Below are 56,121 nucleotides of genomic sequence, written 5' to 3'. Positions count from 1 at the left end.
GGGTACGGAGGAGCCGGACGGTGACGGTGAGAACGGTCCAGCGGCCGGGGCTGTTCTTGAACCGGCTGTCGCGGTACCGCAGGCGGCAGGCCCGGCCGGGCAGGGTGCGCAGGATGCCCGACTCCCAGTCCCACGCGGTCAGGTGGTCGAGGACGTCACCGATCTGCTGACCATAGGCACCGGCGTTCTGGACCGGTGCGGCGCCGACAGTGCCGGGAATCCCGGCCAGGCACTCCACCCCGGACAGTTGTTCGGCGGCGGCCCAGGCGACCAGGTCGGCGAGCGGGTGCCCCGCCTGCGCCGTCGCCAGTACGGTGCCGTCGGCCTGCTTCTTCACGCTGATGCCCCGGGTGTTCATCACCGCGATGGTCCCGGCGTGCCCGGAGTCGGCGCCGATGACGTTGCTGCCGTGGCCGAGTACGAGCGGGCTGAACTCGCCACGGCCGCGGACGGTTTGGACAAGCTCCGGCCAGTCGGCGGGATCGGACAACCGGAGTGGTTCGTCGATCGGCCCGCCCAGTCGCAAGGTGGTCAGGGACGCGAGCGTGGTGCGGGGCACGGCCGGCCCTCCCGGGGTGCGTCGGTGATCGCCTTGAGAGCGACGGCCCGCAGTGGGGCGAGGCGGGTGCGGTTGTCCTGGTGGTGGTACACGGCGTTGGTGCAGATGGCCAGATAGCGGCCGGTGGCCGGGGAGAGGTACAGGCTGGTGCCGGTGAAGCCGTGGTGGTACGCGACTCGGCCGCCGTCGGCGAGGATCCAGGCCAGGCCCCGGCGCAGGCCGGGCTCGATCTCGGCCACCGGGTGCAGGCTGTCGGCGAACCAGCGGCCGAGATTGTCGTCGGCCGGGGGTGCGGCCAGTAGGCGCATGGCGAAGACGGCGAGGTCGGCGGCGGTGGTGAACACGCCCGCGTGGCCGGCGACTCCGCCGAGCAGGGCGGCGTTGTCGTCGTGCGGGGTACCCCAAAGGCGGGGCCCGCCCGGCAGTCGCTGCTCGGTCGGGGCAACGTCGCGGGAGCGGGCGACGGGCCCGAACGTCGTGCTGTTCATGCCGAGGCCGCGCCAGAGGTCGGCGGCGAGTTCGTCCAGGCGGTGGCCCCGGGTGTGGGCCAGGGCCAGGCCGAGGAGAACGAAGCCGCGATTGATGTAGCGGTGGCCGGTGCCGGGTTCGGCCATCAGTGGTTCGCCGCAGATCAGTTCGGCGAGCGGTTCGGTGCGGCCCCGGTACTGGTCGAGGCGGGTGTCGGCGCGCAGTCCGGAGGTGTGGGTGAGGATTTGGCGCGGCGTCACCTGGCCGCCGGGCGCATCGGCCGGGATCGGCGGCAGCAACTCACGGACGGGGGAGTCCAGGCCGAAGCCGTTGGCGCGGGAAGTGCCGGCCAGCGGCCAGGTGGCCAGGATTTTCGTCAGCGAGGCGACGTCGTACACGGTGTCCGGTCCGGGCCTGGCGTCGCCGCATTCGGGGGCGACAACGCCGGCGCTCAGGTAGCCGGGAGCGGTGTCGGCGGTGCCGTGGGCGATGACGCCGCCCGGCACGATGCCGTCGGCGGTCAACAGCTCCAGGTGCTCGCCCAGTTCGGCGAGCAAGGTCGAGTCGAACGGTGTCATTTCAACTCCTGAGGAATCGTCAGGTCGGCGCCGAGGGAGGCGAGTTTGTTCAGGAGGCCGCTGTATCCACGTCGCAGGTGGTAGAGGCCGCGGATGGTGGACGCGCCCTCGGCGGCGAGGGCGGCGATCACGAGCGCGGTCCCGGCGCGGATGTCGTCCCCGGTTACGTCGGCGGCCTTGAGTGCGGTGCGGCCGCGTACGGTGATCACCGGGCCGGTCGTGCTGACGGCGGCTCCGAACGCGGCCAGAGCGGGAAGATGGGTGTCGCGTCGGGTGTAGATCCGCTCCTCGATGCAGGAGATGCCATCGGCCTGAGTGAGGTAGGCGGTCAGCTGGGGCTGCGCGTCGGTCGGGTAGCCCGGGTGCGGGCCGGTGGCCATTCCGACGGGGCGGGGCCCGGACGGTGCGCCCACCGTCGTTCCGCCGTCGACCGGGTCGAGCCGGATGCCGGCGTTGGTGAGGACGGACGCCAAGCCGTCGGGGAACCAGATCGGGGGGAAGCGGTCGAGGTGGACGGTGCCGCCGGTGATCGCGGCGGCCAGCACGAGAGTCGCGGCTTCCAGACGGTCCGGCGGGACGGTGAAGTCTCCACCGGCGATGCGGTCGGCGCCGGTGACGTGCAACGCGGCTCGCCCCTGCCACTCGATCGGGACTCCGGCGTTCGCCAGCAGGGCTGCGGTGTGGGTGACTTCGGGCTCCACGCTGGGGTTGAGGATCGTGGAGGTGCCCGGCGTGCGGGCGGCCAGCAGCATCGCGGTCACCGTCGCGCCGAGGCTCGGGCCCCACGAACGGGTCTCGGCATCGGTGACGAACGGCCGCCGCCTACCGGTGAAGCGGGCCCGTACCAGGCCGTTGTCCACCTCGACCGCCGCTCCGGCGGCCTCGATCGCGGCCAGGTGCCGGTCGATGCGGCGCACACAGAAGGCGTCCCCGCCGGGGGTGGGGAAGGTGACCTGCCCGGCGCGGGTCAGCAGAGCGCCACCCAGTACCGGGGTGGTGCGGATCCGCCTTCCGAGGTCGTCGGGGACGACCGGCAGGTAGCTCGTGGCGGGGCGGGTGGTGAACTCCTCGCCGGCCACGGCGGTCGGGGTACCGGTGCGGTTCAGGATCTCGGCGACAACGCCGGTGTCGAGGATCGCGGGAGCGCCGTGCAGGACGAGCGGGGCATCCGCGAGGATCGCGGCGGCATAGAGGTGCAGGGCGATGTTCTTGCTGCCCTGGACGGTGGTGCTTCCGGTCAGGCGACGGCCGCCGGTGATCTGCACGGCCAGTTGATCGGTCATGGTGGTGCCGGTGATGGACATGGTCACCTTCCCTGGCTTCCGGCGGGGAAGAATCCGCCGACCTGGGTCCTCGGGTAGAGCAGGGTGTGCGCGCCGATCAGCGTGGCGGGCTGGAGCACGGTGCCTGCGGGGACGATCACGCCGTCGCCGATCACCGCACCGAACTTGGTCTGTCCGGTGGGCAGTCGGCACCCGTCCAGGTACGCGCAGACCTCCTCGGTGGCCGGTTCGGTGACCGGGCCGGAGGTGATCCGCAGGCCGGTGGTGGAGACGAACGCGCCGATGTTGACGCCCAGCCCGAGCACGGAGTCACCGACGAAACCGGCGTGCTTCATGAACACCCCGCCGGTGAGCAGGGACCGGGTGATCTCGGCGCCGTGGCCGATCCGGCAACCGGGGCCGATGACGGTGCTGTCGCGTACCCGGGCACCGGCCTCGACCACCGCGCCGGAACAGACCAGCACCGGTCCGGTGACGAACGCGCCTTCGGCGATGACAGCCCCGGGCGCCACGATCACCCGGCCCCGGACGGTGGCGCCGGGTTCGACGACCCCGGTGGCCTCCGGCAGTTGGACGTCCAGGCGTCCGGCCAGCAGGTCGGCGACGGCCCGTTTGATGTCGAAGACCGTCGGGCAGCGCAGCAGGGACCGAACCAGCGGGTCTGCCACCTTCGTGAGGTCGATGTAGTAGGAGGGGCTGAGGCGTTCGTCGGCGAGCGCGCGGGCGGAGTTCGGCTGGGGTGTGGTGCTGAGTGATGCCATGGGAGGGCCTTCGGCAGCAGCGGGAGCTGTGGACGTGCCCAGTGAACTGCCGAAGCCGGGGCAGGATCCGTAGTCGGGCTCCGGGCCGTAGTACGGCTACGGGTCAGCCCAGTTGCACGCCCGCCCGGGCGGCGAAGTCGCGTACGCCCGGCAGCCGGCGGTCGTGCCTCAGCAGCTGAGTGGCCAGTTCGCGGACCGCACCGCGCCGCATCTCCTGCGGGGCAGCCGCCTCGGCGGCGAGCAGCGCCCGGTAGCACTGCTCGGGCCTGCCCCACTGGCCGAAGGCCCTGGCGACGTCGGTGAAGAACCGGGCCTGGCGCTCGGGCGTCGGCAGCGTCGTCGGGTCGATGGTGCGCGCCAGTTCGATCGCGCGCCCGGAATCGCCCAACTCGTAGTGCACCGAGACCTGGTGGAGTACCGCACCGCGCGTGCCGTCCACCATGCCGGAGCCGCGCCTGGCCGCGGCCGCACTGTCGGCGGCCTCCCGGATCAGGGCGTACGCGTAGGCCCGGTCGCCCGTCTTAGCGGCGGTGTAGGCGGCGGTGGCGTACAACTCGCCGCGGGTGGCGAGGCGATCCCGCTCCGGGACTGTGGTGTCGGCCAGCAGATCCTCGGCCGCGACTACTGCCAGGTCGGTCGCACGGGCGAGACTTCCCTGGCGGCGCCAGGAACTCGAGACCATTCGCCGGGCCTCGGCGGTGACCAGCGGATCGCCGCCGGAGCGGGCGGCGGTCAGCGCCCGGTCGGAGGTGATGACGACGAGGTTGTTGTCGCCGACCTTGATGCACAGCCTGGTGGCGATGTTGAAGAGCTGCGCCACCGCGCGGGCGCGTTCCTCCGGTGCCCCGACCATCTCGGCAGCGGCGATCCGGCCGGGCAGGGCGCGAGCCAGGGTGTCGTAACGGGCGTCCTTGAACTCCCGACGGGACGTCAGAACCGAGTCGCCGACGGTCTTCCGGGTCGGGTCGGTGCGCGGGGCCGGGATCCGCCCGGTGCCGTACAGCAGCAGGTCCTCCAGGTCCGAGAGACTGCCGGCGGTGGCACTCGCTGTCGGTGCGCCCACGATCGGCGCGAAGAGGGCGGCGGCCGCCGCAGTCACGACCTGGCGGCGTCGCACATCGTCCTCCTCGGGACCGGAAGTGCTCGCCAGCGTAGCGGAGGGCGGCTTGCGGGAACGGGATCTCACCCGATCGACGGCGGGCTGCGGCAACGCGATCAGCTCGGCCAACTCCGCGCCCAGCAACCCGGCCAGCCGTTGCAGGATCGTCAGGTCCCTGACCTGTTGCAGGTCCCGTTCGACCTGCGACATCCAGTCCTCGCTGCGGCCGAGTTCGGCCGCGAGTCGAATCTGTGTCCAGCCGAGTCCCGCGCGGCGAAGCGCGACGAACCGGCCGAACGTGACGCCGCTGTTCCCCACGCCGGACCCTCGGCTTCCGTGTCGGCTCCGCTACGGACCGCTACCGTACCGATCGGCGGCCTTCGATCGGTAGTGAACGCGCCTGTCGCACCGGCCGGGCAGTGTGTCAGGGCGAACTGGACCGGACTGACACGGTGTCCGTTGCCCGGCTTCCGGTGGCGCGAATAGCGTCCGAGCACGCGGGGAGGGCCGGAGTTCAGGGAAGGCAGGGCTGGTGGACATGACCACCGTCAATGGCGGCGTCTCGTTCTGGTATGCGGCGAGTGGGCTGCCCGAGCGGCGGGCGGGGCTGGTGGGGGAGGTGGAGGCGGACGTCTGTGTGGTCGGGGGCGGGTACACCGGGCTGTGGGCCGCCTACTACCTGAAGCAGGCCGCGCCCGAGCTCGAAGTGGTGGTGGTGGAAGGGGAGTTCTGCGGGTACGGGGCGTCCGGGCGCAATGGCGGGTGGCTGTACAACGGGATCGCCGGGCGCGGGCGGTACGCCCGGTCGCACGGGGAGGATGCGGCGCGGCGGCTCCAACTCGCCATGAACGACACGGTGTCGGAGACGCTGCGGGCCGCCGCCGCGGAGGGCATCGACTGCGACGCGCACCGGGGCGGGGTGCTGGAGATCGCCACCTCGCCCGCCCAACTGGCCCGGCTGAAGGAGAGGTTCGCGCACGAGCAGGCGTTCGGCGCGGACCAGGTGGAGTTGCTGAGCGCTGCGGAGACGGCCGAACGGCTGTACGTGCCGGGCGCGTTGGGGGCGACCTGGACGCCGAACGGGGCGCGGGTGCACCCGGCGAAGCTGGTGGTCGGGCTGGCCGCGGCCGTCGAGCGGTCGGGGGTGAGGATCTACGAGTCGACGCCCGTCACCGCGATCGCGCCCCGGAAGGTGAGTACGGCGCGGGGTGGGGTGAAGGCCCGGGTGGTGCTCCGGTGCACGGAGGGCTTCACGGCCAACATCGCGGGCCAGAAGCGCAGTTGGCTGCCGATGAACTCCTCGGTGATCGCCACCGAGCCGCTGCCCGCCGAGGTGTGGGAGGCGATCGGCTGGGAAGGCCGCGAGGTGCTCGGCGACGAGGCGCACGCGTACATGTACGCGCAGCGCACCGCCGACGACCGGATCGCGCTCGGCGGTCGCGGCTACCCGTACCGGTACGGCTCGCGGATCGACCAGGACGGTGCCACTCCCGACGGCACGGTGGCCCAACTCCGGGAGATCCTGCGGAAGATGTTCCCGGCCGCGGCCGAGGCCCGGATCGACCACGCCTGGTCCGGCGTGCTCGGCGTGCCGCGCGACTGGTGCGCCACCGTCGCTCTCGATCCGGCGACCGGAGTCGGCTTCGCGGGCGGCTACGTCGGCAGTGGCGTCGCCACCACCAACCTGGCCGGCCGTACGCTGCGCGACCTGACGCTGCGCCACCTCGGCAAGGGAGGGCGGACCGAACTCACCGAGCTGCCCTGGGTCGGCCACCGGGTCCGCCGCTGGGAGCCCGAACCGCTGCGCTGGCTCGGCGTGCACGCGCTGTACGCCGTCTACCGGCACGCCGACCGCCACGAGCACGCCCGCACCTCCGCGCTCGCCACCCTCGCCGACCGGATCAGCGGGCGAGGGTGAGTCGCGGGTGAGCCGCGGATGAGTCGGAGATGAGCCGGGGATGAGCCGCACCGGACAGGTGCGGGTGAGCCGCGGATGAGTCGGAGATGAGCCGGGGATGAGCCGCACCGGACAGGCCCTGAGCAGGGCTTCGATGTCCGGATGCCGGAAACGATTCGCACACCTGTCGTGCGGGCGTGATAGGAATCTCCGTCCGGGGCGGCCTCACGGCGGCCCCTGTGGATCGGTACGGCACAAGGGGACCGTGGGGATGGGACTGTTCGACAGGCTGTTGGGTCGGCTGGGCAAGGGCGCGCCCGCGCTCGACCCGACATTCGGCGACCCGGAGCTGAAGCTGCTGCTGGAACGCGGCCGGGCCGGCGACTGGCCGGGCGTCCGGGCCGTGCTGGAGCAGGCCCGGGACCAGGCCGACCTGGTGCTGATGCTCGACCTGGTCTCCGACCTGTCGGGCAGCGAGGAGTGGCTGGCCCGCGCCGTCGAGCAGGATCCCGAGGATGCCCTCGCGCTGCTGGTCTGCGGTGCGCGGCAGCTGGTCTGGGGCTGGGAGGCCCGTAGCGGCGCCTACGCCAAGTACGTTCGCGAGGAGCAGTGGAGGCTGTTCGGCGAGCGCCTGGAGCGTGCCGAGGAGCAGCTGTTCGAGGTCGCCGAGCGGGAGCCCGACTGGCTGGGCCCCTGGTACTTCCTGCAGGTCACCGGCCGTGGCATCTCCGTCGCGACGGGCGTCGCGACCCAGCGCTTCGACGCCGCCGTGCGTCGCTTTCCGCACCACCCGGCCTCGTACCGGCAGCGCCTGCAGCAGCTGTGCGCGAAGTGGGGCGGCTCGCACGAGGAGATGCACGACTTCGCCCGCACCTCGATGCTCGCCGCCCCGGAGGGCAGCCGGCTCGGCGAACTCGTCGCGCTCGCGCACATCGAGCACTGGCTGAGCCTCGACAACGGCGAGGACGGCCGCTACATCCGCGACGCCGCGGTCGCCCGCTCCCTGCACGAGGCCGCCGAACGCTCCATCTGGCACCCAGGGTTCGTCCGTGACCGGACCTGGATCGGCGCCCACAACGCGTTCGCGATGGCGTTCTCGCTGAGTGGTGAACACCGGGCCGCGGGCCGGGTGTTCACCGAGCTCGACGGCCGCGTCACCAGGTCCCCGTGGCAGTACCTCGGCGACCCGGCGGACGCCTACCGGAGCCGCCGCGCCATCGCCCCGTGACCCGCACCGATTCCAGAAGCGAACCCCGAAGCGAAGGACCCGCCCGGTGACCCCGAACGACCCCAGCGCGCACACCTTCCAGGTGGACCTGCGCGGACTGGTCGACCTGCTCTCCCACCACCTGTACTCCAGCCCGCGCGTCTACCTGCGCGAGCTGCTGCAGAACGCCGTCGACGCGATCACCGCCCGGCAGCAGCTGGACCCGGCCGCGCCGGCCGCGATCACCGTCACCACCGGCGACGAGTTCTCGGTGGCCGACACCGGCGTCGGCCTCACCGAGGCCGACGTGCACACCTTCCTCGCCACCATCGGCCGCAGCTCCAAGCGCACCCCGGACGGCGCCCTGGACGCCGGTCAACTCGCCGACGCCCGCCAGGAGTTCATCGGCCAGTTCGGCATCGGCCTGCTGGCCTGCTTCGTGGTCGCCGACGAGATCACCGTCCGCACCCGCTCCGCCCGCACCCCCGACGCCCCGGTGATCGAATGGCGCGGCCGCTCCGACGGCCGCTACACCATCACCACGCTGCCCGCCTCCGCCCGCCGCGAGCCCGGCACCACCGTCACCCTCACCCCGCGCGCCGACGCCGAGGAGTGGACGTCCACCCGCCGGGTCACCGAACTCGCCCGGCACTACGGCAGCCTGCTGCGCCACCAGGTGACGGTCGTGGACGCGGCCGGGCACCGGACGCGGATCAGCGAGACCCCCGCGCCCTGGGCCCGCCGCCACGACACCCCGGCCGCCCGCCGCGCCGCGCTCACCGCGCACTGCCGCGACACCTTCGACTTCACCCCGCTCGACACCATCGAGCTCGACCTGCCGCTGGTCGGCCTCAGCGGCGTCGCCTACGTGCTGCCCGAGGCCGTCCCGCCGTCCCGCCGCGCCGGGCACCGGGTGCACCTCAAGGGCATGCTGCTCTCCGACCAGGCCGACGAACTGCTGCCCGACTGGGCGTTCTTCGTGCGCTGCGTGGTCGACGCCGAGCGCCTGCGCCCCACCGCCTCCCGCGAGGCGCTGTACGCCGACGAGACACTCGCCGCCGTCCGCGAGGCGCTCGGGCTGCGGATCCGCGACTGGCTGACCGGCCTGTCCGCGTCCGACCCGGCGCTGCTGCACCGCTTCCTGTCCGTGCACCACCTGGCCGTCAAGTCGCTGGCCCGGCACGACGACCAGCTACTGCGGATGCTGCTGCCCTGGCTGCCGTTCGAGACCACCGACGGCAACGTCACGCTCGACGAGTTCGCCCGCGCCCACCCCGTCATCCTGGTCACCCGCACCGTCGAGGAGTTCCGCCAGGTCGCCCCGATCGCCGGTGCCGCCGGCCTCGGCGTCGTCAACGGCGGCTACACCTACGACCGCGACCTGGTGCACCGGCTGCCCGAGATCCGCACCGGCACCACCGTCGCCGACCTCGACCCGGCCACCGTCACCGCACACCTCGACAACGTCGACCAGGCCACCGAACTCGCCGCCGCCGCGTTCCTCGCCACCGCCCGCGAAGCACTCGGCCGGTTCGACTGCGACGTCGCGCTGCGCACCTTCCACCCCAGCAGCGCCCCCGCCCTGCTGCTCGACGACCGGGAAGCCCGGCACGAGCGCACCCGCAGCCAACTCGCCGACCAGGCCGACGGGTTGTGGGCCGACATCCTCGGCTCGCTGGGCAGCTCGGTGCCGCGCGCCCAGCTCGTCCTGAACCACCTCAACCCGCTGGTCCGCCGCGCCGCCGCGATCCGCAACCCCGAACTCGCCACCACCACCGTCGAAGCGCTGTACGGCCAGGCCCTGCTGCTCACCCGGCGCCCGCTCAAGGCGAGCGAATCCGCCCTGCTCAACCGCTCGTTCCTCGCCCTGCTCGACCACGCCATGCTCGGCCACGAGCCCACCACGCCGCACCGGGAGCCGTGATGCTCGACACCATCGACGCCGTCCGCGCCGCCCTGCGCGCCAACGACGAACAGCCGCACGGCCGGCAGCGCACCGTCACCGCCGAGGAACTCGCCGACGCCGCCGAGCAGTTCGACGACCCCGAGCTGCTCGCCTACGCCCTCCTCGACCTGATGGAGGCGTACGAGAACGACGCCGAACGGCGCAAGCTCCCGGTGGTCTTCGCCCGGATCGTCACCCTGCGCAAGAAGCACCCCGAAGGCTTCGACGGCTGGGCCGAACGGGCCACCGACTGGCGCTACAAGTGGGTCGCGCACGCCCTGCGCAGCGTCCCGGACGTCCCGCTGGAGGCGGTCCGCCGCTGGCACGGCGAACTGCGCGAGCACTACCGCGCCGCCGGCCACGACCTGCAGCCCTACTACGGCGAGCAGTACCACCTCGCCGCGCTCACCGGCCAGGGCACCGAGAACGCCTTCGACCTGTGGGCCGGCCGCTCGCGCTCCTCGCTCAGCGACTGCCGCGCCTGCGAACTGCGCGCCCAGGCAAAGCACTTCGTCCGCCTCGGCAACGACGCGCGGGCGCTGGAGACATGGCGTCCGGTGCTGGACGGCGAACAGTCCTGCGGCGAGGAGCCGCACGTCAGCCGCGCCCACGCGCTGCTGCCGCTGCTGCGGGCCGGCCGCACCGACGAGGCCCGCTCCTGCCACCTCACCGGCTACCGGTGGGCCCGCGGCCGCGCCCGCGCCGCCGAGGAGATAGGCCTGCACCTGGAGTTCTGCGCCCTCACCGGCAACGAACCGCGCGGCCTGGAGATCCTCGCCGACAACCGCGACCTGTTCGGCCGGCACGGCGACCCACTGGCCCGCCTGTACTTCCTGACCGGCACCCAGCAGTTGCTCGCCCGGCTCGCCGCCACCGGCCACGGCGACGTCCCGGTGGCCGGCCCGCCCGGCAGGAACTGGACCGTCACCGCGCTGCTCACCGAGCTCGGCACCGAGGGCGACGCGCTCGCCGCCCGCTTCGACGACCGGGGCGGCACCGCCGCCGTCGGCGACGCCCGCCGCGAACGCCTGGCCCGCACCCCGCTGTTCGCCGAACCGTTCGCCCTCGGCCTGCGCGCCGCCACCCCTGTGCCCGCGCCGGTGCCCGCCGCCGCCCAGCCTGCGGAGAGCACCCCCGCCGCCACCGAGACGCTGCCCGAACTCGTCGCCCGCGCCCGCGAGTTGCACGAGCAGCGGCACCCCGAGGCGCTCGCCCTGTGGCGGCGCATCGACGCCCTGGTCGGCGCCGACGGCTACCGGCACCCCGACGACCCCGACCTCGGGTCGCTCGCCCTGCTGCGCGCCGAGATCGCCGAACAGCGCGCCCGCCGCGACGGCCTGAGCGACGACGAACTGGCCGCGCACTTCACCGAGGCCGCCGAGCACTACGAGCAGGCCGACCGCCCCGCCCAGGCCCTCGGCTGCCGCGCCCTCGCCGCCGCCCTGCCCGAGCAGGACGCCGACACCGACGCCGCGACCACGGCGGAGCTCGACCGGATGGAGGAGCGGGCCCGCGAGCTCGTCGAGGCCGGGGCCACCCGGGCCGGCGACGCCCTGCTCACCGTGCTGAACGCCAAGGCCGTCGTCGCGATCCGCCAGGACCTGCCGGACGCCCACCAGTACGCCGCCAACGGCCCCGAACCGTGCGACCTCAGCCGCGCTGAGGCCGCCGTCACCCGCCTGCGCGCGGAGGCCGCCCGGCAGGACGACACCCTGATGGAGGTCACCGCCCGGCAACTCCTCGCCCGCGCCTACTTCCTGACCGGCCGCAAGCAGGAGAGCGCCGAGCTGATCCGGGAGTCCGAGCGCCGGATCGAGGCCGCGGGCCTCCCGTGGAAGCTGGTCGGCATCCACGGCTGGCTGGCCGAAATCGCCCTGGACGCCCAAGAGTTGGACCGCGCCGAGGAACTCGCCCAGCGCGGGCTGAAGCTCGCCGCCCAGTACGGCGACCGCACCGCCGTCCCCGCCCGGGTGCAACTGCTGCTGGCCCGGGTGCACCTTGCCCGCGACGAGTACGAGTCCGCCGCCCGCGCGTTCACCGAGGCCGCCGCCCGCCACGACCACGCCGGGCAGGCCGACGAGGCCGCCTCCGCCCGCGGCCGGCTCGGCCAGGTGCTGGCCGCCGCCGGCCGGTTCTCCGACGCCGCCGCCGTCCTGGAAGCCGTCCGCCTGGAGCCCGGATTCGCCGACCTCGCCATCCACGAACAGGTGCACATCCGGCTCAACCTCGCCCGCACCCTGCGCGAACTCGACGAACACCGGGACTCCGCCGAGGAGTTCCTGCGCGTCGCCGACATCGCCGCCGGGTGGGACGACCGCGAGATGCACACCATCGTCGCCTGCGAGGCCGCCGTCGCCCTGGCCCGCACCGGCCAGTGGCCCGCCGCCGACCTCGCCCGGCAGCGCGCCCTCGACAGCCACCGCACCGCACCCCACGCCGACGCCGCCTTCGACATGCTGCTGCGCCTCGCCCGGTTCACCGCCGACACCCGCGGCCCGGACGGCGAGGACGAAGCCGTCGCCCGGCTCGCCGAGGCGGCCGAACTGGTCGAAGCCGCCCGGCGGGACGGCCACGCACTCGCCTGCGACAGCGCCGAAGGCAGCCTGCACGACACCCGCGCCCGCACCCTGATCGGCCTCCGGCGCCCCGAAGAGGCCCTCGCCGAGATGGAGCTGGCGATCGAGGCGTTCGGCGCCGCCGGCCCCGAGGGCCACCTCGCGCGCGCCGAATCGATCCGCTACGCGGCCCTGATCGAGGGCAGCCGCCTCGACCGCACCCAGGAGGCACTGACCAGGCTGGAGGCCGCCAGCGCCTGGTGCCGCGAGATCGGCGAACCGCAGGCCGCCGAAGTCCTCGACGGCCTGCACACCCACCTGCGCCGCCAGCACTGACCTGTTGGTATGCGGGCGGCCCGCCGGGGATCCAACTCCCGGCGGGCCGTTCGTCCTTGGAAGCACGGCTACTTGCCGCGCAGCACCGCCTGCTCGAAGTCCCGGTAGGCGCCCTCCATCTGCCACTCCAGGGCCGCCTTCGGGTTCTCCCGCAGCAGCGCCGCGCACGCGCCCGTCGGCGTCGTCCCCAGCGGGCGGTCCTGGCACTCCGCCACCGGCAGGTACCCGTCGCGGTCCTTCCACAGGCTGCGCCCGGCGACGAAGCCGTACTCCAGCGACGTGCGGGCCAGGTCCTTCAAGTCCCGGTAGCTCAACCGGTAGGTCAGGGCGGCCCGGACGTACTCGTGGGTGATGTCGATCCGCTCCACCCCGGGGTCGTCCGTGGACAGCGCCACCGGCACGCCGTTCTTCCGGTACAGCGCGATCGGGTGGTCCTGGCCGGAGACCTGGAGGATCTGCTCGTTGGAGGTGAGCGGCACCTCGATCAGCACCTTGCGTTCGGCCAGGGTGCGCAGCAGCTCCGCCGAGTCGTCCTCCTGCGCCACGTCGACGCCGTGCCCGATCCGCTCGGCGTGGCCGGTCAGCACCGCCTGGCGGATGTGGAAGCGCAGGTCCTCGGGCTTGACCAGGCCCGGCACCAACTCGCCCGCGTGCAGGCTGATGTGGGCGTTCGGGTAGAACGGGTGCAGGAAGTCCAGCATCCGCATCTGGAGGCTGTAGTTGTCCAGCGCGGCCCGGTGGTCCTCCGGCTGCACCAGGTTCACGGCGACGAACCGCTCGTCCTGCGAGGCGAGTTCCATGCCGAGCAGCAGCTCGGTGAAGACCCGCGCCGGGCCGGCCGCCCGGGACACCTGGGACTGGACCCGCACCGTCACCGCGCAGCCCGGGCGGGCCTGCTTGGTGCCGCACTGCGCGGTGTCCTGGTACTCGGCCGTCGCGTGGTCGAGGTCGGCGCGGGCCTGGTCCACCAGCCGCTGGACCTGGCCGTCCGCCAGCAGCTTCTCGCGCAGCGCCGTGAAGTCCGGGTCGAAGCCGACCTTCGCCGCCAGCGCCGCCGGCCCGCCGAAGGCCGGCGTCACCATGGTCTCCAGGTACATCTGGTGCTGGGCGGCCATGGTGTCGGTGACCTCGGCCAGCATCCGGCCCGGGTGGCGCCAGCTGGCCTCGCCGAACTTGCCGAAGGTGGCGAAGAAGTGGTCGTGGCCGGACTCCTCACCCGGCGTGAAGTCCTGCATCGACCAGGCCCGGATCACCTGGGCGCGGAACTCCTGGTCGGTCACCGCGTCCTTCGCGGGGCGGGCGGTGCCCTCGCACGGCCCGGTCGCCGAGACGAACGTCCCCGAGTCGATGCACAGTTCGTCCTCGGCGGCCAGCTGGATCAGCAGTTCGGTCGACACCGCACCCGACAGATGATTGTGCAGGTCACCGCCCTTGGGCAGGGCCCGCAGGAAGGCGTCCAGCCGGGCCGGGTCCTGCCGGATGCCGTCCAGGTAGGCGGAGACCCTTCCCTCCATCGGGCGCCCGCCGGGCAGTGGCGCCCCGGCCCGGGCGGGGGCCAGCGGCGCGAGCAGTGCCGCGCAGGCGACGAGAGCGGCCGTGGTGGTACGGCGTAGCGAGATCATGGACGTCATGCTGACGATCCGTCAGGTGCCGTACCACGTACGGCCGCTCGTGTCGCGCGGCACCATCCGAAAGAGTGGCGGCCGGGTCTCTCAGGCCTTCGCCAGCACCTCGCCCACCAGGCCGCGGGCCTCGTCCTGGACCTTCGTCAGATGGTCGGCGCCGAGGAAGCTCTCCGCGTAGATCTTGTACACGTCCTCGGTGCCGGACGGGCGGGCCGCGAACCAGGCGTTCTCGGTGCGGACCTTCAGGCCGCCGATCGCCGCGCCGTTGCCCGGGGCGTGCGTGAGGACGGCGGTGATCGGCTCACCGGCCAGCGTGTCGGCGGCGACCCGGGACGCGTCGAGGGCCGCCAGGGCGGCCTTCTGCTCACGGTCGGCGGGGGCGTCCACCCGGGCGTAGACCGGGTCGCCGTGCCGGGCGGTGAGGTCGCGGTAGTGCTCGGACGGGGTGCGGTTGGTGACGGCGGTGATCTCGGAGGCCAGCAGGGCGAGCAGGATGCCGTCCTTGTCGGTGGTCCACGGCGAGCCGTCGAGGCGCAGGAACGACGCCCCGGCCGACTCCTCGCCGCCGAACGCCACCGTCCCGTTCAGCAGCCCGTCCACGAACCACTTGAAGCCGACCGGGACTTCGAGCAGGTCCCGGCCGAGCGCACCGGCCACCCGGTCGATCATCGAGGAGGACACCAGCGTCTTGCCGACCGCGGCCGCCGCCGGCCAGCCGTCACGGTGCCGGAACAGGTAGTCGATGGCGACGGCCAGATAGTGGTTCGGGTTCATCAACCCGCCGTCGGGGGTGACGATGCCGTGCCGGTCGGCGTCCGCGTCGTTGCCGGTGGCCAGCGTGAACGCGTCCCGCTTGCCGATCAACGAGGCCATCGCGTAGGGGGAGGAGCAGTCCATCCGGATCTTCCCGTCCCAGTCCAGCGTCATGAACCGCCAGGTCGGATCGGTCAGCGGGTTGACCACCGTCAGGTCAAGCCGGTGCGTCTCGGCGATCCGCCCCCAGTACGCGACGGACGCGCCGCCCAGCGGGTCCGCGCCGATCCGCACGCCCGCCGCCCGCACCGCGTCCAGGTCCAGGACGGCCGGCAGATCGTTCACGTACCCGCCGAGGAAGTCGTAACGCCCGGTGGTGCCGGCCGCCAACGCCCGGGCGTACGGCACCCGTTGGACGCCCTTCAGCCCCGCCGCCAGCAACTCGTTGGCGCGGCGCTCGATCCAGCCGGTCGCGGTCGAATCGGCCGGGCCGCCGTGCGGCGGGTTGTACTTGAACCCGCCGTCACCGGGCGGGTTGTGCGAGGGCGTCACCACGATGCCGTCCGCGAGCGCTGACGGACGGGGGCGGCCGGTGGCCCGGTTGTGGGTGAGGACGGCGTGCGAGACCGCGGGCGTCGGGGTGTAGCCGTCCGCCGAGTCCAGCAGCACCGTCACACCGTTCGCCGCCAGCACCTCCAGCGTGGTGACCCGGGCCGGCTCGGACAGCGCGTGGGTGTCGATGCCGAGGAACAGCGGCCCCGTGGTGCCCTGTTCGGCCCGGTAGTCGCAGATCGCCTGCGCCGTCGCCGCGATGTGGTCCTCGTTGAACGCCGCCCGCACCGAGGAACCCCGGTGACCGGACGTGCCGAACGCCACCCGCTGCCCCACCTCCGCCGGGTCCGGATGCAGCGCGTAGTAGGCCGTCACCAGGCGAGCGACGTCGATCAGATCCTGCGGCTGCGCCGGCTGCCCGGCCCGTGCGTGCACCATCGTGGCTCTCTCCTCGGTCGGTACGGCAAGGATGCCTGCCGACCATGATGCGGGCCACACCGCGCCAACTGCGGGAACGCGACAGCGAAGCCGACGACGGCTCAGCGCTTGCGGCCCCGCGCCGACGACGGCTCAGCGCTTGCGGCCCCGCGCCGACGACGGCTCAGCGCTTGCGGCCCCGCGCCGGCGACGGCTCAGCGCTTGCGGCCCCGCTTCGCCTGGCCCTGCTTCGCCTGGCCCTGCCGGGTGGTGGCGGCGCGCTGGCCCGGCCGCGGCTTCTGCTGCCGACCGCCCGGCTGCGCCTGGGACTTGGCGGGAGCCTTCTTCGCCGCGGGCTGCTTCTTCGCGGGCTCGGTGGCGGCCCGGCCGCGGGAGCTGTTCGCGGTGCGGCCGCGCACGATGCCGATGAACTCCTCGACCAGGTCGGTGGTCGCCTCCTCCGGCCAGGCCAGCGCCACCTGCGACTGCGGGACGTCCGCCAGCACGCGGTAGGTCAGGTCGCGCCGGTGGTGCAGCCGGGCCAGCGACTGCGGCACCGCCAGCACGCCGACGTTCGCCGCCACCAGCTCGATCGCGTCGGCCGTGGTCTCCGGACGCTCGAACGCCGGGCGTCCCGGCAGGCCCTCCGGCCACTCCAGCACGTCGTCCTGCGGGTGGAAGACGATCTCCTCCGCGAGGTCCGCGACCGAGACCTCCTCGGCGGCGCCCTCGGCGGCGGCCAGCCAGTGGTCCTTCGGGAACACCACCACGGTGGTCTCGGTGTACAGCGGGATCGCGCTCAGCACCGTCCGGTCCACCGGCAGCCGCACCAGGCCCGCGTCCGCGCCGCCCGTCAGCAGAAGCTGGTGCCCGGCGACGGGCGTGGACTGCAACAGTTCCAGCGGGACGCCGGGCAGTCGCTCACCCCACACCCGCAGCCACTTGGTCGGCGTCACCCCGGGCACGTACACCAGGCGGAAGGAAGGGGAAGGCTGCTCGATCTCGGTCACACCGTCCAGGCTACCTACCGTGACCTGGGCAGGTGCGCGCTCCCTATACCCTTGGTGCATGACTACGCCCAAGCCCAAGAGCTCCCAGACCATGAAGCCCGCGACTGCGGCCAAGAAGCTGGGGATCTACCTGGCGGCGACCCCCGCCGAGTTCCAGGCGGGCGTCGTCTCCCGCGACGAGCTCAACGCCATGCAGGCCACCCCGCCGCAGTGGCTCGCCGACCTGCGCCGCAACGGCCCGCACCCGCGCCAGACGGTCGCCGCCCGCCTCGGCATCTCCGTCACCGGCCTCAACCGGGCCGGCATCGCAGAGGCGCTCACCACCGAGCAGATCGACGCCCTCCGCGAGGAGAACCCCGACTGGCTGCAGCGCGAGCGCACCATCCAGGCCGAGGTCCGCAAGGAGGCCCAGCGGCTCAAGGACAAGCCGGCGCCGAAGAAGAAGTAACCCCGGTACTCACGCGCGGGGCGGTTCGTCCGCCCCGCGCGTTCTTGCGTCAGCTGCCGGTCTTCGCGCCCGCGATGAGCTTGGTGAAGTCCACCGTGTCGCTCTCGTTCGGGGCGGTGGCCGCGACCGCGGTGCCGTAGTCGGAGTAGGTCGCCGTCGCGGTGATCTCGCCGGCCTTGCTCTGCATCTGCTCGACCTTCTTCACCAGCAGGTTGTCACCAGTGACCCACACCTCGATGTGGTCGCTGGTGATCCCGGCGGTGGTGAACTGCTTCTGCAGCGCGTCCGCCTGCTCCTGGGTGAGCCCCTTGGCGGTGGCCTGCGCGATGTCGGTCGCCGACAGGTCGCCGCTGTACTTGGTGGCCTGGGCGCCGTTCACGGTCTCCGTCCCGGCCTTGGTGACCTTGCCGGAGGCGATCAGGGCCCGCACCGAGGCGACCGGGTCGGAGCTCTGCAGCTGGCTCTTCAGGCTGTCGCCGGCCGGGCCCATCAGCCGGGCGAGGTCCGCGTAGTTGTACTTGATCCAGTGCGCGCCGCCGAGCTGGGAAGCCATCGCCGAGCCCATGTTGACGTACATGGCGTCGCTCAGATAGCGCGCCGTGAAGGTGCCGTCACTGCCGGCCTTGGCGAGGTTCTCGGCCATCGCCCCGCCCATGGTGCCGGTCAGCTCGCCCAGGAGACCGTGCTCCCAGGAGATCGCGCCCTTCACGGTGGTGGCCTTGCCGGTGCCGACCTGCATGGTGACCTCGGACTTGGCGGACTTGGCCGCGGAGGTCTTCTCGCCCACCAGCGCGAGCGCCGCGGCGGGCGCCAGCTCGGGGGCCGAGGAGGTGGCCGCGCCGCCCTTGTTGCTTACAACATTGCCGTCGGCGTCCTTGTTGCCGCAGGCGGTCGCGGTCAGTGCGAGCACGACGGCGGTGGCGGCGAGGAACGTACGTCCGGTCCTGAACATTCTGGTTCTCCCCCTGGAAACGGTCCCGTACCGCTCCCATCTCTTTCGTGGCGGACTCTAGCTCACGGCGGAGACAACCCCGCAGGAGGTTTCCCGGCCACCCTGCGGCGGGCTTCGCGGCGACCGTGCGGCGGGCTTCGCGGTGACCCTCCGGATGTTGCATTGCGATGCTTCATGTTCGAAGATGTTTGATGTGATGGTCGAACCGAGAGGGAGCGCCGCCGTGCACAAGACGGTGACCAAGCTGGCCGACGGCCGCGAACTGGTCTACTACGACACCGAGCCCGCCGTGCGCGACGCGGTCGACGCGCGGCCGCTGGACCCGGCGGCCAGCGCCTCCGAAGTCCGGGTCGACCCGTTCACCGGCGACGCGGTCACCATCGCCGCGCACCGGCAGGGCCGCACCTACCACCCGCCGGCCGACGAATGCCCGCTCTGCCCGTCACGGGACGGCCGGCTCAGCGAAGTACCCGCCGCGGACTACCAGGTGGCGGTGTTCGAGAACCGCTTCCCGTCGCTGGCCGGCTCCTCCGCCGCACTCGTCACCCCCTGGTCGGACGGCCCGTACACGCTCACGCCCGGCACCGGACGGTGCGAGGTGGTCTGCTTCACCCCCGACCACGGCGCGTCCTTCGCCGACCTGACCGAACAGCAGGCCCGCCTGGTCCTCGACGCCTGGACCGACCGCACCGCCGAACTGCACACCCGCGCCGACGTCCGCCAGGTCTACTGCTTCGAGAACCGCGGCGCCGACATCGGCGTCACCCTCGGCCACCCGCACGGCCAGATCTACGCCCTCCCGTTCACCACCCCCCGCACCGCCCAGGCCATCGCCAAGGTCACCGAGTACGCACGCGCCACCGGCCGCAACCTGTACGACGACGTCCTCGCCGCCGAACGCGCCACCCTCGGCCACCCCGACACCCGTGTGGTCCTGACCGGCGACCACTGGACCGCATTCGTCCCGTTCGCCGCCCGCTGGCCCTACGAGGTGCACCTGTACCCCAACCGCCGGGTCGCCGACCTCACCGAACTCGACGAGCCGGCCCGCGCCGAATTCCCCCGGATCTACCTCGACCTGCTGCGCCGCTTCGACCGCCTCTTCCCCGAACCGGCCCCCTACATCGCCGCCTGGCACCAGTCGCCGCGCCCCGCCGAGGCCGAACTCGCCCTCCACCTCGAGCTGTTCACCATCCGCCGGACGGCCGGCAAGCTCAAGTACCTGGCCGGCACCGAATCCGGCATGGGCGCATTCATGAACGACATCCGCCCCGAGACCGCCGCCCGCACGCTGCGCGAGATCTAGGCTCTTCTTACGCGAAGCCCCGCCCGGGGAAGGGAAGTTCCCGGGCGGGGCTTCGTTCTCTGTTTCCTACTTGACGCGGTGGGCGCCCTGCGACGGGACCGCCGGGAACACGTACGGGTCGACGAACCCGGCCCCGGCGAACGCGGCGCGTACGGCCTGTTCGACGGCGTCCAGCCGGTCGGTGTCGACCAGGGCCAGCACCGAACCACCGAAGCCGCCGCCCATCATCCGGGCACCCAGCGCGCCGGCCGCGTTCGCGGCGGACACCGCCAGGTCGGTCTCCGGGCAGGACACCCGGTAGTCGTCGCGCAGCGAGGCGTGCCCCGCGGTCAGCACCGGGCCGAGCGCCCGCGGCTCGCCCGCGTCCAGCAGCCGGATGGTGTCCAGCACCCGCTGGTCCTCCGTCACCACGTGCCGCACCAGCGGCCGCAGTTCGGCGGGCAGCTTCTCCTCGGCCGCCGCCAGCTCCGCGATGCCGATGTCGCGCAGCGCCCGCACGCCCAGCAGCCCGGCCGCCCGCTCGCAGCCCGCCCGCAGGGCGGCGTACGCGCCGTCGCCCAGGTCGTGCTTGACCCGGGTGTCGATCACCAGCAGCGACAGGCCGACGGCGGGCAGGTCGAGCGGCACCTGGCGGCCGGTCAGCGTCCGGGTGTCCAGGAAGAACGCGTGACCGGCGACGCAGCAGCTGGACGCCATCTGGTCGAGCGCGCCGCACGGCACACCCACGAAGTCGTTCTCGGCGCGCTGGGCGAGCAGCGCCCGGGTCGGGGCGTCCAGGCCGAGACCGAACAGCTCGTCCAGGGCGATCGCGGTGGCGCACTCCAGCGCCGCCGAGGAGGACAGGCCCGCGCCGGTCGGCACGTCCGAGGTGAACGCCAGGTCCGCGCCGCCCACCGGGTGACCGGCCTGCGCCAGCGCCCAGAACACGCCCGCCGGGTACGCCGCCCAGCCCGGCACCGCGCCCGGCGCGAGGCCCTCGAGGTCCAGCTCGGTGACCTTCCCGTCGCCCTGCACGCTGGTCAGCCGGATCCGGCCGTCGGTGCGGCGGCGGGCCGCGACCCGGGTGGTGTGCGGGAGCGCCGCCGGCAGCACGAACCCCTCGTTGTAGTCAGTGTGTTCACCGATCACATTGATCCGGCCGGGCGCGGCCCACACGCCGTCGGGGGCGTCACCGTAGGCGGCGGCGAAGGCTTCGGCGGCGTCGGTGGTCATCGGGCAACTCCAGCGGGCAATCGCGGGTCTGGTGAGACAGTCAACACATTCAAACACACAGCACCAGACCCGAACAGCGTCCAACCCGTCGACTATGCTGGCGGCTCCCCAATCACCCCGGCGGAGGACCAAGTGACCGACGGCGTACTGCTCGCCGCCCAGCGACGAGCGCTGATCCTGGACCAGGTACGCCGGGACGGAGCCGTCAAGGTCGCCGAACTCGTCGACCGGCTCGGCGTCTCCGACATGACCGTCCGCCGCGACCTCGACGCCCTCGCCCGTACCGGCGCCGTCCGCAAGGTCTACGGCGGAGCCGTCGCCCGCACCGCCACAGCAGAAGAACCGGCCTTCGAAGCCAAGTCCGGCCTGGAGACCGACACCAAGGCCGCACTCGCCGAAGCCGCCGCCGCCCAGGTCCAGCCCGGCAGCGTGGTCGCCCTCTCGGCCGGCACCACCACCTACGCCGTCGCCACCCGCCTGCTCGACATTCCCGGCCTCACCGTCGTCACCAACTCCCTCCCCGTCGCCGAACTCCTCCGCACCCACACCGCCGAGGACGGCCCCGACCTCCTCCTCACCGGCGGCGCCCCCACCCGCTCCGCCGCACTCGTCGGCCCCCTCGCCGACCAGGCCATCCGCTCCCTGCACGTCGACCTCCTCATCATCGGCGCCCACGGAGTCAGCGAACACGCCGGCCTCACCACCCCCAACCTCGCCGAGGCCCAGACCAACCGCGCCCTCATCGCCTCCGCCCACCGCACCGTCGCGGTCGCCGACCACACCAAATGGGGCATCGTCGGCCTCAGCAGCTTCGCCGCCCTCACCGACCTCGACTGCTTCATCACCGACCACGAAATCCCGGCGGACGCCCGCGTCAGCCTCACCGAATCCTGCGGCGAGCTGCTGATCGTCTGAGCTCGCCGGCCAACACCAGGGTGTGCCCGGCGGGAGCAAGTTCGAGCAAGTTCATGGTGCGGTGGTGAGTTGCGCGGAAAGATTGTCCAAGGCGATCGGCTCCGACCTGCTGGGAGGCCCACCATGGCATTGCACAAGCTCGGACAAGACCCCAACAGCCCCGAAGGCAAGTCCCCGACGGTCTACTTCGACGACGCGACGGGCAACTACATCCTCCAGGGCTGGAAGGTGCTCGACCCGGAACGTCTCGCCCAGATGGACATCCCCGGGCACGAGACGGTGATCGAATTCCCCAGGCGCATGATGCAGTTCTTCCCGGAGGTGAACGGTGGCAGCAGCCCCATCGCTTGAGGATCTGCTGCGGACCTGTACCCGCTCGGCTCTCCACCTGGAGATGCGCGACGGATACATGCCGGACGACCCCTTGTTCCTCCGCTGGCTCGGCGGACAGCGCGACGACCCTGCCGACCGCCCGTCGTGGTGGAGCCCCTGGTTGCAGCTCATCGAGGAGACAACGAACCGCGGCGTTGAGGTGCTGCGCGCGCGGGTCGTCTCGGAACCGGTGAGTGAGTACATCCGGTTCGAGCACGAGATCACGTTCCGGAACCTCGCCGCCGGCGAACAGGTCAGGTGGCTTCCCCGTCGGAAGGCGACCGGCCTGGCACTTCCGGGCAACGACTTCTGGCTGATCGACGGACAACTCCTCCTGGTTCACCACTTCAGCGGTGACGGCGACTTCGTGGACGAGGACCTCATCACTGATCCGCAGACCGTGAAGCTCTGCGCCTCCGCCTTCGAGGCCGTCTGGGAACGGGCGGTCCCGCACGAGGACTTCCGGCTGCGCTGACTGTGTCCGCGTCATCCAGCGTTCAGCAAGCCAAGCAGGCCCTCGGCCAGCGTCTGCGCGACATCCGGCGAGACTCCGGACTCAGCGCACGGGCGCTGGCCGAAGCTGCTGGGTGGCACGAATCCAAATGTTCCAAGATCCAGAGCGGCCGGGTGATGCCCTCCGAGGCCGACCTGCGCACCTGGACCGCCATCTGCGGCGTCCCGCACCAGGCCGCCGACCTCATCGCGACGGCCCGGAACATCGAGGGAATGTACGTCGAGTGGCGACGCCTGGAGCGCGCCGGCCTCAAACGGGCTCAGGAGTCCGTACGCCCACTGTTCGGGCGCACTCGACGGTTCCGGATGTACCAGTCGTGGGTCATCCCCGGCCTTCTCCAGACAGCGGCCTACACACGCGAAGTGTTGAGCACGATCGTCTCGTTGCGCAGCACTCCCGACGATGTCGACGAAGCAAGTTCGTCGACCGCGCACCTCGCTGCTCCCCACCGTCTCCGAATGTCAACCAGACGCCCTCGCGAAGGCGGTGAAGTATCTGATCTGCCGTGTCCCGTTGCTGAGCCGGGCTCGACCGGCTCAGCTCAGGAACGCAACCACCAGCGGGTCCGACTTCGGCGCGATGTAGTCGCAGGTCGAGGGTTCGGCGTGCCAGTGATGGCTTGCATCCGCCTCGGCGGCGAAGCCCTCGATGTTGTCGGTGAGGAGGTCGAGAGCTTCCCGTCCTCCCTCGATCCGCAGGATCTGGCCGTCCGTGACGATCGAAACGGTGTCGCGCTCCGGATCCTCCCGGAACGCGATCCCGGACAGCGACCGCTCGTAGGGAGAGGGGTCCCGGCTCTCCGAGAGATCGCAGCTTCCGGCCTTCCCTCGCAGCAACTGCCCGAGCGCCAGGAGCCCTTGGCGCGTCCCGGAGAGTTCGAGCTCTCTGGTCTTCCCGCTGTACAGAACCTGCAACGTCATGCCCCCTCCGACCTGCTGATCGTACCGATCACCAGGTGGGATCGTCCTGCCGGTCCTCGGCCCCGGTCGGGTCCGAGGAGTTTGCTCGACGTTGCGGACCGGGTCACGGGCTGGTGGCTGCCCGTGATCGAATAAGGGGTATGGGGGACGAACGAAAGCACTACGGGCCGCTGGAAAATCTCGACGGACGCTGGGCCGTGGGGGATTCCACGCTGCTGGGCGGCCGCTGGGTGGAACTGCGGGCGGACGGCATGGTGCTGCACGTCGGTGACGCCGAGGGTGAGTTGATCGACTGGTCCCGGGTGACGTCCGGGATCCGCATCCAGGTCGGGCGCTTCGCGCGAGGAGGCGGCGACGCGGCCGGTGGTGGGTTCGACTACCCGTGGCCGTCGAAGCGGCCCGGTATCGGCTATCTCTTCCTGACCCTCCGCGACCCGGACGAGAGCCGCAGGCTGACCTTCAACCGGCATCCGGAGCAGTACAAGAGCGAAGAGGTGCTGCTGGCCGCCGAGTTGATGGCCTCAACGGTCGCCGCCGGTGAGGCCCACCGCCTCGGTGATCCGGAGTGGCTCGACCGGGCGGTCACCCGGGTGGCGGGTATCACGGGGTGGACGATGCGTTCGGTGCCTGCGGAGTTGGTGAAGGAAGCCCTGGAGCGCGAGGACTGACGGGCCCGGCGGTCCGGTTGCCGTCGTGCCTGGTCCGGCTGGGTAGAGTCGGGTGCGAACGGCAAGGGGAGGCGCGCGGATGGACGTCGCGGTGTGGGCGGCGGTGCGGCGGCGGCCCCTGGGGTTCTTGGTGTCCGGGTGGCCGTGGCGGGTCTGGGCGTTGTTGGTGAGCGGTGCGGTGCAGGGTGTGCTGGTGCTGCTGGTGCTGGCCGTTGGGGTGGTGGCGGGGGTCGCGCTGTCGGTGGTCGGGGTCGGGCTGCTGGTTCTGGCCGGGACGGCCGTTCTCGGGGTGCCGGTCGGGGCGGTGGAACGTCGACGGCTGCGGCTGGTCGAGCCGGATCAACTCGCCGATCCGCACCGGACGGTGGCGCGGCGTTGGCTTCGCACCCGGCTGCGCGAGCGGGCGACCTGGCGTGAACTCGGGTACGCCGCAGTGCAGTCGACGGTCTTCACCGCTGTCGGGCTGGTCTTCGCGGCGGGGATCGGGTTCAGTCTGCTCCTGCTGGCCGCGCCGCTGTTCATCTGGGCGGTGAGCCCGGACACCGTGATGCTGCTGCCCGGACGGGCGGTCTCGGGGCCGGTGGACGGGCTCGCGGCCAGCGCCGTCGGGCTGCTCGGACTGGTGGTCGCGGCGTACAGCGGTGCGCTGGTGGCCGGTGCGCAAGTCAGGCTCGCCAGGCTGCTGTTGGGCCTCCGCGACGAGGACCTCGGGGCGCAGGTGGTCGAACTCACCCGCTCCCGGGCCCGGTTGGCGGACGCGTTCGAGGCCGAGCGGCGCCGCATCGAGCGAGACCTGCACGACGGAGCGCAGCAGCAACTCGTCGCCCTCGGCATGACGTTGGGCCTGGCCGAACTCGAACTGCGCGGCCAGGACACTCCCGCCGCCGCACTCGTCACCCGGGCCCGCGGCGAGGCGCGCCTCGCGCTCGACCAGCTCCGCACCCTGGTCCGCGGGATCCACCCGCAGGTGCTCACCGATTACGGACTCCCGGCCGCCGTCGCCGAGTTGGCGCTGCGCCATCCGGTGCCCGTGCTGATCGATCTCGACCTGCCGCACCGGCTGCCCGGCCCGGTGGAGAGTGCCGCGTACTTCACCGTCACCGAGGCGCTCACCAACGCCGCCAAGCACAGTGACGCCGACGAGATCGCCGTCCACGGCACGCTGGACGGTGACATCCTGGTGCTGTCCGTCACCGACAACGGCCGCGGCGGCGCCGACCCCGCCACCGGCGCCGGCCTGCAGGGCCTCGCCGACCGGGTGGCCATCCTGAAAGGACGCCTGACCGTGACCAGCCCCACCGGAGGGCCGACCCGCCTGCGCCTGGAGGTGCCGTGCTCCGGATCGTGATCGCCGAGGACGCCGTCCTGCTCCGGGCCGGCCTCGTCGAACTCCTCACCCGGCTCGGCCACCACGTCATCGCCTCCGTCGGCGACGCCGAACAGCTGATCCGCGCCGTCGACGAGGACCGCCCCGACATCGTCGTCACCGACGTGCGGATGCCCCCCGAACACCGCGACGAGGGCCTGCGCGCCGCGCTCCACCTGCGCGAACGCCACCCCGGCCTCCCCGTCCTGGTGCTCTCCCAGTACGTCGCCACCGCCTACGCGACCCGCCTGCTCGGCGCCGCCACAGCGGACCAGGGCGGCCTCGGCTACCTGCTCAAGGACCGCGTCATGGACGTCGCCGACTTCACCGACGCGCTCGAACGCGTCGCCGCCGGCCGGACCGTCATCGACCCCGAGGTCGTCCGCATCCTGCTCGCCCACCGCACCGCCGACGACCCGCTGCGCCGCCTCACCCCGCGCGAACACGAAGTCCTCGCGCTGATGGCCGAGGGCTTCAACAACCAGACCATCGCCCAGCGCCTGACCGTCACCGAAGCCTCCGTGGTCAAACACGCCGGCAACATCTTCATGAAACTCGACCTCGACCCCACCGAGGGCAACCGCCGCGTCCTCGCCGTCCTGGCCTACCGCGACCGCGAAGGAGTCGACACTGCCTGACGCATCCGGCTGCGGCGTACGCACTCACCATCCGTACGGCGGAGGCATCGATGTTCTGCCGACCCGCCCCGGACGTTGGCCGAGGAGTCCGCACAAGACTCCTGAGAATGACACTGGCGACCCAGGCACGGAACGGGCGAGGCCGACCGCGCTCAGGCTGCGGCGACGCCGGGGTCCTCGTCCTCGTCGCCGTCATCTGAGGAGCCGCCCCGTTCGTAGCCCGTAACGGGGACAACGCGTCCGTCAGCAAGGGTCCTCGTGTGCCCCGCTACCCGGTGCTTGACGGGGGATGTCCGTGGCTCGTTCACAGCCGCGGGGTCGGCGACCCACCCGGCGTCCTCGGCGTCTTCGGCGTCCTCGGTGGCGTTCTGTTCCTCTGCCTGCTTGGCGACCACGACAATGATGGTCAGGGCCGCGACCCCCAGGGCGGCACCGGCGGCGAGGATCTTCCCTCTGTGCTTCCCGTACAGGTTCTTTGCCTTCGCAGCGAAGGAAGTTGGCTCGCCGTCCTCGGGCGTGGAGTCATTCACCCACACACATCTACCGGAACATCCCGCTCCTGTCAGGAAATCACCCGACATCGCCGGGGCGGGACGCGGTCGGTGATCCGGCTCGACGGCAGCCGGTTCGCGGTGGACGCGGCCAAGGGGCTCGGAGACTCTTCACACTGGAGATGGTGTTCCGGTTCCACCTCACATGCCAGGCGGCTGCTTCGCGCCGGGCATCTCCGGCTGGCGGGCCGTCGCTTCACCGGCGAGGAGGGCGTTCAGGTGGGCGGCGGAAGCGTCCCAGGACCACGCCTGCTGGACCCAGTTGCGGCCGGCGCGGCCGAACTCGCGGGCGTGGGACGGGTCTTCGAGGTAGGAGGCGATGGCGTCGGCGATGACGGAGACGTCGCGGCCGTCCACGACGAGGCCGGTGCGGTGGGGGAGGACGGCGTCCGGGGCGCCGCCCGAGTGTCCGGCCACGACCGGGAGTTCGGCGGCGGAGGCCTCCAGGAAGACGATGCCGAGACCCTCCGCCTCCAGGCCCGCGCGGCGGGTTCGGCACGGCATCGCGAAGACGTCGGCGGCCGCGTAGAACCGGGCGGTGTCGGCGTGGCGGTGGCCGCCCGCGAAGAACACCGCGCCCGGGGCGTGACGTTCGGCCAGGCCGCGCAGGCGGGCCTCGTCCGGGCCCTGACCGACCAGCAGAAGGGTGGTGCCCCGGACGCGGCGGCGGATCAGCGGAAGGGCGCGGATCAGCATGTCCTGCCCCTTGCGGGGTACCAGCCGGGCCACGCACAGCACCACCGGGGCGTCCCAGAGGCCGAGTTGCTCGCGTATCGTCCGGCGCGCGGTGGGTGAGGGGCGGAACAGCGCCGGATCGACGCCCGGGACCAGCCGTTCAAGCGTCGCCTTCGGTCCCAGCGCGGGGCCGATCCGCCGCCGGGTGTACTCGCCGAGGTACGTGACGACGTCGCAGTGCGTGCCGATCCGCCGCAACAGGCTCCGGGCCCCGGGCGTCCGGGCCCACCAGATCTCGTGCCCGTGCGTGGTGGCCACCAGCCGTTCCACACCGCCGCGCCGCAACGCCGGCGCCATCGCCGCGAGCGGGGCCGCCGCCCCGAACCACACCCGGTCACACCCGTGCGCCCGCGCGATCTCCACCGCCCGCCGCGAGACCCGCCCCGTGGGCAGCAGCATCCGCGACCGATCCCGAACCACCGGGAACGGCAACGTCGCGTCGTACGCCTCCGCGCCCGGCTCGGCCGAGGTGTAGACGACCACGTCGTGGTTCGGCACCCGGACGGCCATTGCGTGGACGAAGGTCTCGATGCCGCCCTGCCTGGGTGGGAAGTCGTTGGTGACGATCAGGGTGGTGGGCATGGGTGCCTCGCAGGGGAGTTGAGAGGGGTGGAGGGGAGGGGCGGTGGTCAGGAGTGGCGGCCGGCGGCCACCGGTTCGCGGGAGGTGGGGCGAGCGGTCGGCGAGTCGTTGGTCGCGAGCGGCGCCGGCCGGCGGACTGCGTTCTGCGGGACGGGAGTTGACGTGCCACCGCCGGACGGTCGGCCGGAGGCGAGGCGGGTGAAGACGGCCAGGAACAGTGGCAGCGCCAGGTACCCGAAGCGTCCGGCCGGTGCGAGCAGGAACGCCACGGACAGCCCGACCGCCAGGCGGTCGGCGGCGGCCACCGCCGTGGTGGGCGGGCGGCGGACCAGGGACACGGCCACCGCGCCCCCGCCGAGCAGGAGCAGGGCGAGTGCCAGCCACCAACCACCAGCGCCGAGTTGGGCGAGCAGGCGTCCCGGCAGGGGGCTCGCGGCGGGGGTACGCCAGTCGCCGAGGCCGAGCGGGAACTCGAACACCTGGCGCACCATCGGGCCGGGCGCCAGCACCAGCCACGGCGCCACCAGCGCGGTGGTGACCGTCACCGCGACACCGGCGCAGCGCCGGGCGGCCCGTCGTCCGGCCACGGCCCCGAGCAGGGCGACGGCCGCCGGAACGGCCGGCCAGGCCGTCCACTTCATCGCGCACGCCAGCGCCAAGGCGAGCCCGGCACCACCCGAATGCCGCCGCGACGCGAGGGCGAGCGCCAGGCAGAGCAGGCCAGTCATCGGCAGATCGACCCCGCTCACCGTCAGCGGCAACGCCACCACGGGCGAGGCCGCCAATGCGACTGCGCCAGGCGCCAACGACGGCCGGACGACGGGAGGTTGAGGGGCAGGGTACCCGTCCCCGGCCGAGGTGCCCGGTGCGAGGGGAGCCCGGCTGAGCTGCCGCGTGGCGGTCCGCCCCGTGATCCGGCGACCAGGTGATCCTGCCATCGGCGCCAACGAGGTCCGGACGACGGGAAGTTGAGAGGAAGGAGACCCGCCTCCGGTTGAGGTACCTGGTGCGAAGGGAGCCCGGCCGAGCCACCGCAGGGCGGACAGCCCCGTGATCAGGCCGCCGGGTGATCCCGCCAACGGACGCCGGGCAGCCGGAAGTTGAGCGCCGGTCCGTGGCCGCCCCCGGCGCAGCACCTGCCACCCACCCCCCGCCGTCGCCAGGAACGCCACCGCGCACCACAGCCGCGGGTCGCCGAGCGCGGCACCCGCGCCGAGCAGCCCTCGCGGCAGGCCGAAGGTGGCCATGGCGGGCAGGTAGGGCGTCAGGTCCAGGACGGAGGCGGGGGACTCGAGGTACGGCGAGCCGTGGGCCAGCAGCTCCGTGCCGGCCCGGCCGATCACCGTGACTTCGCTCTGGCCCTCGCCCGAGCGGACGGCCAGCAGCAGGGGGAGCAGCCCGGAGACTCCGAGTGCCAGCAGAGCGGAGGGCAGACGGAAGTCGCGCCGCGGCAGCAGGACGAGGACGGCGGCCAGCAGGTAGCCGACGGCCGCGACGGTGCCCCAGTCGCGGTGCGGGCCGAGTGGGGAGACCACCGGGAAGGCGGCGGCCCAGGCCGCGCAGAGCAGCCAGCCGGCGGGCCACAACCAGCGGCGGTTCCAGCGAAGTTGGCGCGGAGGAGTGATCACCCGTCCATTTCAGTCGGCGGACCGGGAGGCGTCAGCGGGGCCAGGTCGAGACTTGATGGTCGACTTTTCCCTACCTGTCACCGGGGGCCAGCACCCGGCGACGGAAGGCGCCGCCGGCTGCGATGGTCTGGACCACTGGACGGTTCGAGGGGAGTCCGCGCACACTGGCGCGATGACGCTCCGACCGCCCGCCGGCCTGGAACTGCACGACCTGGACGTGCCCGATCCCGGGTTGCTGCCGTTCGCCGCCGGTAGTTTCGACTCCATCGGGCCGCTCTCCAAAGCGGACTTCCCGCACCGGCACTCGTTCTACGAACTGGTCTACGTGACCAAGGGGAGCGGGACGCACATCGTCGATCTCACGGAGTACCGGATCGAGCCGCCGGTGCTGTACGTGGTGCTGCCGGGGCAGGTGCACCACTGGGCGCGGGCGCGGCAACTCGACGGCTGGGTACTGCTGTTCAACGAGGACTTCCTGCACCGGCACCCGGAGGACCTGGCCCTGCTGCGGTCGCTGGCCGGTGCCACCGCGTCCCGGCCCACCCGCCAGGGGCACGGCGAACTCTCCCGGCTGCTGGCCGAGTTGAGCGCGGAGTACCGGGCCGGCCTGGACGGCGGGCTGGGGGTGCTGCAGGCGTTGCTGCACGTCCTGCTGGTGCGGGCACTGCGGGTGGCGCGGCAGCGCGAGGGTGCGGACGGGGTGCTGGTGCCGCGGGCGCCGGTGCATCCGCTGATGGACCGGTTCGCCCGGCTGATCGCGGAGGCGGATCGGGCGGACCGCTCGGTGCTCGCGCTGGCCCGTGAACTGGGCGTCTCCGCAGGGTACTTGCACGAGGTGGTGAAGGACTCCACCGGCCGCACCCCGGCCCGGCTGATCCGCGAGCAGCAGACCCTGGAGGCAAAACGGCTGCTCGCCACAACAGACATGACGGTCCGTCAGGTCGCGATGGCGGCCGGATTCTCCGACCCGGCGTACTTCTGCCGCTTCTTCCGGCGCGAAGTCGGCCGCACGCCGGGGGAGTTCCGGGAGCGGTCCGCATGACCGGCGTGCACCGTCAACACAACCGGCGTGCACCGTCAACGATGGGTAAAGCTCGGCTGAGGAATGCACCACGTCCGGCGGCCCCCGTCCATCGACGGCCCGCCCGGCAGGGCCTAGCGTCTGTGGCACCCCACAGCGTCGCCGCGCGGGAACACCCGACCTCTCCAGGTGTCATGTCCCTCCCAGGGGGGATCCGCGCGGGCGGCGTCCGACGAAGCAGCCGAACGGAGAGCCATGTCCACCCCCCACAACCCCCTTGGCGACCGTCAGATCAGTCGCAAGAGCCTGCTCAAGGCGGCTGCCCTCGCGGGCGCCGTGCCGGTGCTGATCGGTGGCGGAACCGCCCTGGCCCGCGACACCGCCGCCGCCGGCGGAACGGCCCCGCTCACCCCCAACTGCCACGACGGCGACGCGCCCACCGGCGAGCAGATCGAGGGCCCCTACTTCAAGCCGGGCTCCCCGCTGCGCACCAACCTGGTCACCTCCGGCACCCCCGGGGTCCCGCTGACCGTCAGTGGCTACGTGTTCGGCCGCAACTGCGCCCCCATCTCCGGCGCGCTGCTGGACTTCTGGCAGGCCGACACCAACGGCACCTACGACAACAGCGGGTACACCTTCCGCGGCCACCAGTTCAGCGACGCCAACGGCGCGTACACGCTGACCACGATCGTCCCCGGCCTCTACCCCGGCCGCACCCGGCACATCCACGTCAAGGTGCAGGCCCCCGGGCAGCCGATCCTCACCACGCAGCTGTACTTCCCGAACGAGCCGCGCAACGCCACCGACAGCATCTTCGACCCGGCGCTGGTGATGACGGTCCAGCAGGTCGGCAACGGGCGCCAGGCCAGCTTCGACTTCGTGCTCAACGTCAACGGGACGCCCAGGCCGAGCAGCAGCCCGACCGGCAACTCGCCCAGCCCGAGCCCGAGTTCCTCCCCGGGCGGGACCACCACCTGGCAGGCCGGCGCCAGCTACAAGGTCGGCGACCAGGTCACCTACAACGGCGTCACGTACGTCTGCATCCAGGCGCACACCGCCTTCGCCGGCTGGGAGCCCCCGAACGTCCCCGCCCTCTGGACCCGCCGCTGACCGCGCCCACCCCCACGAGGGGCGGTCAGCGGCGACAGCCGCCCCAGGTGGCTGACAGCCAACCGAAGCGGCGGCGCGGCCCGCACTCCCGGGAGGGGAAAACCGGGAGTGCGGCCGTCGACCGTCAAGCGCCATGGCGGCCCGAGCGCGGGGTGCCCGAGCCGCCATGGCGCGTCACGGCCGGAGACACCGGCCGCCGAAGCCACCACCCGAAGCAACCCAGTGCCTCCCTCCCGCCCCCGTAGGCTCGGCCCATGACCGAGCCCCAGCACCTGGTGGTCACCACCACCCACGAGGACGAGGACACCGCCCGCGCCCTCGCCACCACCCTGGTCCGCGAACGTCTCGCCGCCTGCGCCCAGGTCCACGCCATCCGCTCCGTGTACTGGTGGGACGGCGAGCTCCAGGACGCCACCGAGTGGCGCATCGACCTCAAGACCAGGGCCCCGCTCGCCCAGCAACTCATCGACCGGATCGGCGAGTTGCACCCGTACGACACCCCGGAGGCGATCGCCGTACCGATCACCGCCGGGGCGCCCGGCTACCTGGCCTGGCTGGACGCGGAGACTGCCGCGGCCGGTTGAAGCGGTCGCGGTGCGCCGCGCCGGTACCGCCTTACAGTGGCTCGCTGTGCCAGCGCTCGAAGGTGCGGCGGTCGTGCCCGGGCAGGTCGGCGCGGCCGGTGGACCAGAGCAGGGTGGGCCACCGGTCGGTGTCGGCGGGTGCTTCGGGGAACAGCCGGGCCAGTGCGCGGTCGCACAGGTCGGCGGGCGGGTTCCAGGGCAGGCCGAGGGCGGCGGCCACGTCGTGGGTGTGCACCAGGGTCTCCACCACGCCCATCGCCGCGAAACCCTCCGGGTCCGACACCCCGTAGGAGTGGAACGCGCGGACCTGCGGAGCCGCTGTCCGGACCATGGCCGCCAGCAGCCCACCGCCGGCGTCCAGCGCCTGCAACAGGCCCGCGGGGCCGACGGCGCGGTCCACGAAGATCACGCTCGCTGGTCCTTCCGGACGGTCGCGCTGCCAGCGCAGCGGCACGTAATCGTCCAACGGAGGCCGGGCGGGCGCGAGTTGGGCCGCGTAGGCGAACAGCCCGTCCGCCAGGTGCTCCAGGGTCTCCCAGCAGTCCCACTCCAGCCCGAAGGCTGTGGTCCGCCAGTCCGCGGTGAGCGCGTCCGTCAGGGTCGCGAGCGCGAGTCGGACGGCCTGGTCGACGTCGGCCGCCGCGACCGGCGTCCGCGAAGGGCGAGAGTCCATCAACGATGCGGGATCCAGGTGGTGTTGTGACATGGACGCACACTAACCGAGGTCCCTCGGCCTCCCGGGCTGGCGCCTCGGACTTGCCGAGGTGCGCAGTGGGCTGATCCCGCCCGCTACACTCCCGAACGCCCGGACGAATCTGCCCGGGCGTTCGGCAGGTTCGGCACGGCGGCGGGTGCGTAAATGCGGGGATGGGGCAAGCTCGGCAAGGTGGCGCTGATCCTGGGGATCCTGGGCGCGCTGCTGGCGACCGGCGCGGTCGGGTACGGGATCCACCTCGGGCCCCGGCGGGTCGTGATCAGCTCCGGGGCGATGAAGCCCACCTACCAGCCCGGCCAGGTCGTGGTGGTGACGGCCGTCAAGCCCGAGCAGGTCAGGCGCGGGGACGTGGTGGTCCTCCGCTACGCCATTGAACCCGGTTCGCCGGCCGTCGCCGTCCCGAAGCGGGTGGTCGCCCTCGGCGGCGACCACATCTCCCAATGCGGCGACCAGCCCGTGCAGTTGAACGGCGCACCGCTCGACGAGCCGTACCTGCGGGGCGAGGACGTCAACGGTTACCGCGGGGAGGTCAACGGTTACCGCTGCTTCGACACCACTGTCCCCGACGGCCGGATGTTCGTGATGGGCGACGCCCGGGCGAACTCGATCGACTCCCGGACGTGGGGCCCCGTCCCGCTCGCCACGGTCGAATCCCGCGACCAGCCCGGCACCGTCCGCGCCATGGCGGCCGTCGGCGCGGCGGGCCTGCTCGGCCTGCTGGTCCTGGTGGCGGCCGCGATCCTCGGCGTAGTGGCCCGTCGCCGGCGTCGTCCCGAGACCGTCGAGTACCCGGCCTGGGCAGTGGATACCGCCGGGAGCGGCACTGTCGGTGATGGGCCCTAACATCGCACCCATGCGAGCATCAGGAACCTTCACCGTCCCCGAGTTCACCCCCGCGCCCGTCCCGGAGGGCGACATCAAGACCGCCGTCGGCGTCGGCGTCGCCACCATGCGCAAGGAGTTCCGGGGTGAGATCGAGGGCCGCTCCAGCACGCTGTTCACCTCGGCGTTCGACCACGCGGCCGGCGTCGGGACGTACCTCGCCATGGAGTCCTTCGCGGGCCAACTGCACGACGCCGAAGGGACGTTCAACTTCGCGCACTCCGCCACCACGCTGGGCGCGGGCCGCGAGGGCGAATACTTCGTGATCGTCCCCGGCAGCGGCACCGCCGGGCTGGCGGGCATCACCGGCACCGGCGGCATCGTCATCGACGAGGACGGCACCCACCGGATCCACCTGGACTACGAACTCCCTTCCTAGCCCCGGCCGGTGGACCCGCGCTGCGCACTCCGCGCGGGTCCGGTCGGGCCTACTGGCGGTGCTTCGCGGCCCAGGCGCACAGCACCGGGACGCACTCCTCGGCGAAGTACTCGTAGTCCGCGGCGGTGTTGTACACGTGCGTGGAGAGCCGGAAGTAGCCCGTCCCGCCGAAGCTGGTGAACGCCGCCTCGACCCCGAACTCCGTTGCCAGCCGGTCGCGGAGGCCGTCCGCCTCCAGCCGGGTCCGCCCCATTCCGGCGGGCAGCTTGACCAGCCGCAGCGCGTTGACCGGCATGCCGACCTCCGCCGCGGCCGACTCCCCGGTGGCGGCGGTGAACGCCTCGCCGATCAACTGCTGGGCGTAGTCGGCGAGTTCGGTCATGTAGTCGCGAGCTTGCGGCCAACCCCACTGCTCCGCAACGAAGTCGAGCGCGGTCGGCGCGGCGAGATAGCTCGTCGCGTCCACCGTGCCCTGGGTGTCGAAACGCTCCGGGAACGGCTCCTCCGCACCCCAGGAGTCGATCAACGGGTAGAGCGCGTGCCGGAGTTCGCCCCGCGCGACGAGCGCGGCCGTGCCGCGCGGCGCGCAGCCGAACTTGTGCAGGTTGCCGACCCAGGCGTCGCAGTCCAGGCCCGCCCGCGGATCCGCCAGCAGGCCGGGGACGTGCGCGGCGTCCACCAGCAGCGGGATGCCGCGCTCACGGGCGGCCGGGCCGATCAGGTCGATCGGGAGACGGCGCGCGGTGGCGGAGGTGATCTGGTCCAGCACGATCAGCGCCGTCCGGTCGCCGATCCCCGCCAGCACCGCCGCCGCGGCCTCCTCCGGCCCCGCCGCCAACGGCACGTGCACCGTTCGCACCGAGCCGCCCCAGCGCCGGGCCAGCCGGGCCGCGCCCATGGTGACCGCCCCGTACCCGTGGTCGGTGACCAGCACCTCCCCGCCCGGCCGGTGCGGCAGGCTGTTGTACACCGCGCTCGCGCCCGCACTGGCGTTCGGCACCAGGGCGGTGAACTCGGCCGGGGCGCCCAGGAATTCGGCGATCACGGCACGCGCCCGGGCGACCCGCCGGGGGAGCGCCGGGAACCACACCACCGGGGCGCGCTCCATCTCGTCCCGCAGGTCCTGCTGCGCGCGCTGCGCGGCCAGCGGAACCGCCCCGAACGAACCATGGTTGAGATGCCGCAACGACGGATCCAGCGACCAGCCGGCCGCGGCCGGCCGCCCGTCCTGGAGCAGCAGCGGCTTGGGGGCGACGACGGTTCCCACAGTCCCTCTCCGATCCGGCCGCCGACGTCCTGACCCGGGAGCGGCCTGTCGCCACGATGCTGACACAGTGCCCGCCGGGCCCGACACGCGGGCTGCCCTGGCCCGTTCGGGTGGCTTCCCGTTGCGCCGTCCGGATGCGGCCGAGCGGGTGCCGCATGCTGATCGGACCCGACCCGCCCCGTCCCACGGGTGGGCCGCCGATCGAGAACGAGGATTCCCGCATGTTCCAGAAGTCCCAGCCGCCGGCCATCCCCGCCCCGCGCCGCCCGCTCGGCACCGTGCGCCCGCCCGCCCGGACACCCCGGCCGCCGCGCACCCGCCGCGAGCGCTGACCGCTCGGCCCCACTGACCGGCCCGCCCCCGGCCGACCCGTCTCCCGCGGCCGGGGCCGGGCCACCAAACCGCCGCCCGCGGCCGGCCCGCCGAGCCGTCGCCCGCGGCCAGGCTACGGCTCGATCACCCAGTGGTTCGTCCGCAGCACCCGCCCGGCGAACACCACCTCGCGATCCCCGAGGAGCTCGAATCCGAGCGAGCGGCAGAGTGCGTTCGACGCGCCGTTCGTCGCCCCCGGGAACGCGTGCACCCGGCCCCAACGCCCGTCCGCCCCGGCCGCTTCGAGCACCTCGCCGACCGCCCGCTTGGCCAGCCCGCGGCCCTGGAACTCCGGCAGCACCATCCACCCGATCTCGGTGATCCGTTCGCCGTCCTCCTCGTGCGGCCACAGCGTCACCGTCCCGGCGACCACCTCCGGCCCGGCGCCGTCCGGCACGATCATCCGGACCCACCAGTCGTCCGCCGCCGTCCGCTCCACATCCAGCCGGACCTTGTCGGCCATGCCCTCGGCCGGCAGCGGCCCGCCCAACTCGGCCATCATCGCCGGGTCGCACCGCATCCGGACGTACGCCTCGACATCCCCCGGCTCGACATTGCGCAACCGCATCCCCATGCACCCTTCCGCTCTGCCCGCAGCTAAGACCGTACCGACCGGGCCCGACGGTCCGTACAGTCCGATCGCATGACGACGGTCACCACTCGCACGGTCCACTACCCCGCCGACGGCCTGACCATGGTCGGCCACCTCGCGCTGCCCGCCGGCGCCGGCCGCCGGCCCGCGGTGCTGATCGGCCCCGAAGGCCCCGGCCTGAGCGACTTCCAGCGCGGCCTGGCCGACGCGCTCGCCGAACTCGGCTACGTGGCACTGCTGTTCGACATCAACGGCGGACGCTGGTTCACCGACCCGCAGGAGATGCTGGCCCGCGCCCTCCCGTTGCTCGCCGACCCCGAGCGGATGCGGGAGATCGGCCGGGCCGGCCTCGACGTGCTGCTCGCCGAACCGCGCACCGACCCCGAGCGGATCGCCGCCATCGGCTACGGCACCGGCGGCGCCATCGCCCTCGAACTCGGCCGCGCCGGAATCCCGTTGCGCGCCATCGGCACGCTCAACGCCGTCACCACCGGCCGCCCCGGCGAGTCTGCGAACATCCCCTGCCCGGTCTGGGCGGGCGTCGGCTCGGAGGACCCGATCATGTCCGCCGACCGGCGCGAGGCCTTCACCGCCGAAATGCAGGAGGCGGGCGTCGACTGGCGTCTGACCGTCTACGGCGGCGCCCAGCACGCCTTCCACCACCCCACCGTCAACGCCGTCGTACTGTCCGGCGTCGGCCACCACCCCCGTCAGGCCGACCGCGCCTGGCGCGACATGCTCGCCCTGCTGGCCGAATGCCTGCCCGTCACGGAGTCGGGCGATTCCGGCTCATGAGTGTTTGAGGAAGCGCAGGTAGCACGCGAGGAACACCAGCACGAGGCCGACGTTCACCAGCAGCCGGGGCCAGAAGTGGTCCCGGAAGAACGCGAAGTCCACCCCGACGATCAGGCCGACCATCGCCAGCACGTAGAGCAGCAGGCCCAGCTGTCTTCCCATGCTTCCTTTCTACTGCGCCGGGCCGCGCGGGGGGAGGGCAGGCTCCGAGCGGTCCCGGAACGCCGGGTAGCCGGGCAGCTCGGGCACGTCCCACCCCGCGGCGATCTCGGAGAGCAACAGCCGCAGGGTGGCAGTGAAGGCCGGGTACCCCGGCAGGTCGAGCGCGCTCGTCCAGCGGTGCCGCAGCACCTGGCGGCGGGTGGGCACCGGCCGCCGGGTGCGGTGCGTCCACCCGTCCTCGGGCAGCGAGCGGCGCAGCAGGTGCACCGTCGTGTCGACCGTCCAGACCACCACCGCCTGTGCCATCCCGGCCTGCCAGTGCGTCTCCTCGGCCAGTTCCGGATACTGCGTCACCACCTCGGACCGGTAGGCCTCCTCGATCCGCGGGGCCAGGTCGGCCGGCAGCCGGTGGACGCACCAGCAGCTGGAGAACGGCATCCGGCAGTAGGCGGCGGTGAGGAAGACCGACTGGTAGCCGGCCGCCTCGAAGTCGATCAGCCGCAGGCCTTCCGCGGTGATCAGGTTGTTGTCGGGGCAGGTGTCCCCGGGGGTGAAGCCGGGGTACCGCTCGCCGCCGGCGGTGCCGATCGCGGTGAGCTCCTCGGCGAGCCCGGGCGGGGCGGTCAGGCCGCACTCGGTGAGCAGGTCGAGGAAGGCGTCGACGTTCTGCAGCTGCCACGGCTCGTCCTCCCAGCTCGGCAGGCCCTGGGTGTGCTGCTGCCAGAGAGCCGCGAACTCGGCGCGCCGCGGCAGCGAACGGGCCGCCAGCCGGCCCAGGCCGCGTGCCCACTCCAGCAGGCCGCGCTCGGCGGCCTTCGGATCGGTGCCCAGCAACAGGTCCGCCAGGGTGGGCGCGTCCCCGAGGTCCGCCATCACCAGCAGCCGCCGCTCGACGTCCGCGGCGAGCAACTCCGGTCCGGCCAGGCCGAGTGAGAGCCCGGCCGTCTCGCCGGTGTAGGCGCGCCGTGCCTCGGGCCCGTCGGCGAACGCCTTGACGATCACGCTGCCGCCGGTGGCCGTCCGGCAGCGCAGTACGGTGCTCCGCGAGCTGCCGCCGAGATCGACAGGGTCCCGGAGGGGCTGGCCCAGCAGCGCGCCCGCGGCGCGGATGATCTCGTCCACCCCGGCATCCTGCCAGCGCGCAGGTCCGGGCTCGACCCGATTTCGGTCCGGCTGTAGTTTCCCCAGGCGCTCCGCCGCGCCGTCCGTCCCCGCCCAGCCGTGATCAACGCCCAGGAGTACCACGTGAGTCAGACCGGAACGCTGTCCCCCGATGACCTTCAGGAGGCCACCACCCCCGACCGTCGGCCCTGGCTGGTGCGACGAGGGTTACTCCTCGAGTCCGGCCCCCAGCGCAGGCTGGCACTCGGGGGCTTCATCAACCAGCTCGGCACCGCGGCCTTCCTGGCCACGGCGCCGCTGTACGCCCTGCGGGTGATCGGCCTGCCGATCGGTCAGGTCGGCCTCGGCCTCGGGGTTGCCGGAGTGGTCGGCCTGCTCGCCGGCCCGCCCGTCGGGCACCTCGCCGACCGGCGCGGCCCGCACGGCGTCTTCCTGGTCACCCTGCTGATCCAGGCCGTGGCCATGGTGTCGCTGCTGTTCGCCCACTCGTTCGTGGCGTTCATGGTGGCGGTGGCGGTGACCGACCTGGCCGGTGCCTCGGGGGGTGCGGCGCGCGGCCCGATGATCCGCCGGTTCGGCGGTGACGAGGTGCCGAAGTTCCGCTCCTACCTGCGCTCGGTCGCCTTCCTGGCCAGCACCTTCGGCGCGCTGGCCGCCGGTGCGGTGATCCAGCTCGACTCCGGCTCCGCCTACCGGGCGCTCATCCTCGCCAACGCCCTGACCTTCGTCGGCTGCGCGGCCGTCGTGCTCCGGCTGCCCAGGCTGGAGCCGCTGCCGGCCTCGACCGGGTCGGACCGGTGGCTCGCGCTGAAGGACAGGCCGTACATGGCGTTCGTCGTGCTGGACGGCGTCCTGTGGATCCAGGGCGAGGTGGTGACCTACGCGCTGCCGCTGTGGGTGGTCCTGCACACCCACGCACCGCGCTGGTTCACCGGCGTCGCGCTCGCCGTCAACACCGTGATGGTGGTCCTCCTGCAGATCCGCACCAGCCGCGGTATCAAGGGCGGCCAGGTCGCCGGCCGGGCCACCCGGCGCGCCGGGCTGGCGTTCCTGGTCGGCATGGCGGTCATCGCGATGGCCCCGGGCCTGCCCGGCTGGGCCGCCGCGGCGATCATGACGGCCGGCGTCGCCGTCCATACCGTGGGTTCGCTGTGGCACGCGGCCGGGTCGATGGAGCTGCGGTTCCGGCTGGCCCCCGCACACGCGCAGGGACAGTACTCCGGCGTGTTCGGCATCGGCATGGGTCTCTGCTACACCGTCGCCCCCGGTCTGCTCGGCCTGCTCTGCCTGAGCTGGGGCGCCCCCGGCTGGCTGGTCATGGGCGGCGTCTTCGTCGCGGCCGGCCTGGCCATGCCGTTCGTGGTCCGGTGGGCCGGACAGTCCCGGGAACTCAACAGCTGACCGCGCGCACTCGGGCCCGGTCAGGGGCGGACGGCGCCCATGTACGGCATCACGTCCATGTCGACGATCTCGATGTTCTTGCCGGTGCGTGGGGCGTGCAGGAGCTTGCCGTTGCCGATGTAGATGCCGACGTGGTGCAGGTCGTTGTAGTAGAAGAGCAGGTCGCCGGGCTGGATGTCGGCCTTCGCGATGCGCTTGCCCGCGTTCCACTGGTCCTGCGAGACCCGGGGGAGGCCGACGCCGCCGGCCCGGAAGGCGGCCTGGGTGAGGCCCGAGCAGTCGAAGGAGTTGGGGCCGGTGGCGCCCCAGCCGTAGGGCTTGCCGATCTGGGCGTAGGCGAAGTCCAGGATCGCCTTGACCTGGCCGGTGGCGGGGCCGGTGTAGGTCTGGCCGCGGGCCGAACTGCGGGACGCGGCCTGGTTGTTGTCGCCGAGGACGCGGGCCCGGTCGGCGGCCTTGAGGCCGGCCAGGACGCGGCTCGCCTCGGCCAGGTTCTTTTGCACCTCGGTCTTCTTCGCCGCCATGGCGCTGCGGGCCTGCTCCAACTCGGCCAGCTTGTCGGCGGTTTCGGCCCGGTCCTGGTTCATCGACTGCTGGAGCCGCAGCGCGCTGCGCAGCGCGTCGGCCTGCTGTTCGCCGGCCATGTCCTGGAGTCCGGCCCGGCTCAGGTACTCGTCGGGGGAGGAGCTGAGCATCAGCTGCATGCTCGGGTCGATGCCGCCGCCGCGGTACTGGTCGGCGGCCAACGCGCCCAGGGTTTCCTGGAATTTCAGGATCTTCTCCTGCTGTTCGGCCAGCCGGTCCTGCAACTTCCCGGCCTGGTCCTGGAGTTGCTTGGCCCGCTCGTCCACCTTGTTGTACTGCTCGGTGGCCGCCTCGGCGTCCTCGTACAGGGCGTCGACCTTCGCCTTGACCTGGTCGGTGTTGCCGGTGCCGGGTTCGGCCCAGGCCGTGGTGGTGGGCAGCAGGACGGCGGCGCCGGCCGCCGCGCCGAGGACGGCCGTCCTGGTGCGTCCGGCGGGCCGGGGGCGGCGGTGCGTTCCCATCGCTGCGTCTCTCCTCAGAACTCCGGGGGCTGAACTACGAGACAACTTAGTAGTTCAGTAGAAGGACCGGCAAGCCATCCCGCGCCCACTACGATGAGCCGGACCACCCGGTGACCCGAAAAAGGACGGAACGGCAGTGCGCAGACTCGGCGACCTGGAGGCGGAGATCATGGACCGCCTGTGGACCTGGGACCGCCCCGCCACCGTCCGCGAGATCGTCGACGACCTCAACCGCTCCCGGCCACTCGCGTACACCACCGTGATGACGGTCGCCGACATCCTGTACCGCAAGGGCATGCTGCGCCGCGAGAAGTCCGGCCGGGCCTGGAACTACCGGCCCACCTGCACCCGCGAGGCGTACAGCGCCGCCCTGATGCGCGACGTCCTCGGCGAGAGCCCCAACCCCACCGGTGCCCTCGCCCACCTGGTCGAACAGCTCACCCCGGCCGAACTCGACGCGCTGCGCGCCGCCATCGACTCCGTCGACCGCGACCAGCCGGGCGGCAACGGCGCACCCGGGAGCGGCCGGTGACCGCCGCGTTCGCGCTGTTCGGGTACGCGCTGCTGGTCGGCGTGCTCGCCCCGCTGCCACTGGCCAGGGCGCGCTGGACGCACCGCGCGCCCCGGCTGGCCGTCGCGCTCTGGCAGGGGCTGGCGCTGTCCTTCCTCACCGCACTGGTGCTGGCCGTCCACCACGTGGCCGTCCCGGGCGGCCACCTGCACCTCGGGCTGGTCGGCCTGATGCACCTGTGCGGCGTCGACCACCCCGCCGGGCCGACGCTCGACAGCGGCTGGCGGCTGCTGCTGCCCGCCGCGGCCGCGCTGTGGCCGCTCGGTCGGTTCGCCGCCGTGCTGGCCCGCGCCGCCCGGCACCGGCGCCGCCACCGCACGGTGCTCGACCTGGTCGCCGCCCGCGACCCGCGGCTCGGCGCGCACGTCCTCGACCACCACATCCCCGCCGCGTACTGCCTGCCCGGCCGCCGCTCCCGGATCGTGCTCACCCGCGGCGCCCTCGACGTCCTGACGGACGCTCAACTCGCCGCCGTCCTCGCCCACGAGCGCGCCCACGTCACCGGCCGCCACCACCTGGCCCGCACCGCCGCGGACGCGCTCGCCGCCGCGTTCCCGTTCCTCCCGCTGGCCCGCCTCGCCGCCCGGGAGACCCCGCTGCTGCTGGAGATGGCCGCCGACGACCGGGCCGTGCGCCGCCACCCGCGCGCCGTGCTCGCCGCCGCCATGTACCGGGTGGCCGGCGGCCAGGTCCCGCAGGCCGCGTTCGCCGCCGGCGGCCCCGCCGCGCTGCTCCGGGTCCGCCGCCTGCTCGCCCCCGCCACCGCCCCGCACCCCGCGCTGCGCGCCGCCGCCGCGCTCACCACGGCTGCCGCGCCCGTCCTGCCGCTGCTGTTCACCTGCGGTCCGGTGCTGCCCTGAACGCGGGGAAGCCGCTGCCCGCCCCGGACGGACCGGGACGGGCGGCTTCCGGTGACCGCACCGGGCCTACATCGGCTTCGGCTTGATCATCGCGAACGGCGCGCCCTGCGGGTCGGCGACCACCGTCATCCGGCCGGCCATCATGTCGAACGGCGGGACCAGCACGGTGCCCTTGCGCTTGGCCAGCGCGTCCACGGTGGAGTCGACGTCGTCCACCGCGAAGTACGTCAGCCAGTGCGCCGGAGTGCCGGGCGGGTCGTTCTTGAGCAGCGTGGCACCGCCGACCGCGCGGCCGCCGACCTCCAGCGCCCAGTAGTCCTTCGCGCCTTCCATCGGCTTGATCTCGATGCCGAACGCCTCGCCGTAGAAGGCGGTGGCCGCCGGGATGTCGCTGGTGTGCAGCTCGTTCCAGACCACCGCGCCGGCCTCGTTGACCACCTTGGCACCGGCGAACTCGAGGGCCTGCCACACGCCGAACACCGCGCCCTGCGGGTCCTGGGCGATCAGCATCCGGCCGAGCTTGCCGACGTCCATCACCGGGGCCAGCAGCGTGCCGCCGGCCCGGACGATCGCGTCCTGGGTGGCCTGCGCGTCATTGGTGGCCAGGTAGCCGGTCCACACGGTGGGCGGCTCCGGCTGGCCCTCGGGCGCCATCGCCGGGCCGATCCCGGCGACGGCCTTGCCGTTCAGCTCGCAGACCGCGTACCCGCCGAACTCGGCCGGGCCGGGCTTGCCCTGCCAGCCGAACAGGTCGCGGTAGAAGTCCAGCGCCGCCTGCTGGTTCTTCGCCATCAGATCGACCCAGCACGGGGTGCCGGTCTTGTACGGTTCGGTGACTTCGGGCATCTCTCGCTCTTTCCGGTGAGGCGTTCCGGTGCTCCCCCGCAAGTCACCCTCGCCGCGCGGCCCGCGATCCGCCACCGGAGGGCGCACCCGCCGGGCGGGTGCGGCGGCGGGGCCGTGCCGGGGATGGGCCGTCCGGGGGAGTGCCGGGCGTGGGGGCCGGACCGGTGGATCGCGCCGGTGCCTACCGTGGCGGGCATGTGGCACGACATGTTCCAGGCGGGGATCTCGCACGGCGAGAAGACGCTGCGCACCGTGCTGGTGTACCTGGCGCTGCTCGCACTGCTGCGGGTGGTCGGCAAGCGCGGGCTCGCCCAGCTGAACACCTTCGACCTGGTGGTCATGCTGCTGCTGTCGAACGTGGTGCAGAACGCGGTGATCGGGAACGACAACTCGTTGGTCGGCGGCCTGTACGGGGCGCTGGTGCTGCTGGTCACGGACTGGGTGCTGGTGAAGCAGGCGGCCCGCTGGGACTGGTTCAACCGGCTGCTGGACGGGACGCCGACGGTGCTGGGCCAGGACGGCGGGTACGACCTGCGGGCGATCACCCGGGAGGGCATCCGGGTGCCCGACCTGGACGTGGCGATCCGGCACCAGGGCGGCGACGGGGTGGAGGAGACCTCGCTGATCGTGCTGGAGCCGGGCGGCACCCTGCTGGTGAAGCTGAAGGACGGCGACCAGGTCGCCGACAAGAACGACGTGGCGGCGATCAGGGCTGCGCTGGCCGCCATCGAGTCCCGGTTGCCGGCCGCGCGGTGAGTGTTTTGTCCCGGTTTGCGGCGGTACCGGCGAGACATTGACGAATCCTTAACGGCAGCCTTTACGGCCGAAATGCCTTCGATTCGATCATCTACACGGCCTCTGGCCTGCGGAAATGCTGGAAATCCAGTCATCGGACAGACTGCTTGTCTTAACGGCAGGGGCGCATACGCTCCCGTGCTGTGTTCAACCTCCCCCAGGCGCTCAAGCGCCTTGTGATCGGCCGGGCCATGCGCAGCGAGGAGCTCGGCGAGACGCTGCTCCCCAAGCGGCTCGCGCTGCCGATCTTCGCGTCCGACCCGCTCTCCTCGGTCGCCTACGCGACCGGCGAGATCCTGCTCGTCCTCACCGTCGGCGGCACCGCCTTCCTCTACCTCACCCCGTGGGTCGCCGCCGGCGTGGTCGGACTGATGGCCGTGGTGGTGATGTCCTACCGGCAGGTGGTGCACGCCTACCCGAGCGGCGGCGGCTCGTACGAGGTGGTCTCCCGCAACCTCGGCGCCAACTCCGGCCTGGTGGTGGCCGCTTCACTGCTGGTCGACTACGTGATGACGGTCGCCGTCTCGGTGGCGTCCGGCGTCGACAACATCATCTCCGCGTTCGGCTCGCTCGCCGACCACCGGGTGGCGCTGGCCGTCGGCTTCGTGGCACTGCTGACCGCGATGAACCTGCGCGGCGTCCGCGAATCCGGCCGGGCGTTCGCCGCCCCCACCTACCTGTTCATCGGCGGCATCCTGCTGATGGTCGTCACCGGCCTGATCCGGCTCGCCTTCGGCGACAGCCCGCAGGCCCCCACCGCGGCCCTCGGCGTCACCGCCGTGGACGGCAAGGACACCCTGCAAGGGCTCGGCCTGCTGATGCTCGGCCTGCGCGCCTTCGCCTCCGGCTGCACCGCGCTCACCGGCGTCGAGGCGATCTCCAACGGCGTGCCCGCGTTCCGCGCCCCCAAGTCCCGCAACGCCGCCGCCACCATGGCTGTGATGGGCATCGTCGCGGTGGTGATGTTCGCCGGCGTCACGCTGCTCGCCCTCACCTCGCACGTCCACTACGTCGAGGACGCCTGCCAGCTGACCGGCCTCGCCGGGGACTGCCACACGTACACCCAGCAGACCGTGATCGCGCAGCTCGCCGCGACCGTCTTCGGCGGCTCCGACACGCTGCTGTTCTACTTCATCCAGGCAGTGACGGCACTGGTGCTGATCCTGGCCGCGAACACCGCGTTCAACGGGTTCCCGCTGCTCGCCTCGATCCTCGCCCAGCACCGCTACCTGCCCCGGCAGATGCACACCCGCGGCGACCGGCTGGCCTTCTCCAACGGCATCATCGCGCTCGCGGTGGTGGCCGGCGGGCTGCTCTGGTTCTACAAGGCGGACGTCACCAGCCTGATCCACCTGTACATCCTCGGCGTGTTCACCTCCTTCACGCTCTCCCAGATCGGCATGGTCCGGCACTGGAACCGGGCGCTGGCCGAGGAACGCGACCCGGCGGTCCGGGCCGCCGCGCAGCGCTCCCGGCTGATCAACGGGCTGGGTGCCGTCACCACCGCGCTGGTGCTGGTCATCGTCCTGATCACCAAGTTCACCCAGGGCGCGTGGCTGGCCGTGGTCGCCGCACTGCTGCTGTGGCTCACCATGCGGGGCATCCGCCGGCACTACGACCACGTCGCGGCGGAACTCGCCGTCGAGGACGTCGCCGCGGAGAGCTCCCGCCCCCGGCAGGTGCACGCCGTGGTGCTGGTCTCCAAGCTCCACAAGCCGACGCTGCGGGCCCTGGGCTACGCGGAGGCGTTCCGGCCGGACACCGTCGAGGCGGTCACGGTGGACGTCGAACCCGAGGCGACGGGTGAGCTGCGGGCGCAGTGGGACGCGAGCGGTCTGGACGTTCCGCTGCGGGTCCTGGAGTCGCCGTTCCGCGAGATCACCAAGCCGGTGGTCACGCACGTGCGGGAGCTCAAGGAGGCGTGGCCGGGGGACGCGGTGGCCGTGTTCATCCCCGAGTACGTGGTGGGCCGGTGGTGGGAGAACCTGCTGCACAACCAGTCCGCACTGTGGCTGAAGAGCCGCCTGCTGTTCACGCCCGGCGTGATGGTCATATCGGTGCCGTGGCAGCTGACCTCGGCGAACCGGCGCGGCGACCGCCCGGCCGTCAGCGCACCGGGCGCGGTGCGCCGGGGCGAGGGGCGGTAGTACACGCGGAGGAGCCCCCGTACCGCCGGGGGCTCCACTCGCGCGCGGGCATCAGGCCCCGCCGGGCCCGGTCGCCAGCTCGGCGATGAGCGACAGCGCGTCGTACTCGGCCAGTTCGGAGCGCAGGGCGTGCGCCCGCTCGCGGAAGGCCGGGTCGTCCAGCACCTTGTCCACGGCGGCGCTCAGCTGCTCGGCGCTCGGGCGGGCGGTGCGTAGATTGACGCCGGTGCCGCTCCACTCGACGCGGGCGGCGACCTCCGGCTTGTCCTCGGTCTCCCCGGCGACCACCAGCGGGACGCCGTACCCGAGTGCCGCTTGGACGCCGCCGTAGCCGCCGTTGGTGACCAGCAGGTCGGCGAACGGCAGCAGGGCGTCGAAGGGGATGTAGCCGGTCGCGACGGCATTGGTGGGAAGCCCTTGTAGATCGGACAGCGCGTCGTGCAGCGCCTGCGCACCGTCCGGACGGGCGGTGGCGGCCACCACCAGGAGGTCCCGGCGTTCGGCGAGGGCCCGCACGGTGGGCGCGGTCAGTTCGGTGAGGTCGACGTTGGCCAAGGTGCCCTGGGTGACCACGACGACCCGGCGGCCCGCGGCGCGGGCCCAGGACAGGGCGGGCCACCACTCGGGCTGCCACGGGTCGCGGCCGGCCGGCAGCGGAAGGGCGCCGACGAAGGAGACGTTGGCCGGCAGATCGGTGCGCGGGTACTCGAAGCCGGGCACGGTCAGTTGCAGGTAGTGGTCGGCGGACTCGGCCCGGACCCGCCCGCTGGGCCCCGCGGGCAGCCGCACCCCGGCCGCCGCGAAGACCCCGGACAGGTATGCGTGGACCGGCCGGGTGCGCTCCTCCAGACTCTCCGCCAGCACGGCATACCGGGCCCGCTCCTCCTCGTCGACCGGCGGCAGCAGGCCGAGCAGGTGCGGGGCGGTGTCCCTGCTCGGCACGCCGAGCGGGGAGACGCCGATGCTCAGGACGGTGGGCCGGTCGGCGGCGGGTGCGGAGAGAGCCAGCGCCACGCCGCCCAGGAAGAGGTTGTCGTGGATGACGGCACTGGCCGGGAATTCCGCCAACAACTGCCGCAGAGACCGGAGTTGAGCGGGCAGTGGGTCACCGAAGACATGCATGACATCCCAGGCCACCCGCGCAGGACCGGGCGGCACGGACCGGCGGGCCGGGAAGCTCGCGTCGAAGTCCCGCTCGTCGTAGTCGGCCTCGGGCGGCAGCGGATGGAACACCGCACCGGCGGCCCCGGCCCGCTCGGCGAAACGCGCGCCACCGAGGAAGGCCACCTCGTGACCGAGGTCGACGAGGTGGGCGGCGATCCGCAGCAACGGGCCGGTGTGTCCGGTCACGGGTGTGGCGGCGACGAGGATCCTGCTCATCGGGTTTCAGCTCCTGGAAGTCGGAGTGGACATGGAAAGCGAGGCCGGAGCACGCCCCCGGAGGGCGCAGACCACGGCAGGGCCGGGCGAGGGACAGCCAGTCTCGGAGGCAGGACTCGACACTTGGTGAACACGGCGGGGCAGGGCCCGGAAAGTCCGCCATCGCCGGGCCGCTCGCAGCAAGAGCGGTGGGGCGGCCGGGTGAAGAAGCGCGCGGAGGGAGCCCGGCTGCTGCGGGTCTTCGTGCTGGACTGTGAGGCCCTGTCGCTCGCGGTTCGTGGTGATCGCATGATGATCGCCCGGTTCGATCTCGCTGCCCGCGGCGAGGCGGAGATCGTCACCTCGCCCATGACTCTGGTCGAGGCGTACGACGCGCGGACCACGGAACAGCGCTGGGACTGGGTGCTGTCCCGGGTGAACGTCGCCGAACTGGGCCGGGACGAGGCGCGGCAGGCACGTCGGCTGCTCGCGGGCGCCGGCCTGCAGGGGCACAAGTATGCGATCGACGCCATGCTCGCGGTGGTGGCGCTGGGGCAGCGAGGCCAGGTGACGGTGTTCACGTCCGAGCCGGAGGATCTGGAGAGGCTGCTGCCCGACCACGTCGTGGTGGTGAAGGTCTGACAGGTCCCCGCGCCCCTGGTGTCGCTTCCCCGTTTGCTCAGATTTTCCCGGGTTGTCACGTTCCCGATGCTTATGGTTGACCGCCGGGGAACCCAGGACGAGGACCGTATGGCCATGATCACCGATTCCGAGCCCGCGTTGTTCCGTGCCCGCCCTGCGGGCCCGCCTCGGACGTTGGTGGATGTACTGGCGGCGACGGCGGCCGCGTTTCCGCAGGAGCCCGCGTTGGACGACGGGCGGCAGGTGCTGAGTTATGCCGCGTTGCTGGGCGAAGTGGAGCGGGTGCGGGGGCAGTTGGCGGGGGCCGGGGTCGGGTTGGGGGACCGGGTCGGGGTGCGGGTGCCGTCGGGTGCGAACGAGCTGTACGTGGCGATCCTGGGGGTGCTCGCGGCGGGGGCGGCGTATGTGCCGGTGGACTTCGAGGATCCGGACGAGCGGGCCGAGCTGGTGTTCGGCGAGGCGGACGTCAACGCGGTGATCGGGGCGGACGGGCGGCTGGAGAAGGTGAAACCGTCGGGCCACGAGGCCGTCCCGCCGGGGCCGGAGCACGACGCGTGGATCATTTTCACGTCCGGTTCGACGGGGAAGCCCAAGGGCGTGGCGGTGACGCATCGCAGTGCGGCGGCGTTCGTGGACGCCGAGGCGGCGATGTTCCTGCAGGAGGAGCCGATCGGGCCGGGGGACCGGGTGATGGCGGGGCTGTCGGTGGCGTTCGACGCGTCCTGCGAGGAGATGTGGCTGGCGTGGCGGCACGGCGCGTGCCTGGTGCCGGTGCCGCGCGCGCAGGTGCGCAGCGGCGCGGACCTGGGGCCGTGGCTGGCCGAGCAGGAGATCACCGTCATCTCCACGGTGCCGACGCTGGCCGCGCTGTGGCCGGCCGAGGCGTTGAACGAGGTGCGGCTGCTGATCTTCGGCGGTGAGGCGTGCCCGCCGGAGCTGGCGGAGCGGCTGGTCACCGAGGGCCGCGAGGTGTGGAACACGTACGGCCCGACCGAGGCGACCGTCGTCGCGTGCGGGGCGCTGCTGAGCGGTGCGGCCCCGATCCGGATCGGACTGCCGCTGGACGGCTGGGAGTTGGCGGTCGTCGACGAGGCGGGCGTGCTGGTGCCGATGGGTGGCAGCGGGCAGCTGGTGATCGGCGGGGTCGGTCTGGCCCGGTACCTGGACCCGGTGAAGGACGCCGAGAAGTACGCGCCTCTCACCTCGCTGGGCTGGGAGCGGGCGTACCGCAGCGGCGACCTGGTGCGGGCGGAACCCGAGGGGCTGGTGTTCCTCGGGCGGGCCGACGAGCAGATCAAGCTGGGCGGCCGGCGGATCGAACTGGGCGAGGTGGACGCGGCGCTGCAGGCGCTGCCCGCCGTGTCCGGTGCGGCGGCGGCCGTGCGGACGGCGCGCGGTGGCAATCAGCTGCTGGTCGGATACCTGGTGGCTCAGGAGGGGTTCGACCGCGAGGCTGCGGTGGCGCGGCTGCGGGCCGAGCTGCCCGCCGCGCTGGTGCCGCTGCTGGCCGCCGTCGAACACCTGCCGACCCGGACGTCCGGCAAGGTCGACCGGGACGCGCTGCCCTGGCCGCTGCCGGATCTGGAGACGTCCGGCCCCGCCGAGCAGCTGTACGGCACCGAGGCGTGGCTGGCCGAGCAGTGGGCGCAGATCCTCGGCACGCCGGTGCGAAGTGCAGGCGACGACTTCTTCGCGATCGGCGGCGGTTCGCTCGCCGCAGCCCAGCTCACCACGCTGCTGCGCGGCCGCTACCCGGCGGTGTCGGTGCTCGACATCTACCAGCAGCCGACGCTGCGCAAGCTGGCCCGGCTGCTGGAGAAGTCCGCGCAGTCCGGGGGCGAGGTGCGCACCGTCGAGCCGACGCCACGCCGCGCCCAGGCCCTGCAACTGCTGCTGATGCTGCCGCCGGTCACCCTGATCGGGCTGCGCTGGTCGCTGCTGCTGGCCGTGCTCGGCACCGTGCTGCACCTGGTCGGCGACTACCCGTGGGCCCCGACCGCGCCGTGGTGGCTGCTGCTGGCCGGTGTGGCGCTGCTGTACTCGGCGCCCGGCCGGCTGGCGATCGCCGCCGGCAGCGCACGGCTGCTGCTGCGCGGCGTCCGCCCCGGCACGTACCCGCGTGGCGGCAGCGTGCACCTGCGGCTGTGGGCCGCCGAACGGATCGCCGAGGCGTCGGGGGCGGTGCAGCTGTCCGGGTCCTGGCTGGTGCGGTACGCCCGGGCACTGGGTTGCCGGGTCGCCGCGGACACGGACCTGCACTCGCTGCCGCCGGTGACGGGCCTGCTGCGGCTCGGCAAGGGCTGCGCGATCGAGAACGAGGTCGACCTGTCCGGCTACTGGCTGGACGGCGACCGGCTGGAGATCGGCGCGCTGCGGATCGGCGCGGGCGCGGTGGTCGGCACCCGGTCGACGCTGCTGCCCGGAGCGAAGATCGGCAAGCGGGCCGAGGTCGCGCCCGGCTCCGGCGTCACCGGGCACGTTCCGACCGGCCAGCGCTGGGCGGGCGCGCCCGCCGTGAAGACCGGCAAGGCCGAACGCGGCTGGCCGAAGGAACGCCCCCGCCGTTCGGCCCGCTGGGCGGCCGTGTACGGCGCGACCGGGTTCGTGCTGTCCGCGCTGCCGCTGCTGTCGGCACTGCCCGCGCTGCTGATCGCGAGCCGGTTCGTCCACCCCGGCGACGGTCTGGCGGAGGCACTCAAGGGCGCGCTGCTCGCTCTCGTCCCGGCCACGCTCGCCTACGGGCTGGCGTACGCCGCGAAGGTGCTGATCGGGGTCCGCCTGCTGTCGCGGGGGCTGCGCACCGGGTACCACCCGCTGCACGGCCGGGTCGGCTGGCAGGCGTGGACCGTCAGCCAGTTGATGGACCTGGCCCGGGAGACGCTGTTCCCGCTGTACGCGGCACTGATCACCCCGGTGTGGCTGCGGCTGCTCGGGATGCGGATCGGCAAGGGCGCCGAGGTGTCCACCGTGCTCGCGCTGCCCAGCCTGACCACGGTCGGCGACGGGGCGTTCCTCGCCGACGACACCCTGATCGCCCCGTACGAACTGGGCGGCGGCTGGGTGCGGATCGGGCGGGCCGAGATCGGCGAGCGGGCGTTCCTCGGCAACTCCGGGATGACCGCGCCCGGCCGGGCCGTCCCCGACCGGGGGCTGGTCGGGGTGCTGTCGGCGACGCCGAAGAAGGCCAAGCGCGGCAGCTCCTACCTGGGCATGCCGCCGGTCAAACTGCCCCGGGCCGCCGACACCGCCGACCTGGCGCTCACCTACGAACCGCCGGCCCGGCTGCGCTGGGCGCGCGGCCTGACCGAGCTGGGCCGGATCGTCCCGGTGTTCGCCTCCGCCGCCCTGGCCGTGCTCACCGCCGCCGCGCTGTGCGCGCTGGACCAGCCGCTGCTGTCCGGGCTGGTGCTGCTGGCCGCCGGGCTGGTGGCCTGCGTGGTCTCCGCCGCCGCGAAGTGGCTGCTGGTGGGCCGGTTCCGGGCGGTCGAGCACCCGCTGTGGTCCGGGTTCGTCTGGCGCAACGAGCTGGCCGACACCTTCACCGAGGTGCTCGCCGTGCCCTGGCTGATCGGCCGGGCCGCCGGCACACCCGTGATGACGCTGTGGCTGCGCTCGATCGGCGCGCGGATCGGGCGCGGCGTGTGGTGCGAGAGCTACTGGCTGCCCGAGGCCGACCTGGTCACCCTCGGGGACGGGGTGAGCGTCAACCGGGGCTGCGTGCTGCAGACGCACCTCTTCCACGACCGGATCATGCGGCTGGATACTGTGGAGCTCCGAGCGGGCTCCACGCTCGGCCCGGGCGGGATCGTGCTGCCCGGCAGCACCGTCGGCGAACGCACCACCCTCGGCCCGGCCTCGCTGGTGATGCGCGCCGAGACGGTACCCGCCGACACCCGCTGGCTCGGCAACCCGATCGAAGCGTGGCACTCAAGCCAGGAGGAACAGCACCGGTGAGCGGCGATCCCTACTTCCCCCGCCACGGGGACCCGCGCTACCGCGCCCACCGCTACGAACTCGCCCTCGACTACCGGCCCGGCCCCAACCGGCTGGCCGCCTCCGCCCGGATCTCCGCCATAGCGGGCCAGGAACCGCTGCGCGAGTTCACCCTCGACCTGGCCGCGTTCCGGATCGGCAAGGTGCTGGTCGACGGCAGGGCCGCGCACTACGCGCACCGCGACGGCAAACTGCGGATCAAACCCGCCAAGGCCCTCGCCGCCGGAGCGCACTTCACCTGCGAGGTGCAGTGGTCCGGCAACCCGCGCCCGGTCCGCAGCCCCTGGGGCGGCCTCGGCTTCGAGGAGATCGAGGACGGCGCGCTGGTCGCCTCCCAGCCGATCGGCGCACCGTCCTGGTTCCCCTGCAACGACCGGCCCGCCGACAAGGCCGCCTACCAGCTGACCGTCACCACCGCGACGCCGTACACCGTGGTCACCGGCGGCCGGCTGCTCAGCCGCACCACCCGCTCCTCCGCCACCACCTGGGTGTACGAGCAGCCCGCGCCCACCGCGTCCTACCTGGTCGGGCTGGCCATCGCCCCGCTGCGCGAGTTCCCGCTGACCGAACGCGTCCCCGGCACCGTCCCGCAGATCGCCTGGGTGCCGCTGGCGCACCAGGCCGCGTTCGAGCACGACTTCGCCCGGCAGCCGCAGATGATGCGGCTGTTCGAGGAACTGTTCGGCCCGTACCCGTTCGGCGAGTACACCGTCGCCGTGGTGGACGAGGAACTCGACGTCCCCGTCGAGGCGCAGGGCATGGCCACCTTCGGCCGCAACCACGTCGACGGGCAGCGCGGCTGGGAACGCCTAGTCGCCCACGAACTCGCCCACCAGTGGTTCGGCAACAGCGTCACCATCGCCGACTGGCGGCACATCTGGCTGAACGAGGGCTTCGCCAAGTACGCCGAATGGCTGTGGTCCGAGCGCACCGGCGGCCCCACCACGCAGGCCAAGGCCGCCGAGGCCCACCGCCAACTGCGCGGCCTGCCACAGGACCTGGCCATCGGCGACCCCGGCAAGACGAACATGTTCGACGACCGGGTGTACGAACGCGGCGGCCTCACCGTGCACGCGCTGCGCCGCGCCCTCGGCGACGCCGCGTTCTTCCGCCTGCTGCGCGACTGGGCCACCGGGCACCGGCACGGCGTCGTCACCACCGACGACTTCGCCGCGCACGCCGCCCACTACACCGACCGCCCGCTGCGCCCGCTGCTGGACGACTGGCTGCACGTCCGCGCGCTGCCCGACCTCCCCGAGCTCTGAGGGTTCGCGACCTGATCTACTGATCCCATGGCCGCGAAGCCAACGTGGTCTTCGAAGTCACCGGAGGAACGAGGAACATGAGCACGCACTACGACGTGGTCGTCCTGGGCGCCGGCCCCGGCGGCTACACCGCCGCTGTCCGCTCCGCCCAGCTCGGTCTGCGCGCCGCCGTGATCGAGGCCAAGTACTGGGGCGGCGTCTGCCTGAACGTCGGCTGCATTCCCTCGAAGGCACTGCTGCGCAACGCCGAACTCGCGCACACCGTGCTGAAGGAGGCCGACCTCTACGGCATCCAGGTCGAGGGCCAGGTCTCCTTCGACTACGGCAAGGCGTTCAGCCGCTCCCGGCAGGTCGCCGACGGCCGGGTCAAGGGCGTCCACTACCTGATGAAGAAGAACAAGATCACCGAGTACGACGGCTGGGGCACCTTCGTCGACGACCACACCCTGCAGGTCGCGCTGTCCGCCGGCGGGTTCGAGATGGTCACCTTCGACCACTGCATCATCGCCGCGGGCGCCACCACCCGGCTGCTGCCCGGCACCTCGCTCAGCGAGCGGGTCGTCACCTACGAGGAGCAGATCCTCACCGAGCAGCTGCCGGAGTCGATCATCATCGCGGGCGCCGGCGCGATCGGCGTCGAGTTCGCGTACGTGCTGCACAACTACGGCGTCAAGGTCACCGTCGTCGAGTTCCTGGACCGCATGGTGCCGCTGGAGGACGCTGACGTGTCCGCCGAACTCGCCAAGCAGTACCGCAAGTTGGGCATCCAGGTGCTCACCTCCACCCGGGTCGACGCGATCGACGACTCCGACCCGAACAAGCCGGTCCGGGTCACCGTCACCCGTGACGGCAAGCAGGAGGTGCTGGAGGCCGACAAGGTGCTCCAGGCGATCGGCTTCGCGCCGCGCACCCAGGGCTACGGCCTGGAGGTCACCGGCGTGCAGCTCACCGAGCGCGGCGCGATCGCCGTGGACGGGCGGGGCCGCACCAGCGCCGAGCACATCTTCGCGATCGGCGACGTCACCGCGAAGCTGATGCTGGCGCACGCCGCCGAGGCGATGGCCGTGGTCGCCGCCGAGACCATCGCCAAGGCCGAGACCATGGAGATCGACTTCGTCATGGTCCCGCGCGCCACCTACTGCCAGCCGCAGGTCGCGTCCTTCGGCTACACCGAGGCGCAGGCCCGCGAGCTCGGCTACGACGTCAAGGTGCAGAAGTTCCCGTTCACCGCGAACGGCAAGGCGCACGGCCTCGGCCAGCCCGTCGGCTTCGTCAAGGTGATCTGCGACAACACCCACGGCGAGCTGCTCGGCGCGCACCTGATCGGCCCCGAGGTCACCGAGCTGCTGCCCGAGCTGACGCTGGCCCAGCAGTGGGACCTCACGGTGCACGAGGTCGGCCGCAACATCCACGCCCACCCGACGCTGGGCGAGGCCGTCAAGGAGGCTATCCACGGCCTCGCCGGCCACATGATCAACATGTAGTCCGAGTCCGTGGCGCCGCCCCGGTTCCCTTCGCTTCGCGGCGGAGGGGGCCGGGGCGGCGCCGCTTTCAGCTCTTTCGGAGCAGCACCGGCAGGCCGGACTCGAGGTGCTCGAAGAGCCGGCCGCCGTGCACGCCCGGCGCGTCGAAGATGTCGTCCTCCTCGTCGCCGCCGGCCCGCAGCACCTCCGGGACGAGGACCTCGGCGGCGGGCGGGGAGGCGACCTCGCGGCCCAGCTCGGCCAGCGCGTACGGCGCGGCGAGCACCGGGCCGGTCAGGGCGCCGCCGATCTCGTCGGGGAAGAAACCGGCCGAGAGGATCGTGACGCCGGCGTGCAGGTCGCCGCCGATCATCACCAGCTTGTCCGTCATGTGGCCGACGAACGCCCCGACCCGGACGCTCCCGCGCACCAGCAGCTTGGCGTCGCCCTCCAGGTGGATCGCCCCCGCCGTCAGGTCACCGAGCACGACCAGCGCCGGGCAGCCGTCGTCCACGTTGAGGATCGCGCCGTCCACCGTCAGATCGCCGTCGATGACGAAGCCGGTGCCGTACGGCTCGGTGGCGTCCAGGTCGAGCGCGCCCGGGACGGTCAGGCTGCCCGAGTGGACGTCGTAGGTCTCGTTGTAGAGGTTCTCGTAGCTGCTCAGCGGCAGGCCGCGGCGCTCGAAGAGCGCGACGGATTCGCCCCAACTGCGGGGCGTGGCAGTGATGTTCATGGTGCGGAGTGTGGCACGCGGAGGTGACGGCCGAGGCTTCGGAGCGCTCTCGGAGCGGGCTCGGAGCGGGCCCTGGTGTTCTTGTCTCACACCGCACCGGCCGACCGGACGGGCGGAGGGAAACCAGACAGAGGAGCACATCAT

At 72.7% G+C, this 56,121-nt stretch carries 50 protein-coding genes and 1 pseudogene (1 of these 51 only partly in view); 28 read left to right on the top strand and 23 right to left on the bottom strand.

All coding sequences use genetic code 11. The features are described 5' to 3' along the window. The 5 genes from ACFYS8_RS04180 to ACFYS8_RS04160 all read right to left on the bottom strand — a co-directional run. On the bottom strand, positions 1-559 hold the 5' portion of the coding sequence (locus tag ACFYS8_RS04180) for a UDP-N-acetylmuramate dehydrogenase (RefSeq protein ID WP_387635451.1). It extends 524 nt beyond the left edge of the window; only the first 559 of its 1,083 coding nucleotides appear in the window; it begins with the start codon at positions 557-559; its stop codon lies off the left edge, out of view. Continuing rightward, positions 532-1,605 (bottom strand): serine hydrolase domain-containing protein, encoded by a 1,074-nt coding sequence (locus ACFYS8_RS04175; protein ID WP_387635448.1) that lies wholly within the window; start codon positions 1,603-1,605, stop codon positions 532-534. The genes ACFYS8_RS04180 and ACFYS8_RS04175 overlap by 28 nt, the downstream gene beginning before the upstream one ends. After that, positions 1,602-2,909: a UDP-N-acetylglucosamine 1-carboxyvinyltransferase gene (locus ACFYS8_RS04170; RefSeq protein ID WP_387635446.1), complete on the bottom strand. Its 1,308-nt coding sequence runs from the start codon at positions 2,907-2,909 to the stop codon at positions 1,602-1,604. The genes ACFYS8_RS04175 and ACFYS8_RS04170 overlap by 4 nt, the downstream gene beginning before the upstream one ends. A gap of 2 nt (positions 2,910-2,911) precedes the next feature. Next, positions 2,912-3,649: a hypothetical protein gene (locus ACFYS8_RS04165; RefSeq protein WP_387635443.1), complete on the bottom strand. Its 738-nt coding sequence runs from the start codon at positions 3,647-3,649 to the stop codon at positions 2,912-2,914. Between the two features lie 103 nt (positions 3,650-3,752). Beyond that, on the bottom strand, positions 3,753-5,066 hold the full coding sequence (locus ACFYS8_RS04160) for a helix-turn-helix domain-containing protein (RefSeq protein WP_387635440.1): 1,314 nt from the start codon (positions 5,064-5,066) through the stop codon (positions 3,753-3,755). A 220-nt stretch (positions 5,067-5,286) separates the two neighbouring features. Here ACFYS8_RS04160 and ACFYS8_RS04155 point away from each other — a divergent pair, with 220 nt between their 5' ends. The 4 genes from ACFYS8_RS04155 (at position 5,287) to ACFYS8_RS04140 (ending at position 12,688) form a co-directional block, all read left to right on the top strand. Beyond that, positions 5,287-6,666 carry an NAD(P)/FAD-dependent oxidoreductase gene (locus tag ACFYS8_RS04155; protein WP_387635437.1) on the top strand — a complete coding sequence of 460 codons (1,380 nt, stop codon included), beginning with the start codon at positions 5,287-5,289 and terminating at the stop codon, positions 6,664-6,666. Positions 6,667-6,916: 250 nt separating this feature from the next. Beyond that, on the top strand, positions 6,917-7,873 hold the full coding sequence (locus ACFYS8_RS04150; RefSeq protein ID WP_387635435.1) for a hypothetical protein: 957 nt from the start codon (positions 6,917-6,919) through the stop codon (positions 7,871-7,873). A gap of 46 nt (positions 7,874-7,919) precedes the next feature. Then, positions 7,920-9,776, top strand: a complete 1,857-nt coding sequence (locus ACFYS8_RS04145) for an HSP90 family protein (RefSeq protein ID WP_387635433.1) — start codon at positions 7,920-7,922, stop codon at positions 9,774-9,776. Further along, positions 9,776-12,688 (top strand): hypothetical protein, encoded by a 2,913-nt coding sequence (locus ACFYS8_RS04140; protein WP_387635431.1) that lies wholly within the window; start codon positions 9,776-9,778, stop codon positions 12,686-12,688. The genes ACFYS8_RS04145 and ACFYS8_RS04140 overlap by 1 nt, the downstream gene beginning before the upstream one ends. 68 nt (positions 12,689-12,756) lie before the next feature. Here the strand turns inward: ACFYS8_RS04140 and ACFYS8_RS04135 are convergent, their stop codons facing one another. The 3 genes from ACFYS8_RS04135 to ACFYS8_RS04125 all read right to left on the bottom strand — a co-directional run bounded on the left by ACFYS8_RS04135 (position 12,757) and on the right by ACFYS8_RS04125 (position 17,045). Next, positions 12,757-14,319, bottom strand: coding sequence for an adenosine deaminase (locus tag ACFYS8_RS04135; RefSeq protein WP_387635428.1), 1,563 nt, complete (start codon positions 14,317-14,319; stop codon positions 12,757-12,759). A gap of 81 nt (positions 14,320-14,400) precedes the next feature. After that, positions 14,401-16,056: a phosphoglucomutase (alpha-D-glucose-1,6-bisphosphate-dependent) gene (gene pgm / locus ACFYS8_RS04130; protein WP_387635425.1), complete on the bottom strand. Its 1,656-nt coding sequence runs from the start codon at positions 16,054-16,056 to the stop codon at positions 14,401-14,403. Between the two features lie 194 nt (positions 16,057-16,250). Continuing rightward, positions 16,251-17,045 (bottom strand): LysR substrate-binding domain-containing protein, encoded by a 795-nt coding sequence (locus ACFYS8_RS04125; RefSeq protein ID WP_387635423.1) that lies wholly within the window; start codon positions 17,043-17,045, stop codon positions 16,251-16,253. A gap of 58 nt (positions 17,046-17,103) precedes the next feature. Between ACFYS8_RS04125 and ACFYS8_RS04120 the strand changes: the two genes are divergently transcribed. Next, complete coding sequence (locus tag ACFYS8_RS04120; protein WP_387635420.1) at positions 17,104-17,493, top strand: DUF5997 family protein; 390 nt, start codon at positions 17,104-17,106, stop codon at positions 17,491-17,493. A gap of 49 nt (positions 17,494-17,542) precedes the next feature. On the opposite strand, the gene ACFYS8_RS04115 is transcribed toward ACFYS8_RS04120, so the two are convergent. Further along, on the bottom strand, positions 17,543-18,445 hold the full coding sequence (locus ACFYS8_RS04115) for a hypothetical protein (protein ID WP_387635417.1): 903 nt from the start codon (positions 18,443-18,445) through the stop codon (positions 17,543-17,545). Positions 18,446-18,668: 223 nt separating this feature from the next. On the opposite strand from ACFYS8_RS04115, the gene galT reads away from it, so the two are divergent. After that, the gene (galT, locus tag ACFYS8_RS04110) at positions 18,669-19,751 is read left to right on the top strand and encodes a galactose-1-phosphate uridylyltransferase (protein WP_387635415.1); all 1,083 of its coding nucleotides are present in this window, start codon (positions 18,669-18,671) and stop codon (positions 19,749-19,751) included. Positions 19,752-19,817: 66 nt separating this feature from the next. Here the strand turns inward: galT and galK are convergent, their stop codons facing one another. Next, positions 19,818-20,963: a galactokinase gene (galK, locus tag ACFYS8_RS04105; RefSeq protein WP_387635412.1), complete on the bottom strand. Its 1,146-nt coding sequence runs from the start codon at positions 20,961-20,963 to the stop codon at positions 19,818-19,820. A gap of 132 nt (positions 20,964-21,095) precedes the next feature. Here galK and ACFYS8_RS04100 point away from each other — a divergent pair, with 132 nt between their 5' ends. The 4 genes and pseudogenes from ACFYS8_RS04100 to ACFYS8_RS04085 form a co-directional block, all read left to right on the top strand. Beyond that, positions 21,096-21,878, top strand: a complete 783-nt coding sequence (locus tag ACFYS8_RS04100) for a DeoR/GlpR family DNA-binding transcription regulator (protein ID WP_387635410.1) — start codon at positions 21,096-21,098, stop codon at positions 21,876-21,878. A 123-nt stretch (positions 21,879-22,001) separates the two neighbouring features. Further along, a complete protein-coding gene (locus ACFYS8_RS04095; protein WP_387635407.1) occupies positions 22,002-22,229 on the top strand; it encodes a hypothetical protein in 228 nt (75 codons plus the stop codon). Continuing rightward, positions 22,207-22,725, top strand: a complete 519-nt coding sequence (locus tag ACFYS8_RS04090) for a DUF6879 family protein (RefSeq protein ID WP_387635404.1) — start codon at positions 22,207-22,209, stop codon at positions 22,723-22,725. Before ACFYS8_RS04095 ends, ACFYS8_RS04090 begins: the two co-directional genes overlap by 23 nt. 2 nt (positions 22,726-22,727) lie before the next feature. Next, positions 22,728-23,168: pseudogene (locus ACFYS8_RS04085) on the top strand (Scr1 family TA system antitoxin-like transcriptional regulator); the annotation flags it as partial. Positions 23,169-23,300: 132 nt separating this feature from the next. Here ACFYS8_RS04085 and ACFYS8_RS04080 read toward each other — a convergent pair. Beyond that, positions 23,301-23,684 carry a hypothetical protein gene (locus ACFYS8_RS04080; protein WP_387636898.1) on the bottom strand — a complete coding sequence of 128 codons (384 nt, stop codon included), beginning with the start codon at positions 23,682-23,684 and terminating at the stop codon, positions 23,301-23,303. A 140-nt stretch (positions 23,685-23,824) separates the two neighbouring features. Here ACFYS8_RS04080 and ACFYS8_RS04075 point away from each other — a divergent pair, with 140 nt between their 5' ends. From ACFYS8_RS04075 to ACFYS8_RS04065, 3 genes are all read left to right on the top strand, one after another. After that, positions 23,825-24,352 (top strand): hypothetical protein, encoded by a 528-nt coding sequence (locus tag ACFYS8_RS04075; RefSeq protein ID WP_387635401.1) that lies wholly within the window; start codon positions 23,825-23,827, stop codon positions 24,350-24,352. Positions 24,353-24,431: 79 nt separating this feature from the next. After that, complete coding sequence (locus ACFYS8_RS04070; protein ID WP_387635398.1) at positions 24,432-25,700, top strand: sensor histidine kinase; 1,269 nt, start codon at positions 24,432-24,434, stop codon at positions 25,698-25,700. Beyond that, complete coding sequence (locus ACFYS8_RS04065) at positions 25,685-26,356, top strand: response regulator (protein WP_387635395.1); 672 nt, start codon at positions 25,685-25,687, stop codon at positions 26,354-26,356. The genes ACFYS8_RS04070 and ACFYS8_RS04065 overlap by 16 nt, the downstream gene beginning before the upstream one ends. Before the next feature lie 152 nt (positions 26,357-26,508). Here the strand turns inward: ACFYS8_RS04065 and ACFYS8_RS04060 are convergent, their stop codons facing one another. The 3 genes from ACFYS8_RS04060 to ACFYS8_RS04050 form a co-directional block, all read right to left on the bottom strand. Further along, the gene (locus tag ACFYS8_RS04060; RefSeq protein ID WP_387635392.1) at positions 26,509-26,886 is read right to left on the bottom strand and encodes a hypothetical protein; all 378 of its coding nucleotides are present in this window, start codon (positions 26,884-26,886) and stop codon (positions 26,509-26,511) included. Positions 26,887-27,048: 162 nt separating this feature from the next. After that, entirely contained in the window at positions 27,049-28,224 is a 1,176-nt protein-coding gene (locus tag ACFYS8_RS04055; protein WP_387635390.1) for a glycosyltransferase family 4 protein, read from the bottom strand. A 47-nt stretch (positions 28,225-28,271) separates the two neighbouring features. Further along, positions 28,272-29,852, bottom strand: a complete 1,581-nt coding sequence (locus ACFYS8_RS04050; protein ID WP_387635388.1) for a glycosyltransferase 87 family protein — start codon at positions 29,850-29,852, stop codon at positions 28,272-28,274. 172 nt (positions 29,853-30,024) lie between these two features. On the opposite strand from ACFYS8_RS04050, the gene ACFYS8_RS04045 reads away from it, so the two are divergent. From ACFYS8_RS04045 to cutA, 3 genes are all read left to right on the top strand, one after another. After that, on the top strand, positions 30,025-30,894 hold the full coding sequence (locus ACFYS8_RS04045; protein ID WP_387635386.1) for a helix-turn-helix domain-containing protein: 870 nt from the start codon (positions 30,025-30,027) through the stop codon (positions 30,892-30,894). 234 nt (positions 30,895-31,128) lie between these two features. Beyond that, positions 31,129-31,983 (top strand): carbohydrate-binding protein, encoded by an 855-nt coding sequence (locus ACFYS8_RS04040; RefSeq protein WP_387635383.1) that lies wholly within the window; start codon positions 31,129-31,131, stop codon positions 31,981-31,983. 254 nt (positions 31,984-32,237) lie between these two features. After that, on the top strand, positions 32,238-32,567 hold the full coding sequence (gene cutA, locus ACFYS8_RS04035) for a divalent-cation tolerance protein CutA (RefSeq protein WP_387635380.1): 330 nt from the start codon (positions 32,238-32,240) through the stop codon (positions 32,565-32,567). A 31-nt stretch (positions 32,568-32,598) separates the two neighbouring features. On the opposite strand, the gene ACFYS8_RS04030 is transcribed toward cutA, so the two are convergent. After that, a complete protein-coding gene (locus tag ACFYS8_RS04030) occupies positions 32,599-33,240 on the bottom strand; it encodes a hypothetical protein (RefSeq protein WP_387635377.1) in 642 nt (213 codons plus the stop codon). A 186-nt stretch (positions 33,241-33,426) separates the two neighbouring features. On the opposite strand from ACFYS8_RS04030, the gene lepB reads away from it, so the two are divergent. Together lepB and ACFYS8_RS04020 are read left to right on the top strand one after the other, a co-directional pair. After that, positions 33,427-34,125, top strand: a complete 699-nt coding sequence (gene lepB / locus ACFYS8_RS04025; RefSeq protein ID WP_387635374.1) for a signal peptidase I — start codon at positions 33,427-33,429, stop codon at positions 34,123-34,125. Positions 34,126-34,135: 10 nt separating this feature from the next. Then, entirely contained in the window at positions 34,136-34,543 is a 408-nt protein-coding gene (locus tag ACFYS8_RS04020; protein WP_387635372.1) for a DUF3224 domain-containing protein, read from the top strand. A 49-nt stretch (positions 34,544-34,592) separates the two neighbouring features. Here ACFYS8_RS04020 and ACFYS8_RS04015 read toward each other — a convergent pair whose 3' ends face one another. After that, positions 34,593-35,810, bottom strand: coding sequence for an aminotransferase class V-fold PLP-dependent enzyme (locus ACFYS8_RS04015; protein ID WP_387635370.1), 1,218 nt, complete (start codon positions 35,808-35,810; stop codon positions 34,593-34,595). A 445-nt stretch (positions 35,811-36,255) separates the two neighbouring features. Next, positions 36,256-36,750 (bottom strand): GNAT family N-acetyltransferase, encoded by a 495-nt coding sequence (locus ACFYS8_RS04010; protein WP_387635367.1) that lies wholly within the window; start codon positions 36,748-36,750, stop codon positions 36,256-36,258. A gap of 75 nt (positions 36,751-36,825) precedes the next feature. Here ACFYS8_RS04010 and ACFYS8_RS04005 point away from each other — a divergent pair, with 75 nt between their 5' ends. Further along, positions 36,826-37,569 (top strand): dienelactone hydrolase family protein, encoded by a 744-nt coding sequence (locus ACFYS8_RS04005; protein ID WP_387635364.1) that lies wholly within the window; start codon positions 36,826-36,828, stop codon positions 37,567-37,569. Here the strand turns inward: ACFYS8_RS04005 and ACFYS8_RS04000 are convergent. Next, on the bottom strand, positions 37,564-37,731 hold the full coding sequence (locus ACFYS8_RS04000) for a hypothetical protein (protein WP_387635361.1): 168 nt from the start codon (positions 37,729-37,731) through the stop codon (positions 37,564-37,566). The two genes, ACFYS8_RS04005 and ACFYS8_RS04000, sit on opposite strands and share 6 nt — an antisense overlap. A 9-nt stretch (positions 37,732-37,740) precedes the next feature. Beyond that, the gene (locus ACFYS8_RS03995; RefSeq protein WP_387635358.1) at positions 37,741-38,853 is read right to left on the bottom strand and encodes a hypothetical protein; all 1,113 of its coding nucleotides are present in this window, start codon (positions 38,851-38,853) and stop codon (positions 37,741-37,743) included. 123 nt (positions 38,854-38,976) lie between these two features. On the opposite strand from ACFYS8_RS03995, the gene ACFYS8_RS03990 reads away from it, so the two are divergent. After that, entirely contained in the window at positions 38,977-40,254 is a 1,278-nt protein-coding gene (locus ACFYS8_RS03990; RefSeq protein WP_387635355.1) for an MFS transporter, read from the top strand. A gap of 20 nt (positions 40,255-40,274) precedes the next feature. Here the strand turns inward: ACFYS8_RS03990 and ACFYS8_RS03985 are convergent, their stop codons facing one another. Beyond that, positions 40,275-41,300 carry an NlpC/P60 family protein gene (locus ACFYS8_RS03985; protein WP_387635352.1) on the bottom strand — a complete coding sequence of 342 codons (1,026 nt, stop codon included), beginning with the start codon at positions 41,298-41,300 and terminating at the stop codon, positions 40,275-40,277. A 136-nt stretch (positions 41,301-41,436) separates the two neighbouring features. Between ACFYS8_RS03985 and ACFYS8_RS03980 the strand changes: the two genes are divergently transcribed. Together ACFYS8_RS03980 and ACFYS8_RS03975 are read left to right on the top strand one after the other, a co-directional pair. Then, positions 41,437-41,832: a BlaI/MecI/CopY family transcriptional regulator gene (locus ACFYS8_RS03980; RefSeq protein WP_387635350.1), complete on the top strand. Its 396-nt coding sequence runs from the start codon at positions 41,437-41,439 to the stop codon at positions 41,830-41,832. After that, entirely contained in the window at positions 41,829-42,731 is a 903-nt protein-coding gene (locus ACFYS8_RS03975) for a M56 family metallopeptidase (protein WP_387635347.1), read from the top strand. Before ACFYS8_RS03980 ends, ACFYS8_RS03975 begins: the two co-directional genes overlap by 4 nt. Positions 42,732-42,797: 66 nt before the next feature. On the opposite strand, the gene ACFYS8_RS03970 is transcribed toward ACFYS8_RS03975, so the two are convergent. Continuing rightward, positions 42,798-43,577, bottom strand: coding sequence for a VOC family protein (locus ACFYS8_RS03970; protein ID WP_387635344.1), 780 nt, complete (start codon positions 43,575-43,577; stop codon positions 42,798-42,800). A gap of 195 nt (positions 43,578-43,772) precedes the next feature. On the opposite strand from ACFYS8_RS03970, the gene ACFYS8_RS03965 reads away from it, so the two are divergent. Both ACFYS8_RS03965 and ACFYS8_RS03960 read left to right on the top strand, forming a co-directional pair. Beyond that, complete coding sequence (locus tag ACFYS8_RS03965; RefSeq protein ID WP_387635341.1) at positions 43,773-44,333, top strand: DUF421 domain-containing protein; 561 nt, start codon at positions 43,773-43,775, stop codon at positions 44,331-44,333. A 230-nt stretch (positions 44,334-44,563) separates the two neighbouring features. Further along, positions 44,564-46,519 carry an APC family permease gene (locus tag ACFYS8_RS03960; protein ID WP_387636836.1) on the top strand — a complete coding sequence of 652 codons (1,956 nt, stop codon included), beginning with the start codon at positions 44,564-44,566 and terminating at the stop codon, positions 46,517-46,519. A 51-nt stretch (positions 46,520-46,570) separates the two neighbouring features. On the opposite strand, the gene ACFYS8_RS03955 is transcribed toward ACFYS8_RS03960, so the two are convergent. Next, a complete protein-coding gene (locus ACFYS8_RS03955; protein WP_387635338.1) occupies positions 46,571-47,899 on the bottom strand; it encodes a glycosyltransferase in 1,329 nt (442 codons plus the stop codon). A 201-nt stretch (positions 47,900-48,100) separates the two neighbouring features. On the opposite strand from ACFYS8_RS03955, the gene ACFYS8_RS03950 reads away from it, so the two are divergent. From ACFYS8_RS03950 to lpdA, 4 genes are all read left to right on the top strand, one after another. Then, complete coding sequence (locus ACFYS8_RS03950; RefSeq protein ID WP_387635336.1) at positions 48,101-48,520, top strand: hypothetical protein; 420 nt, start codon at positions 48,101-48,103, stop codon at positions 48,518-48,520. A 114-nt stretch (positions 48,521-48,634) separates the two neighbouring features. Next, a complete protein-coding gene (locus tag ACFYS8_RS03945) occupies positions 48,635-52,474 on the top strand; it encodes a Pls/PosA family non-ribosomal peptide synthetase (RefSeq protein ID WP_387635334.1) in 3,840 nt (1,279 codons plus the stop codon). After that, positions 52,471-53,778 carry a M1 family metallopeptidase gene (locus tag ACFYS8_RS03940; protein ID WP_387635332.1) on the top strand — a complete coding sequence of 436 codons (1,308 nt, stop codon included), beginning with the start codon at positions 52,471-52,473 and terminating at the stop codon, positions 53,776-53,778. Before ACFYS8_RS03945 ends, ACFYS8_RS03940 begins: the two co-directional genes overlap by 4 nt. Before the next feature lie 77 nt (positions 53,779-53,855). Further along, positions 53,856-55,262 carry a dihydrolipoyl dehydrogenase gene (lpdA, locus tag ACFYS8_RS03935; protein ID WP_387635329.1) on the top strand — a complete coding sequence of 469 codons (1,407 nt, stop codon included), beginning with the start codon at positions 53,856-53,858 and terminating at the stop codon, positions 55,260-55,262. 67 nt (positions 55,263-55,329) lie between these two features. On the opposite strand, the gene ACFYS8_RS03930 is transcribed toward lpdA, so the two are convergent. Beyond that, the gene (locus ACFYS8_RS03930; RefSeq protein ID WP_387635327.1) at positions 55,330-55,977 is read right to left on the bottom strand and encodes a hypothetical protein; all 648 of its coding nucleotides are present in this window, start codon (positions 55,975-55,977) and stop codon (positions 55,330-55,332) included. Positions 55,978-56,121: the final 144 nt, after the last annotated feature.

The sequence above is a fragment of the Kitasatospora sp. NPDC004615 genome, from assembly GCF_042873545.1.
Classification (GTDB): Bacteria; Actinomycetota; Actinomycetes; order Streptomycetales; family Streptomycetaceae; genus Kitasatospora.
This window is presented reverse-complemented; position numbering and strand designations above follow the sequence as displayed.

What these genes read in the sequence shown, in the direction of transcription:
- ACFYS8_RS04175 (WP_387635448.1), bottom strand. Translation starts at nt 1,605, where the DNA reads ATGACACCGTTCGACTCGACCTTGCTCGCCGAACTGGGCGAGCACCTG.
- ACFYS8_RS04170 (WP_387635446.1), bottom strand. Translation starts at nt 2,909, where the DNA reads ATGTCCATCACCGGCACCACCATGACCGATCAACTGGCCGTGCAGATC.
- ACFYS8_RS04165 (WP_387635443.1), bottom strand. Translation starts at nt 3,649, where the DNA reads ATGGCATCACTCAGCACCACACCCCAGCCGAACTCCGCCCGCGCGCTC.
- ACFYS8_RS04155 (WP_387635437.1), top strand. Translation starts at nt 5,287, where the DNA reads ATGACCACCGTCAATGGCGGCGTCTCGTTCTGGTATGCGGCGAGTGGG.
- ACFYS8_RS04150 (WP_387635435.1), top strand. Translation starts at nt 6,917, where the DNA reads ATGGGACTGTTCGACAGGCTGTTGGGTCGGCTGGGCAAGGGCGCGCCC.
- ACFYS8_RS04140 (WP_387635431.1), top strand. Translation starts at nt 9,776, where the DNA reads ATGCTCGACACCATCGACGCCGTCCGCGCCGCCCTGCGCGCCAACGAC.
- ACFYS8_RS04135 (WP_387635428.1), bottom strand. Translation starts at nt 14,319, where the DNA reads ATGACGTCCATGATCTCGCTACGCCGTACCACCACGGCCGCTCTCGTC.
- pgm (WP_387635425.1), bottom strand. Translation starts at nt 16,056, where the DNA reads ATGGTGCACGCACGGGCCGGGCAGCCGGCGCAGCCGCAGGATCTGATC.
- ACFYS8_RS04120 (WP_387635420.1), top strand. Translation starts at nt 17,104, where the DNA reads ATGACTACGCCCAAGCCCAAGAGCTCCCAGACCATGAAGCCCGCGACT.
- ACFYS8_RS04115 (WP_387635417.1), bottom strand. Translation starts at nt 18,445, where the DNA reads ATGTTCAGGACCGGACGTACGTTCCTCGCCGCCACCGCCGTCGTGCTC.
- galK (WP_387635412.1), bottom strand. Translation starts at nt 20,963, where the DNA reads ATGACCACCGACGCCGCCGAAGCCTTCGCCGCCGCCTACGGTGACGCC.
- ACFYS8_RS04095 (WP_387635407.1), top strand. Translation starts at nt 22,002, where the DNA reads ATGGCATTGCACAAGCTCGGACAAGACCCCAACAGCCCCGAAGGCAAG.
- ACFYS8_RS04080 (WP_387636898.1), bottom strand. Translation starts at nt 23,684, where the DNA reads ATGACGTTGCAGGTTCTGTACAGCGGGAAGACCAGAGAGCTCGAACTC.
- ACFYS8_RS04075 (WP_387635401.1), top strand. Translation starts at nt 23,825, where the DNA reads ATGGGGGACGAACGAAAGCACTACGGGCCGCTGGAAAATCTCGACGGA.
- ACFYS8_RS04070 (WP_387635398.1), top strand. Translation starts at nt 24,432, where the DNA reads ATGGACGTCGCGGTGTGGGCGGCGGTGCGGCGGCGGCCCCTGGGGTTC.
- ACFYS8_RS04055 (WP_387635390.1), bottom strand. Translation starts at nt 28,224, where the DNA reads ATGCCCACCACCCTGATCGTCACCAACGACTTCCCACCCAGGCAGGGC.
- ACFYS8_RS04045 (WP_387635386.1), top strand. Translation starts at nt 30,025, where the DNA reads ATGACGCTCCGACCGCCCGCCGGCCTGGAACTGCACGACCTGGACGTG.
- ACFYS8_RS04040 (WP_387635383.1), top strand. Translation starts at nt 31,129, where the DNA reads ATGTCCACCCCCCACAACCCCCTTGGCGACCGTCAGATCAGTCGCAAG.
- cutA (WP_387635380.1), top strand. Translation starts at nt 32,238, where the DNA reads ATGACCGAGCCCCAGCACCTGGTGGTCACCACCACCCACGAGGACGAG.
- ACFYS8_RS04030 (WP_387635377.1), bottom strand. Translation starts at nt 33,240, where the DNA reads ATGGACTCTCGCCCTTCGCGGACGCCGGTCGCGGCGGCCGACGTCGAC.
- lepB (WP_387635374.1), top strand. Translation starts at nt 33,427, where the DNA reads ATGCGGGGATGGGGCAAGCTCGGCAAGGTGGCGCTGATCCTGGGGATC.
- ACFYS8_RS04020 (WP_387635372.1), top strand. Translation starts at nt 34,136, where the DNA reads ATGCGAGCATCAGGAACCTTCACCGTCCCCGAGTTCACCCCCGCGCCC.
- ACFYS8_RS04010 (WP_387635367.1), bottom strand. Translation starts at nt 36,750, where the DNA reads ATGCGGTTGCGCAATGTCGAGCCGGGGGATGTCGAGGCGTACGTCCGG.
- ACFYS8_RS04005 (WP_387635364.1), top strand. Translation starts at nt 36,826, where the DNA reads ATGACGACGGTCACCACTCGCACGGTCCACTACCCCGCCGACGGCCTG.
- ACFYS8_RS04000 (WP_387635361.1), bottom strand. Translation starts at nt 37,731, where the DNA reads ATGGGAAGACAGCTGGGCCTGCTGCTCTACGTGCTGGCGATGGTCGGC.
- ACFYS8_RS03985 (WP_387635352.1), bottom strand. Translation starts at nt 41,300, where the DNA reads ATGGGAACGCACCGCCGCCCCCGGCCCGCCGGACGCACCAGGACGGCC.
- ACFYS8_RS03970 (WP_387635344.1), bottom strand. Translation starts at nt 43,577, where the DNA reads ATGCCCGAAGTCACCGAACCGTACAAGACCGGCACCCCGTGCTGGGTC.
- ACFYS8_RS03965 (WP_387635341.1), top strand. Translation starts at nt 43,773, where the DNA reads ATGTGGCACGACATGTTCCAGGCGGGGATCTCGCACGGCGAGAAGACG.
- ACFYS8_RS03960 (WP_387636836.1), top strand. Translation starts at nt 44,564, where the DNA reads ATGCGCAGCGAGGAGCTCGGCGAGACGCTGCTCCCCAAGCGGCTCGCG.
- ACFYS8_RS03955 (WP_387635338.1), bottom strand. Translation starts at nt 47,899, where the DNA reads ATGAGCAGGATCCTCGTCGCCGCCACACCCGTGACCGGACACACCGGC.
- ACFYS8_RS03945 (WP_387635334.1), top strand. Translation starts at nt 48,635, where the DNA reads ATGATCACCGATTCCGAGCCCGCGTTGTTCCGTGCCCGCCCTGCGGGC.
- lpdA (WP_387635329.1), top strand. Translation starts at nt 53,856, where the DNA reads ATGAGCACGCACTACGACGTGGTCGTCCTGGGCGCCGGCCCCGGCGGC.
- ACFYS8_RS03930 (WP_387635327.1), bottom strand. Translation starts at nt 55,977, where the DNA reads ATGAACATCACTGCCACGCCCCGCAGTTGGGGCGAATCCGTCGCGCTC.